This is a genomic window from Croceicoccus estronivorus (assembly GCF_001625325.1).
GTDB lineage: Bacteria > Pseudomonadota > Alphaproteobacteria > Sphingomonadales > Sphingomonadaceae > Caenibius > Caenibius estronivorus.
The window spans coordinates 226,747-283,007 of the sequence record NZ_JRQQ01000001.1; the positions used below are offsets into that span (position 1 = coordinate 226,747).

At 61.0% G+C, this 56,261-nt stretch carries 62 protein-coding genes (2 of these 62 only partly in view); 48 read left to right on the forward strand and 14 right to left on the reverse strand.

What is annotated here, in order from left to right:
* From MB02_RS01155 to MB02_RS01185, 7 genes are all read left to right on the forward strand, one after another.
* Positions 1–557, forward strand: the 3' end of a protein-coding gene (locus tag MB02_RS01155) for a phage tail protein I (protein WP_067531434.1). 682 nt of this gene lie to the left of the window's left edge; the window shows 557 of its 1,239 coding nt (coding positions 683–1,239); its start codon lies beyond the left edge, outside the window; the stop codon is at positions 555–557.
* On the forward strand, positions 554–2,809 hold the full coding sequence (locus MB02_RS01160; RefSeq protein WP_067531436.1) for a hypothetical protein: 2,256 nt from the start codon (positions 554–556) through the stop codon (positions 2,807–2,809). The genes MB02_RS01155 and MB02_RS01160 overlap by 4 nt, the downstream gene beginning before the upstream one ends.
* Positions 2,810–2,823: 14 nt before the next feature.
* Positions 2,824–3,021, forward strand: coding sequence for a hypothetical protein (locus MB02_RS01165; protein ID WP_067531438.1), 198 nt, complete (start codon positions 2,824–2,826; stop codon positions 3,019–3,021).
* Positions 3,005–3,982 (forward strand): hypothetical protein, encoded by a 978-nt coding sequence (locus tag MB02_RS01170; RefSeq protein WP_067531440.1) that lies wholly within the window; start codon positions 3,005–3,007, stop codon positions 3,980–3,982. The genes MB02_RS01165 and MB02_RS01170 overlap by 17 nt, the downstream gene beginning before the upstream one ends.
* Positions 3,979–4,602: a hypothetical protein gene (locus tag MB02_RS01175; RefSeq protein WP_067531442.1), complete on the forward strand. Its 624-nt coding sequence runs from the start codon at positions 3,979–3,981 to the stop codon at positions 4,600–4,602. The genes MB02_RS01170 and MB02_RS01175 overlap by 4 nt, the downstream gene beginning before the upstream one ends.
* A gap of 2 nt (positions 4,603–4,604) precedes the next feature.
* The gene (locus MB02_RS01180; RefSeq protein ID WP_067531444.1) at positions 4,605–5,513 is read left to right on the forward strand and encodes a DUF4376 domain-containing protein; all 909 of its coding nucleotides are present in this window, start codon (positions 4,605–4,607) and stop codon (positions 5,511–5,513) included.
* A 129-nt stretch (positions 5,514–5,642) separates the two neighbouring features.
* On the forward strand, positions 5,643–6,359 hold the full coding sequence (locus tag MB02_RS01185; RefSeq protein WP_067531446.1) for a CDP-alcohol phosphatidyltransferase family protein: 717 nt from the start codon (positions 5,643–5,645) through the stop codon (positions 6,357–6,359).
* 243 nt (positions 6,360–6,602) lie between these two features.
* Here the strand turns inward: MB02_RS01185 and MB02_RS01190 are convergent, their stop codons facing one another.
* Together MB02_RS01190 and MB02_RS01195 are read right to left on the reverse strand one after the other, a co-directional pair.
* On the reverse strand, positions 6,603–6,869 hold the full coding sequence (locus tag MB02_RS01190) for a hypothetical protein (protein WP_067531448.1): 267 nt from the start codon (positions 6,867–6,869) through the stop codon (positions 6,603–6,605).
* Positions 6,870–6,978: 109 nt separating this feature from the next.
* Positions 6,979–7,167: a hypothetical protein gene (locus tag MB02_RS01195; RefSeq protein ID WP_170304598.1), complete on the reverse strand. Its 189-nt coding sequence runs from the start codon at positions 7,165–7,167 to the stop codon at positions 6,979–6,981.
* 834 nt (positions 7,168–8,001) lie between these two features.
* Between MB02_RS01195 and MB02_RS01205 the strand changes: the two genes are divergently transcribed.
* The 10 genes from MB02_RS01205 to MB02_RS01245 all read left to right on the forward strand — a co-directional run bounded on the left by MB02_RS01205 (position 8,002) and on the right by MB02_RS01245 (position 15,110).
* Positions 8,002–8,343, forward strand: a complete 342-nt coding sequence (locus MB02_RS01205) for a hypothetical protein (RefSeq protein ID WP_067531455.1) — start codon at positions 8,002–8,004, stop codon at positions 8,341–8,343.
* A gap of 85 nt (positions 8,344–8,428) precedes the next feature.
* Positions 8,429–8,890, forward strand: coding sequence for a phage baseplate assembly protein V (locus MB02_RS01210; protein ID WP_067531457.1), 462 nt, complete (start codon positions 8,429–8,431; stop codon positions 8,888–8,890).
* On the forward strand, positions 8,887–9,228 hold the full coding sequence (locus MB02_RS01215) for a GPW/gp25 family protein (RefSeq protein WP_067531459.1): 342 nt from the start codon (positions 8,887–8,889) through the stop codon (positions 9,226–9,228). Before MB02_RS01210 ends, MB02_RS01215 begins: the two co-directional genes overlap by 4 nt.
* An 18-nt stretch (positions 9,229–9,246) precedes the next feature.
* Positions 9,247–10,380 carry a phage tail sheath subtilisin-like domain-containing protein gene (locus tag MB02_RS01220; RefSeq protein ID WP_067531461.1) on the forward strand — a complete coding sequence of 378 codons (1,134 nt, stop codon included), beginning with the start codon at positions 9,247–9,249 and terminating at the stop codon, positions 10,378–10,380.
* A gap of 40 nt (positions 10,381–10,420) precedes the next feature.
* Complete coding sequence (locus tag MB02_RS01225) at positions 10,421–10,930, forward strand: phage major tail tube protein (RefSeq protein ID WP_067531463.1); 510 nt, start codon at positions 10,421–10,423, stop codon at positions 10,928–10,930.
* A gap of 102 nt (positions 10,931–11,032) precedes the next feature.
* On the forward strand, positions 11,033–11,380 hold the full coding sequence (locus MB02_RS01230) for a phage tail assembly protein (protein WP_082825888.1): 348 nt from the start codon (positions 11,033–11,035) through the stop codon (positions 11,378–11,380).
* On the forward strand, positions 11,377–11,508 hold the full coding sequence (locus MB02_RS17315; protein WP_235829380.1) for a GpE family phage tail protein: 132 nt from the start codon (positions 11,377–11,379) through the stop codon (positions 11,506–11,508). The genes MB02_RS01230 and MB02_RS17315 overlap by 4 nt, the downstream gene beginning before the upstream one ends.
* Positions 11,505–13,697, forward strand: coding sequence for a phage tail tape measure protein (locus MB02_RS01235; RefSeq protein ID WP_067531465.1), 2,193 nt, complete (start codon positions 11,505–11,507; stop codon positions 13,695–13,697). The genes MB02_RS17315 and MB02_RS01235 overlap by 4 nt, the downstream gene beginning before the upstream one ends.
* An 11-nt stretch (positions 13,698–13,708) precedes the next feature.
* Positions 13,709–14,092 carry a phage tail protein gene (locus tag MB02_RS01240; protein ID WP_067531467.1) on the forward strand — a complete coding sequence of 128 codons (384 nt, stop codon included), beginning with the start codon at positions 13,709–13,711 and terminating at the stop codon, positions 14,090–14,092.
* Positions 14,085–15,110 carry a contractile injection system protein, VgrG/Pvc8 family gene (locus MB02_RS01245; RefSeq protein ID WP_067531469.1) on the forward strand — a complete coding sequence of 342 codons (1,026 nt, stop codon included), beginning with the start codon at positions 14,085–14,087 and terminating at the stop codon, positions 15,108–15,110. Before MB02_RS01240 ends, MB02_RS01245 begins: the two co-directional genes overlap by 8 nt.
* A gap of 1,296 nt (positions 15,111–16,406) precedes the next feature.
* Here the strand turns inward: MB02_RS01245 and MB02_RS01250 are convergent.
* Positions 16,407–16,685, reverse strand: a complete 279-nt coding sequence (locus MB02_RS01250) for a hypothetical protein (protein ID WP_067532216.1) — start codon at positions 16,683–16,685, stop codon at positions 16,407–16,409.
* Between the two features lie 271 nt (positions 16,686–16,956).
* Positions 16,957–17,778, reverse strand: coding sequence for an XRE family transcriptional regulator (locus MB02_RS17320; RefSeq protein WP_082825889.1), 822 nt, complete (start codon positions 17,776–17,778; stop codon positions 16,957–16,959).
* A gap of 26 nt (positions 17,779–17,804) precedes the next feature.
* Between MB02_RS17320 and MB02_RS01260 the strand changes: the two genes are divergently transcribed.
* The 16 genes from MB02_RS01260 (at position 17,805) to MB02_RS01335 (ending at position 31,329) form a co-directional block, all read left to right on the forward strand.
* On the forward strand, positions 17,805–18,143 hold the full coding sequence (locus MB02_RS01260; RefSeq protein WP_082825933.1) for a transcriptional regulator: 339 nt from the start codon (positions 17,805–17,807) through the stop codon (positions 18,141–18,143).
* On the forward strand, positions 18,140–18,349 hold the full coding sequence (locus MB02_RS01265; RefSeq protein WP_067531473.1) for a hypothetical protein: 210 nt from the start codon (positions 18,140–18,142) through the stop codon (positions 18,347–18,349). Before MB02_RS01260 ends, MB02_RS01265 begins: the two co-directional genes overlap by 4 nt.
* Positions 18,346–18,552 (forward strand): hypothetical protein, encoded by a 207-nt coding sequence (locus MB02_RS01270; RefSeq protein WP_067531475.1) that lies wholly within the window; start codon positions 18,346–18,348, stop codon positions 18,550–18,552. The genes MB02_RS01265 and MB02_RS01270 overlap by 4 nt, the downstream gene beginning before the upstream one ends.
* Positions 18,549–19,016, forward strand: a complete 468-nt coding sequence (locus MB02_RS01275; RefSeq protein WP_067531476.1) for a hypothetical protein — start codon at positions 18,549–18,551, stop codon at positions 19,014–19,016. Before MB02_RS01270 ends, MB02_RS01275 begins: the two co-directional genes overlap by 4 nt.
* Positions 19,013–19,354, forward strand: a complete 342-nt coding sequence (locus tag MB02_RS01280) for an ogr/Delta-like zinc finger family protein (protein ID WP_067531478.1) — start codon at positions 19,013–19,015, stop codon at positions 19,352–19,354. Before MB02_RS01275 ends, MB02_RS01280 begins: the two co-directional genes overlap by 4 nt.
* 103 nt (positions 19,355–19,457) lie before the next feature.
* Positions 19,458–22,220, forward strand: coding sequence for a toprim domain-containing protein (locus MB02_RS01285; protein ID WP_067531480.1), 2,763 nt, complete (start codon positions 19,458–19,460; stop codon positions 22,218–22,220).
* Positions 22,221–22,360: 140 nt separating this feature from the next.
* Positions 22,361–22,606, forward strand: coding sequence for a DUF2312 domain-containing protein (locus MB02_RS01290; RefSeq protein WP_067532223.1), 246 nt, complete (start codon positions 22,361–22,363; stop codon positions 22,604–22,606).
* A gap of 32 nt (positions 22,607–22,638) precedes the next feature.
* Positions 22,639–23,079: a hypothetical protein gene (locus MB02_RS01295; protein ID WP_156495377.1), complete on the forward strand. Its 441-nt coding sequence runs from the start codon at positions 22,639–22,641 to the stop codon at positions 23,077–23,079.
* A complete protein-coding gene (locus MB02_RS01300; protein WP_067531484.1) occupies positions 23,076–23,603 on the forward strand; it encodes a hypothetical protein in 528 nt (175 codons plus the stop codon). Before MB02_RS01295 ends, MB02_RS01300 begins: the two co-directional genes overlap by 4 nt.
* A gap of 413 nt (positions 23,604–24,016) precedes the next feature.
* On the forward strand, positions 24,017–25,117 hold the full coding sequence (locus tag MB02_RS01305; RefSeq protein ID WP_067531486.1) for a tyrosine-type recombinase/integrase: 1,101 nt from the start codon (positions 24,017–24,019) through the stop codon (positions 25,115–25,117).
* Between the two features lie 415 nt (positions 25,118–25,532).
* Positions 25,533–26,510, forward strand: coding sequence for an RNA-binding protein (locus MB02_RS01310; RefSeq protein ID WP_067531487.1), 978 nt, complete (start codon positions 25,533–25,535; stop codon positions 26,508–26,510).
* Between the two features lie 350 nt (positions 26,511–26,860).
* Positions 26,861–27,052, forward strand: a complete 192-nt coding sequence (locus tag MB02_RS01315; protein WP_067531489.1) for a YgaP family membrane protein — start codon at positions 26,861–26,863, stop codon at positions 27,050–27,052.
* Between the two features lie 47 nt (positions 27,053–27,099).
* Positions 27,100–28,380 carry a serine--tRNA ligase gene (gene serS, locus MB02_RS01320; RefSeq protein WP_067531491.1) on the forward strand — a complete coding sequence of 427 codons (1,281 nt, stop codon included), beginning with the start codon at positions 27,100–27,102 and terminating at the stop codon, positions 28,378–28,380.
* Entirely contained in the window at positions 28,380–29,144 is a 765-nt protein-coding gene (surE, locus tag MB02_RS01325; protein ID WP_067531493.1) for a 5'/3'-nucleotidase SurE, read from the forward strand. The genes serS and surE overlap by 1 nt, the downstream gene beginning before the upstream one ends.
* Positions 29,141–30,289: a LysM peptidoglycan-binding domain-containing protein gene (locus MB02_RS01330; RefSeq protein ID WP_082825891.1), complete on the forward strand. Its 1,149-nt coding sequence runs from the start codon at positions 29,141–29,143 to the stop codon at positions 30,287–30,289. Before surE ends, MB02_RS01330 begins: the two co-directional genes overlap by 4 nt.
* A complete protein-coding gene (locus MB02_RS01335) occupies positions 30,286–31,329 on the forward strand; it encodes a potassium channel family protein (RefSeq protein ID WP_067531495.1) in 1,044 nt (347 codons plus the stop codon). The genes MB02_RS01330 and MB02_RS01335 overlap by 4 nt, the downstream gene beginning before the upstream one ends.
* On the opposite strand, the gene MB02_RS01340 is transcribed toward MB02_RS01335, so the two are convergent.
* Positions 31,326–31,736, reverse strand: a complete 411-nt coding sequence (locus MB02_RS01340) for a DUF1761 domain-containing protein (RefSeq protein ID WP_067531497.1) — start codon at positions 31,734–31,736, stop codon at positions 31,326–31,328. The genes MB02_RS01335 and MB02_RS01340 overlap by 4 nt on opposite strands.
* A 65-nt stretch (positions 31,737–31,801) precedes the next feature.
* Here MB02_RS01340 and rimO point away from each other — a divergent pair, with 65 nt between their 5' ends.
* The 8 genes from rimO (at position 31,802) to MB02_RS01380 (ending at position 42,177) form a co-directional block, all read left to right on the forward strand.
* Complete coding sequence (rimO, locus tag MB02_RS01345; RefSeq protein ID WP_067531499.1) at positions 31,802–33,166, forward strand: 30S ribosomal protein S12 methylthiotransferase RimO; 1,365 nt, start codon at positions 31,802–31,804, stop codon at positions 33,164–33,166.
* Entirely contained in the window at positions 33,166–33,582 is a 417-nt protein-coding gene (locus MB02_RS01350) for a secondary thiamine-phosphate synthase enzyme YjbQ (RefSeq protein ID WP_067531501.1), read from the forward strand. Before rimO ends, MB02_RS01350 begins: the two co-directional genes overlap by 1 nt.
* A gap of 205 nt (positions 33,583–33,787) precedes the next feature.
* Complete coding sequence (zwf, locus tag MB02_RS01355) at positions 33,788–35,227, forward strand: glucose-6-phosphate dehydrogenase (protein WP_067531503.1); 1,440 nt, start codon at positions 33,788–33,790, stop codon at positions 35,225–35,227.
* Positions 35,220–37,031, forward strand: coding sequence for a phosphogluconate dehydratase (gene edd, locus MB02_RS01360; protein ID WP_067531504.1), 1,812 nt, complete (start codon positions 35,220–35,222; stop codon positions 37,029–37,031). Before zwf ends, edd begins: the two co-directional genes overlap by 8 nt.
* Positions 37,028–38,014, forward strand: coding sequence for a glucokinase (glk, locus tag MB02_RS01365; RefSeq protein ID WP_067531506.1), 987 nt, complete (start codon positions 37,028–37,030; stop codon positions 38,012–38,014). Before edd ends, glk begins: the two co-directional genes overlap by 4 nt.
* On the forward strand, positions 38,011–38,625 hold the full coding sequence (gene eda / locus MB02_RS01370) for a bifunctional 4-hydroxy-2-oxoglutarate aldolase/2-dehydro-3-deoxy-phosphogluconate aldolase (protein ID WP_067531508.1): 615 nt from the start codon (positions 38,011–38,013) through the stop codon (positions 38,623–38,625). The genes glk and eda overlap by 4 nt, the downstream gene beginning before the upstream one ends.
* On the forward strand, positions 38,625–41,408 hold the full coding sequence (locus MB02_RS01375; protein ID WP_067532228.1) for a phosphoenolpyruvate carboxylase: 2,784 nt from the start codon (positions 38,625–38,627) through the stop codon (positions 41,406–41,408). The genes eda and MB02_RS01375 overlap by 1 nt, the downstream gene beginning before the upstream one ends.
* A gap of 97 nt (positions 41,409–41,505) precedes the next feature.
* Positions 41,506–42,177 (forward strand): L,D-transpeptidase family protein, encoded by a 672-nt coding sequence (locus MB02_RS01380; protein WP_067531509.1) that lies wholly within the window; start codon positions 41,506–41,508, stop codon positions 42,175–42,177.
* Positions 42,178–42,205: 28 nt separating this feature from the next.
* Here MB02_RS01380 and tilS read toward each other — a convergent pair whose 3' ends face one another.
* From tilS to MB02_RS01405, 5 genes are all read right to left on the reverse strand, one after another.
* Entirely contained in the window at positions 42,206–43,204 is a 999-nt protein-coding gene (gene tilS, locus MB02_RS01385) for a tRNA lysidine(34) synthetase TilS (RefSeq protein ID WP_235829381.1), read from the reverse strand.
* On the reverse strand, positions 43,195–44,115 hold the full coding sequence (locus MB02_RS01390; RefSeq protein ID WP_235829382.1) for a tetratricopeptide repeat protein: 921 nt from the start codon (positions 44,113–44,115) through the stop codon (positions 43,195–43,197). Before MB02_RS01390 ends, tilS begins: the two co-directional genes overlap by 10 nt.
* Before the next feature lie 191 nt (positions 44,116–44,306).
* Positions 44,307–45,155 (reverse strand): helix-turn-helix domain-containing protein, encoded by an 849-nt coding sequence (locus MB02_RS01395; protein WP_067531515.1) that lies wholly within the window; start codon positions 45,153–45,155, stop codon positions 44,307–44,309.
* A gap of 156 nt (positions 45,156–45,311) precedes the next feature.
* Positions 45,312–47,585 carry a phosphoenolpyruvate--protein phosphotransferase gene (gene ptsP / locus MB02_RS01400; protein WP_067531517.1) on the reverse strand — a complete coding sequence of 758 codons (2,274 nt, stop codon included), beginning with the start codon at positions 47,583–47,585 and terminating at the stop codon, positions 45,312–45,314.
* Positions 47,586–47,728: 143 nt separating this feature from the next.
* Entirely contained in the window at positions 47,729–47,884 is a 156-nt protein-coding gene (locus MB02_RS01405) for a YdcH family protein (RefSeq protein WP_082825935.1), read from the reverse strand.
* A gap of 194 nt (positions 47,885–48,078) precedes the next feature.
* Between MB02_RS01405 and MB02_RS01410 the strand changes: the two genes are divergently transcribed.
* Positions 48,079–48,276 (forward strand): YdcH family protein, encoded by a 198-nt coding sequence (locus MB02_RS01410; protein WP_067532236.1) that lies wholly within the window; start codon positions 48,079–48,081, stop codon positions 48,274–48,276.
* A 127-nt stretch (positions 48,277–48,403) separates the two neighbouring features.
* Positions 48,404–48,871, forward strand: coding sequence for a DUF1465 family protein (locus tag MB02_RS01415; protein WP_067531523.1), 468 nt, complete (start codon positions 48,404–48,406; stop codon positions 48,869–48,871).
* Between the two features lie 3 nt (positions 48,872–48,874).
* Here MB02_RS01415 and glpK read toward each other — a convergent pair whose 3' ends face one another.
* On the reverse strand, positions 48,875–50,347 hold the full coding sequence (gene glpK / locus MB02_RS01420) for a glycerol kinase GlpK (protein ID WP_067531525.1): 1,473 nt from the start codon (positions 50,345–50,347) through the stop codon (positions 48,875–48,877).
* A 71-nt stretch (positions 50,348–50,418) separates the two neighbouring features.
* Here glpK and MB02_RS01425 point away from each other — a divergent pair, with 71 nt between their 5' ends.
* The 4 genes from MB02_RS01425 (at position 50,419) to MB02_RS01440 (ending at position 54,547) form a co-directional block, all read left to right on the forward strand.
* Entirely contained in the window at positions 50,419–51,291 is an 873-nt protein-coding gene (locus tag MB02_RS01425) for an MBL fold metallo-hydrolase (RefSeq protein ID WP_067531527.1), read from the forward strand.
* 106 nt (positions 51,292–51,397) lie between these two features.
* Positions 51,398–52,117 (forward strand): hypothetical protein, encoded by a 720-nt coding sequence (locus MB02_RS01430; protein WP_067531529.1) that lies wholly within the window; start codon positions 51,398–51,400, stop codon positions 52,115–52,117.
* 77 nt (positions 52,118–52,194) lie between these two features.
* Positions 52,195–53,181: a quinolinate synthase NadA gene (gene nadA / locus MB02_RS01435; RefSeq protein ID WP_067531531.1), complete on the forward strand. Its 987-nt coding sequence runs from the start codon at positions 52,195–52,197 to the stop codon at positions 53,179–53,181.
* 43 nt (positions 53,182–53,224) lie between these two features.
* A complete protein-coding gene (locus MB02_RS01440; RefSeq protein ID WP_067531533.1) occupies positions 53,225–54,547 on the forward strand; it encodes a DUF2254 domain-containing protein in 1,323 nt (440 codons plus the stop codon).
* 46 nt (positions 54,548–54,593) lie between these two features.
* Here the strand turns inward: MB02_RS01440 and MB02_RS01445 are convergent, their stop codons facing one another.
* The 3 genes from MB02_RS01445 to lipB form a co-directional block, all read right to left on the reverse strand.
* Positions 54,594–54,926, reverse strand: a complete 333-nt coding sequence (locus tag MB02_RS01445; protein WP_067532239.1) for a WYL domain-containing protein — start codon at positions 54,924–54,926, stop codon at positions 54,594–54,596.
* A gap of 120 nt (positions 54,927–55,046) precedes the next feature.
* Positions 55,047–55,361 (reverse strand): hypothetical protein, encoded by a 315-nt coding sequence (locus tag MB02_RS01450; RefSeq protein ID WP_067531535.1) that lies wholly within the window; start codon positions 55,359–55,361, stop codon positions 55,047–55,049.
* Positions 55,358–56,032, reverse strand: a complete 675-nt coding sequence (lipB, locus tag MB02_RS01455; protein WP_067531537.1) for a lipoyl(octanoyl) transferase LipB — start codon at positions 56,030–56,032, stop codon at positions 55,358–55,360. The genes MB02_RS01450 and lipB overlap by 4 nt, the downstream gene beginning before the upstream one ends.
* A 65-nt stretch (positions 56,033–56,097) precedes the next feature.
* On the opposite strand from lipB, the gene MB02_RS01460 reads away from it, so the two are divergent.
* On the forward strand, positions 56,098–56,261 hold the 5' portion of the coding sequence (locus tag MB02_RS01460; RefSeq protein WP_067531539.1) for a hypothetical protein. Its footprint extends 652 nt past the window's final position; the window shows 164 of its 816 coding nt (coding positions 1–164); its start codon is at positions 56,098–56,100; the stop codon falls past the right edge of the window.

Sequence of the window (56,261 nt, forward strand, 5' to 3'; positions counted from 1 at the left end):
CCAGCACGGCGGAACAACGCGTCGTCACTGTGCGCCCTGCGGCGGAAGACACGGGGGAAATCTTCGCGGTGCCCAGCGGCACGCGCACGGTCGATGTCCGGCCCCAGCGGATCGCCCGGCAACGCATCGCGCCCCGCGCGCGCAGCTTCTTTCATCGCAATGCGCTGGGCCGCAGGCAGGGCTTCCTCTGTGCCAGCCACGCCCCCTACCTGATCTATGACCGCTATTGCCTGGTCGACCGCGAGCGGATGGGCACGCGCCAGCGGGCCTTGTCGTGGCACAGCCATGGCCGGTTCGGCATTGCCCCGTTCACGGCGGAACTGCGCATTGCGATCCCGATGCACCGCCCCCGCGCCCGGTCGGGCCGCTGGCACGGCAACGGCTTTCGCCGCTCCGCCAGCATGGCCCCGCTCGCCCGCGCGATCGAGGCGGTGCGCGTGTCCAAGGCGCACCGCGACACGATCTACATCGACACCACAACCATGATCCGCGCGCAGTTCGGCTCCGGCCTGCGCTTCGGGGACTTCACATTCGGTGAAATCAGAAAGGCTGCATGATGGAACGCAAGGTCATCTTCCGCGAAGGGATGGACAACGATCCCGCCGATCACACGAACCTGCAGGACTTCGCGCAGGAATCGCTCGATCACATCGTGGGTGACGGGATCACTGCCGGGCGCAAATACGCGGGCTTTGCCGCCGCGATGTCCAGCGCCACTGAAATCACGGTACAACCAGGCCGCCTGTTTTCCGGCGGCAAGGTCTATAACCGCGCCGCCATTTTCACGAAGGATTTCACCAATTCGCTGCCGGTGGTCGGGCGCAAGATCGTCAGCCTGGTGGTCTGGGGGCAGGATGTCGATGCCGACACTCGCCCGCGCGAATTCCTGATCAACGAGGAAACCGGGGCCAGCGAACCGCAACAGGTGGCGATGGAACGCGCCCGCGTCGCCAGTATCGACACGATCGCCGGGGAGGAAAGCGCCGATCCCGTCGCGCCGATTGTCGGCGCGGGCTATCTGGAAGCGGCGCGGATCGAGCTGACCCCGGCAGGCATTGCCAGTGTGACGATGATTGCTGACAATGCCCTGGTCAGCAGCCAGGCGCTCGACAACCGCATGGTCGCGATGGAGGCGTTCAAGGCCCGCACCGGGCCGCAGGTGCAAAGCCTGGCCGCCGATCTCGCCGCGCTGACCAGGGGGCAGGCAGGCGTCGTCTCGCTCGACATGTATGGCCGCACGCTGGCTCGCATGGCCGTGGTCGAGGCGAAACTGGACATCCCGCAGGAATCGATCGATTCCGCCGCCGACTTCTTCCTCGACAGTTCCGCTTCGGACTTCGCCTTTGCCGGTTCCAATGTGAAAGTGGAGGAAGGGCTGCGGTTTGCCGACGATGCCGCCGATATCGTCAGCCTGCAGATCTTCGACGCGCTCAACCCGCGTGCCAGGATCGTCAACGGCGTGATGTTCCCCGCCTATCAGGAGGCGGAGCGGCTGCGCGTCGGCCCGGTCTCGGGCGAAATCGCGGTCAGCACGTACAGCTATGCCGTGCATGAAATGGTCCAGAAGACCATGTCGCGCACCCGCGTGCGCTATGGCCGCTGCCGCATGGTCAGTTCGTCGATCGCGTGGCTGAAAAGCGGGCTCTACGATGCCGCCACGCTCGCGTTCCGCCGCAATGACGAGGAATGGTCCGTCCTGCCCGCCAACTGGCACCGGGCGCAGGAACGGCACCTGTTCAAGCGCCTCGGCGGGTTCTGGATCGACACGTACGAGGAACCCTATTGGGAGGAAGTCACTACCGAATTGGCAGTGAACGGCACCCAGATTGCCGAAACCTTCCTCAACGCGAACGACATGTGGCTCTCGTCCATCGGCCTGACCTTCACCGCGCTGGCCGATGCGGGCGCGGTCACGGTTGCCCTGTGTGAAACCGATCGCGGCCTGCCGCTGCTGGACAAGGTCATTGCCCGCACCACGCTGGATCATGCCGATCTGGAAGTCGGGGAAGTCCGCGTGCCGATGGGCCCGGTGTTCCTGACCGGTGGCAACCGTTACGCGATTGTCGTGATGACGGCGGCGGATCACCGGCTCGGTACTGTCCAGGGCTCCGCCTTTCCCGAAGGGACGTTCTTCTACGTGCTGGACGGGGCCTATCAGCAGGGCGATGCCACGCGCGATCTCGCTTTCACGCTCTATGCCTGCCAGTTCAGCGCCGCGCGCACTGTGGTGGAACTGAACCCGCTGTCGCTGGCGGGCGGCATTGCCGATATCGACATCCTTGCCCCGGCGATCGTTCCCGGCGCGACGCAGCTCGATTACGAAATCCAGATCGGCGGCACCTGGTATCCGCTGGCCGCTGCGGCGGACCTGCCGCTGGGCGCGGGCGGTGCCCTGCCCCCGCTGCTCGCCTTCCGCGCGGTGTTCACCGGCACGCCGGACGTGATGCCCGCCGTCTCGCTCACCGGATCGCAAGTGATCCTTTCGCGCGGGAAAACCGCCCTGACGCATATCTCCGACATTCGCACGCTGCCTGCCGGGTCAAACACCATCCGCGTCACCATGCGGCTAGAGGACTTCGACGATGACGATCACGACTTCGCCTGCCAGCTGCTGACCGGCGCGGGTTACGCCACTGTCGAAAATGCCGATGCGGTCATCGATACCGTGGCCGATGGCGGCGCGGTGGAACGGACTTTCGTGTTCGACCTGGCCGCGCCGGTCGCCAGTTATCGCATCCGCTCCACCGGATCGCTCGCCAGCGCGCTGGCCCCGTTCCACGCCGCCCTGCGCAAGGACTTTGCGCTTTGAGGAGTATCCCGTCGATGACAACCAAATCCCGCACCCGCGCCAAGGCTGATGCCGATACCAAGGCCGATGCCGATTTCTACCGGGTGGAGCTGTCGGGCCGGTTCCCCCGGCGCGGCATGACCTACCTGCCCGGCCGTCCGCTTCGCGTCAGCGCGGCGATCTATCGGGACATGACCGAAGCCGGGGTGGTGGCGCATGCCCGGCCTGACTGACACCGGCAGCACGCTTCCTGCCGAAATCGACTTCGACGCGGATCGCGATGCCACGCCCGCGCGGATGAACCGGGCAATGAAGTGGCTCTATGCCCAGCTGCGCATCGCGCAGGCATCGGCCAAATCGTATGAAGTCGTGATCGAGGAGCTGCGCGCGCTCGGCCTGTCGCGCGTGGCGGAGGCCCTGACCCCGGTCTTCCTCCAGGCGCAACAGATCGGGGACCAGCTTGCCGCGATCCGCGATCAGTGGACCGATGCGGACCTGATCCTTGCCAACCACTACACCCGCGCCGAAGCCGATGCCGCATTCGCCGCCATCGATCACGGTCACGCCGTGGCCGATGTCGAGGGGCTGGAAGCGATCCTGACTGCCACGGCCACCACGCTGGGGCAAAAGGCCGATGCCGCCGCGCTGGCTGCATTCCTTGCCAGGGCAGGCGGCACGATGGCCGGGCAGCTCGGCCTCGCCGCCGGTCTCGGCCTGCTGTTCGATCTTGGCACCGACCCGGCGGACAAGGCCAACGGCCAGCTGTGGGGCCATGTGACGCAAGGCATGCGCTACCAGTTCAGCAACACCACCTATAACGTGGTGCTGGACAGCCGCCCGCAAACGCTCAGCCAGAAGACGCTGGCCAACCCGTTGCTGGAAGGTTCGCCGGTCGAAGACAGCGACTTCCTCATCACCGACAATGCCAGCGTCACGCTCGATCCGGTCAACGGCTCGACTCAGACATGGGTGCTCGGAGCGAACCGCACGCCCAATCTTGCGCTGATTACGCCGGGCAAGTTCATCCGCCTCGCAGTCGACGATGGCGCGGGCTACGCAATCGATCTCAGCGCCGCGACCTTGCGCAACAACGGCGGGGACGAACCGGCGCTGAAACCGGCGGGCTTCACCTGGTTCCTGATCGAGAATGTGCGTGGCACTCTGTACCGCGACTTGCTCGGGGATGGCGGATGATCCTGCCAGCGCATCGCTTGCTGGCGGCCGGGCGTACCGGGCTTGAAGTGGCCTCCTTTTCCATCGGCCCGGAGTCCGGAAGCAATACGATCACGGTCGACAAGCCGGACGGAACCGAGGCAGGCGACTTGCTGGTTGCTCTGATGCACCAGAACGGTGCCACCAACCGGACATGGAGCGGCGATTCTGGATGGGCGGAGCGCGCCGACCCGGGCACTGTCCCCTCCATCCGGATCGCGACCAAAATTGCCGGTGCTTCCGAACCGGGCAGCTACACTTTCACGACCAACATCAACTGCAGCAAGCGCGCGGTTATCCTGCGCATTCCGGGCGCGGCTTGGGACACCATCGGCGCGATCACGACGTACACCGGCTCGGCCAACATCACCGCCGCCTCGATTGTGGCGGCAGGCGGGCTGCTGTTCCAGGCCGCGGTGAACAACTCATCGCGGGATTATGTCTCGCTCAGCGGCATGGACCTGTTTCTCAGCGCCTATGACGGAGGAACCTATCTCTTTGCCAACGAGGTGGGTGAAGGCGCAACCGGCGGCAAAACCCTGTCAACCGCTGGCGTGACCGTTGCCAGCCAGACAGTCCTGTTTTCAGTCAAAGAGGCATAAGCATGACCTACTCACTCATCCATGATGGGGCCGCCATCCGTTATCCCTACACGCTGGCCATGCTGCGCCGCGACAACCCGGGCAGCAACTTTCCCGATGACTTCGACCTTGCCGACGCAGGCGATTATGGCGTCGTCCCGGTCGAAGACAGCGCGCAGCCGGAACTGGCGGCAGGCCAGACGCTCGACGAAGCACTGCCGGTCGAAGCGAACGGCCAATGGCTCCGCAACTGGATCGTGCATGACTGGCTGGACATCACTCCCGATGGCCTGTTCGCCCGCGTGGCGGAAAATGGCGATATCGTCTGCCCATATACCGCCCGAGACGTGCGCCGCGATTTCGGGGTGACCGCGCGCAAGGGCGGAACCATCCGGCAAATGGACGGCCAGTGGGGCGTGGTGCCGGTGACTGTGGAGCCAGAACCCGCCATCACCCCCGAACAGGCACTGGAACCGTATTTTGAGGCAGGCAACGGCGTGGTGCTGCAACGCTGGACTGTCACCACCCGCACGGCGCAGGAGCTGGAACAGGCCAGAGCCCTCAAACACGCCGCGCTGAAGGACCGCTACACCGAACGTCTGCTGCAAGGCTGGACGCACGATTTCGGCGCGGCAGGCACGCACACGCTCGACCTGCGGCCCGGCACCGATGACAAGGCCAACTGGACTCTGCTGCTGCTGAAAACGCGCGACATGATTGCCGCTGGCGCTGGCAACGGCATTGTCCAGATCCGCACGTCCGCCAACCTGTCAATCGACCTCACCGCCACTGACGCCGCCGACGCGATGGAAGCCTTCCTCGCCTGGGGCGATGCCCTGTTCGATCACAAATGGGACCGGGATGATGCCATCCAGTCCGCCGCCACTTTCGCCGCGCTCTATGCCGTCGACATCGTAAGAGGGTGGCCGTGATTCGCATGGCCAGAGGTGGTGCGCAAAAAAGAACTTGTTTGCTTTGTTACCAAAGCAAGACAAGCTGCTGACAATCACTGCCAAGGGGTACCGGCAAAGGTCCCTGGGCAAGCTTTTGGATCACACTTCATGACATTACCAGGATCGCAGACCCCACAGGGTATCAACCGCATTCAGGAGAATCTGCTTGCCCGGCTCGAAAGGCGGCTACTCAACTGGATCTGCAGTCATCTTCCCGCCCGCATTACACCTGACATGCTCACATTTGGCGGCATGGTCGGTGCCTTCATGATCTTTGGCGGATATGTATTGAGCAATCTTGGGGAGGACTGGCTATGGCTGGCTATAGCTGGATACGCGGTTCATTGGTTCGGGGACAGCACCGATGGCAGCCTGGCGCGCTTCCGCAAGATTGAACGGCCCCGCTATGGTTACTTCCTCGACCATAGCTGCGATGGACTTGCGACCACCATGGTGGTCGCGGGGATTGGCCTCAGCCCCTATGTCACGCTCGAAGTCGCATTGGTGGCACTGACGGGTTATCTGCTTCTGTCAATTCATGCCTTCCTCTCAGTGCGGGTGCTGGGGGAATTGAAACTGTCATATCTCAATGCCGGGCCAACCGAACTTCGCCTGATGCTGGTCAGCCTGACGCTGGCAATGATGGCCTTTGGCACAGGGCCGGGCTGGTTCGGGGTGATTTCCGGTTTCGATCTCTTTGTCGGTTCGGTTGGGGCAATCCTTATCGCGCTTTTCGTATTGCAGACCGCTGCAACTTCGAGACGACTGGCACTTGCCGAGCCCTCACGAAATAAAGAGTGGCTCAAATCTGCCGAAATATCCTGACGTTAAAAAAGCCAGAGGGGCGCTGATCTGGAATCCGATAGACGGCGCCACTGGTTCAGGCTTATTTTTTAGAAGCTCGGCCAATCTAGGATGGTGAGCATTTCTGGGAAACACCAATGAAGAAGACTGTACTGTTTCTTATGGGCGCATCTGCCTCACTCGCTCTGGCCGCATGCCAGCAGAAGGCAGAAGAGGCAGCACCGGCTTCCTTCTGAACAAAACGGAACGGCATGTTATGGCCGCTCAGCCGTCCGCGCGATTGCGATCAGGATTTTCACTTGATGAGCAATCGTCCTCATCGTGATCGCGAGACCGCTCAATCGAGGATAGTTCTGCAATTGCACGCCGCCGGGCCGCGTTGGCTTCGAAGCGCTCGGCGAGCAGTGCTTCACGCTCCCATGCATCCGCGGCTATCTGCGCCACAAGTCGAACATTTTTGAGCGATGCGCTTGAAGCGCGTTGGCGCTGATGCGCTTCAAGCGTGCGGCAGTGAGTGGATGTCAGTTTCATTGAACTTCCTTGCCGTAAACAATTTGATGGATAGTCTGACCCCGGATCACGCCACGCAAAGCACACGCAATGTTGCGAATAAGGGTGTGAGGCCGGGTCTGAACATCATTCAAGCTGATGCAGCCAGACGCTTTGCCTGGGCCAGTGCGTCAGCAAACTTCGAATAGCGATAAGGGCCGACCAGATAACTCATACTGGGTTCAGGAATAATTCCGAATTTTTTCATGCCTTCCAAATCGGCCTCATCGATTGCGTCGGTTGCCTGCTTGGCAACCTGCATCTCGGAAACGTCTCTCATAATAATTCCTTTCAGAATCATAGAATTGGGGGAAAGTGCGCGGTCTCGACAGTCGAGCAGGTCTCGCAAGTCGCGTGGGGAAGCGCATTTCAACCATCCCGGCGCATGGCAACGATGGCGGTTCGGGCGATTGCGAACGAAGTCTTGCCCACGAACCCGGTATCGATCGAGCATGTCGCAAAGGCGCGGCTGTGCGTTTCCGAAAGATGCGTCCTGAAAGGCTGTTTTACAGCTTACCTCGTGGCTTCTTCATTTTCCCAGGCGATTAGACCGGTGATCAACCCAGATGATTGCTCCACATTCGACGTCATCAGACCTTCTGAACTGTTGGCAGGTGCATATGGCCGGTGGGCATATGGATGTTTCCGCAGCAGTCTTTGAATCATGTTCAACTTGCGTCGAAGCGGCCTGCTCTTTGCCGCAGAATCTGCTGCGGCGTGCCGCATCAGCGTAACCTGTTCATTCTGGAGGATTTGATTGATGCACATGGTGCGCACTCCCACATTAAGCAGGGGGCGCTAAGGGTCCCTCGGTCACACTTCGCTCGGGTTAATTCTATGTGATCGCCCCTTGTAGCATACTGCTGAAGCTATGCTGCACGAATTCGTAAACACGCAGCGCATCACATCAGCAATGGACGCTCAGCGGAAGGCAAATCCGATTTCTGCCCTATCGAAGGAAATCTCTGTAGCCGCCATTTGCGTAGGACCGGCAAGGGAGGAGTTAGTTGCGTTGGCGAACGATTGACCTGCATATCCACCAAAACCCCAAAAACATGGGGGTTCCCTCCGTTAGTTAATGCCCCTAATCGACACACCGATTTGGGGAATCGTCATGATCTATGCTTTCGGCATCGTCTTTGCCGCATTGCTGTTCGCGGATGTCCTGTTGACCGCCGCGCTGATCGGGGCCGGTCAGGGCCACCGTTTTCCCATTGCCAACCTGCTCTATAACCACGCCTACGCCACGTTCGGCGTCATGGCGCAAAAGGCCATTGTCGGCGCATGCGGGATCTGGCTGGCGCTCCATTTCGGACATTGGTGGCTGATGGCGGCGATCCTGCTGCTGCAGGCGCTGATCGTGTGGCGCAAATCGCGCCTGCTGCGCCGCATTGACGAGGCGGAATGGGCCGCCGCGAAAGACGAATGGGAATCGATCCACGGCAAGCGCGATTGACCCACCCGCCCCCGCTTTTGTGGTGCGGGGCATGACAAACGGCGCCCATGGATGAAGGCCGGTGGGCAGGCCACGGTGCCTGCCGATGGAAGATGAAGACGACATTCCCGGCAAGATTGGCGACGTACTCCGCCTGGGCCTGATTGCGTCCGTCGATCTGGCACAGGCCACGGCGGTTGTCCGCTGCGGCGATATCGATTCCCCGCCCTGCCCATGGTTCGAACTGGCCGGGCAATACCGTAGCTGGTCCCCGCCCGGCGAAGGGGAACAGGTCCTGCTGGTCTGCCCGGAAGGGGACATTGCCCATGGCATCGTCCTGCGCGGGCTCAATTCCAATAGCTTTCCCGCCCCGGCATCGGGGCAGGATCACGAGTTGCACGGCCCCGCCGGGCTGGTCATCCGCCTGACCGGCGACGGGATCGAAATCACCGCCCCCGGTAACGTGATCGTGCAGGGAGACGTGATTGCAGACGGGATCAGCCTGAAAGATCACGTTCACCAGGGCGTCACCCCCGGCAGCGGCCAGAGCGGAGCGCCCCGGCAATGAGCGGGATGGATCGCACCACCGGCAAGCCGCTGGCTGACGAACAGCACATTGCCCAGAGCATCACCGATATCGTCACCACGCCGCTGGGCACGCGGGTGGAACGCCGTGATTACGGCGGCCCCCTGCCCGAACTGGTCGATGCGCCGCAGAACAAGGCCACGCAGCTGCTGCTGTTCGCGTCGATCACCGGCCCTGTCCGCAAATGGGAACCGCGCGTGCGGTTGACCAAGGTGGCGCTGGGAGCGCTGACCGCGGCCGGTCGCCCCACGCTGACCATCGACGGCAGGCGCACCGATCTGCCCGGCAACCCGCCCTTTTCCATGTCTCTCGCCCTCTAGCCCGCGAAAGGTCACTCCATGCCCTATTACCACGGCATCCGCGCTACCGAGATCAACGAAGGCGTGCGCGCCATTGCCACAGTGGCCACTTCGGTCATCGGTCTGGTGTCGATCGCCGCCGATGCCGATGCGGAAACCTTCCCGCTGGATACCCCGGTCCTGATTGACGATGTGACGAGGGCCATCGGCAAGGCGGGCGATGGCGGCAAACTGGCCCCCACGCTGGAGGCGATTGCCGACCAGTCCAGCCCGCCCGTGATTGTCGTCCGCGTCGCGGAAGGCGAAGAGCCGGAGCAAACGCAGACCAACATCATCGGCACCACCACCGGCGACGGGCAGCTGACCGGGATGCAGGCATTGTTGGGCGCGGAATCGCAGTTAGGCTTGCGCCCCCGCATTCTCGGCGTGCCCGGCTATGACGATCAGCAGGTCGCCACCGATCTCGCCACCGTGGCACAGAAACTGCGCGGCATGGCCTACACCGCCGCACAGGGCGACACCGTGGCCGAAGCCGTGACCTATCGCGAAAACTTCGGTGCGCGGGAACAGATGCTGATCTGGCCTGAATTCAGCGACTTCACAGGCAGCGCGATTGCCCGCGCGCTGGGCCTGCGCAGCAAGATCGACACGCAGACCGGGTGGCACAAGACCCTGTCAAACGTCGCGATCAATGGCGTGACCGGCCTTTCCCGCCCGGTGCCGTTTTCCATTCTCGGCGATGAAACGACAGCGGCCAGCCTGCTGAACGATGCCGACGTGACCACTCTGGCGCGGATGGACGGCTATCGTTTCTGGGGCAACCGCACTTGCAGCGACGAACCGCTGTTCGCTTTCGAAAGTGCGGTACGTACCGCGCAGGTCCTGCAGGACACCATTGCCGAAGGGCTGGTCTGGGCAATCGACAAGCCGATCGTGCCCGGCCTGATCCGCGACATTCTGGAATCGATCAATGCGAAATTCCGCGACCTGAAGACGCAGGGCCGGATTATCGATGCACAGGCCCGGTTCCGCACAGCGGACAACAGCCCGGCGGCAATGGCCGCTGGCCGCCTGGTGTTCGATTACGATTACACCCCCTGCGCCCCGGCAGAATCCATCGGCATCAATCAGCGGATTACCGACCGGTTCTATGCCCAGCTGCTGGCCGCCTGACGCCCTCCCTTTCCCCGCACTTTCACCGGAGTAACCCGCCATGGGCCTGCCTTCCAAGCTCAAGAAACTGATGGTTTACAACGATGGCGTCGGATATTTTGGCGAAACCGCCGAAGTCACCGTGCCCAAGCTCGCCCGCACGTTCGAAGATTACAAAGGCGGCGGATTTGACGGAGCCGTGGGCATCGACCTGGGCGGCGAACCGATCGAGTTCGAATGGAAGATCGGCGGCATGCTGGAACATGCCTATCGCCAGTTCGGCGCGACTTCGATCAACGCCGTGCAGCTGCGCTTCGTCGGTTCGTACCAGGACGACAACACCGGCCGCACCAAGACAGTCGATATTACCGTGCGCGGGCGGCATCAGGAAATCGACCCCGGCAATGCCAAGGCGGGCGATGACACCGAACAGACGGTCAAAACCCGCTGCGCCTATTACAAGCTGATGGTCGACGGTGAAACGCTGATCGAAAAAGACGAACTGAACATGGTGTTCGTCGTCAATGGCGTGGACCTGATGGCGCAGCATCGCGCCAATCTGGGCATCTGACCGCACACCCCGCTTCGCCCCGGCGTGCATCGAGCGGACGCGCCGGGGCGGGGACACGATCCCCTGCCCGCCCCGCTCCACCCCTGACCGAAAGGCCCCACCATGCCCGACCAAGCCGTTGCCGCCGCAGGCCAGACGAATGCCGCACGCAAGATGTCCGATCCGATCACGCTGGCCGAACCGATTGTGCGCGGCAATGAGACAATCGCCAGCATTCAGCTGCGCAAGCCCAAGGCAGGCGAACTGCGCGGCCTGTCCATTCAGGAACTGATGAATGCCCGCGCCACTGCCGTGCTGGACATCCTGCCCCGCATTGCCATGCCGCCGATCACTCAGGCGGAGGCCGATCAGCTCGAACCAGAGGATCTGGCCGCCTGTTCCGGCGCGGTGATTGATTTTTTTCTGACAGCGGCGGACCGGAAGGCGGTGGAGAAGGTGTTGAACGCTTGATCGCGGATATCGCGATCATTCTCCACTGGCCCCCTTCCGAACTGCTGCAGATGGACCTGGCCGATCTGCTCTTGTGGCACCGCCTCGCGGTGGACCGCTGGAACCACATTCATGAAGTGAAGCCGTGAACAAGAATCTTCGCCTTCTGGTCAGTTTCGCCACGTCCGACCGGCTTTCCGGCCCGCTGAAAACTATCGCCGGGCTTGGAGAAACGGGCAGCGAGAAACTGGCCCGGATGAAGCGCGAGGCCCGCGACATGGGCCGTGAACTGCGCAACGTGCAAGGCGAACTGAAACGGTCGACCGGCAATGTCACCCAGCTGATCAACCGCGAACGCGACCTGTCCGGCAGGATCGCCCGCACCAATGATGCAATGGAGCGGCAAACCCGCCTGCTCAAAATCAACGCCAGGGCCGATGCAATCAGGCAACGCGGCGCGGATCTGAAATCGTCCGGCACGGACAATCTGATTACCGGCGTCGCGATGGCTGCGCCGATGGTTCTTGCATCCAAACAGGCCATGACGTTCGAAAGCGCCATGGCCGATGTGCGCAAGGTGGTCGATTTCGACAGCCCCCGGCAATTCCGCCAGATGGGCGATGACATCACCGACATGTCCACCCGGATTCCGATGGCGGCCGAAGGACTGGCGCAGATCGTGGCCGCCGCCGGGCGCGCGGGGGTTGCGCGCAAGGAACTGCTGACTTTTACCGAAGATGCCGCGCAGATGGGCATCGCATTCGATTCCACGGCGGAAGATGCCGGGGCAATGATGGCCAAATGGCGCACCGCGTTCGGCATGGGGCAAACCGAAGTCCGCGCATTGGCCGACCAGATCAATGCCCTGACCAACAAATTCGGCGGCAACGTGGGCGCAGTGGCGGGCATCACCACCCGGATCGGTGCGCTGGGCAAAGTGGCCGGCCTCGCCGCCCCGCAGATCGCCGCCATGGGCCAGCTGATGAATTCCGTTGGCGTGGAGGAAGAAATCGCCGCCACCGGTATCAAGAACATGATGCTGGCAATGACCAAGGGAACCGCTGCCACCAAGACCCAGCAAAAGGCTTTCGCCGCGCTCGGGCTGGATGCCTCGAATGTCGCCAATGCCATGCAACAGGATGCAGGCGGCGCAATCACTGACATTCTGGAGCGGCTGAAGAAGCTGCCGCAGGCGCAACAGGCCGCCACGCTGACCCAGCTTTTCGGATCGGAAAGCGTGGCCGCCATTGCCCCGATGCTGACCAATCTGGACCGCCTGAAACAGAACCTCGCTCTGGTCGGTGATGAGACTGCCTACGCGGGCAGCATGCAAAAGGAATACCTGACCCGCATCGCCACCACCGAAGGTGCCGTGGGATTGGCGACCAATGCGTTGAAGGCGATCAACATCACGCTGGGCACCATGCTGCTGCCAACCATCACGTCAGGCGCAAAGAAGGTGGTCACCATCGCCAACGCCGTGCGTGGCTGGACGAAGGAGCACCCCGGACTTGCCAGGGGCCTGCTCATGGCATGGACGGCCGCAAGCGGGCTGGCGCTTGGCGTGGGTGCGCTCAAGATCGGGCTCGGGCTTGTGCTGGGGCCGTTCGGCACGCTGTTCCGACTGGTCGGCACCAACGGGCCGCTGTTGATCCGGCTGTTTACCGGCATCCGCACTGCCGCCCTGTTTATGGGCAGCGGCCTGTTGAAAGCGGGCGCGATGATGCTGGCCAATCCGATTGTCCTGGTCATCACCGCGATTGTCGCCGCTGTCGCCCTTGCCGGATACCTGATCTACAAACATTGGGACAAGATTTCCGCCGCGTTCAAGGCCGGGGTCGCATGGGTAAAGGGCGCAATCGGCGGCCTGCCCGACTGGCTGAAGAACCTCGGCGGCATGATGATGTCCGGCCTGCTGGCGGCGCTCAATCCCCTGGTGCTGGCAAAGCGCCTGGTCCAGGTTGCCAGGGCCGGAATTACCGCGTTCAAGAACTATTTCGGGATCAAGTCCCCATCCCGCCTGATGATGGGCATGGGCGGCTATATCGCAGACGGGCTGGCGGTTGGCATTGACCGGGGCAAAGGGGCCGCCATCGGTGCCGCCCGCTCCATGGCCACCGGCGTGGCCGGTGCCAGCATGGCCAGCGCCAGTCTCGCAACAACAGGCACCGCCACAGCCAACGGCAGCGTGCTGCAACAATTCGGCCCGGTAACAATCGTCATTCACGCCGCACCGGGCCAGAGCCCGCAGGATATTGCCGAAGCGGTCGCCAGCCAGCTGCGCCAGCAGGCCGACAGCCGCCGCGCCAGCCACCGTTCCGCTTTCACTGACACATAGGGACTTTGCCCATGCGGATGCTCGCGCTCGATATGTTCGTTTTCCAGATCGGCACGCTGCCGTTTCAGGAACTGCGCCAGCGTTACGAATGGCGCTTTGGCGACAGTGAGCGGTTCCGCGCCCGCCCTGCCAGCCAGTTTCTCGGTCCCGGCGCGGAAACGGTGGAGCTGGCAGGCGTGCTCTATCCCGGCGACGGCATTGGCTCTTACGGATCGATCGAACGGCTGAAGGCACTGGCCGAAACCGGCGATGCCTACGAACTGACAGCGGGCACGGGCGAAGTGCTGGGCAGTTTCACCATTCGCACGCTGGATCTCACCAGGTCGGTCTTTTTCGAAGACGGTGCCGCGCGCAAAACCGACTTCACGCTTTCCTTGCTGCGCGTCGATGGCTGACGGCTTCACTCTCCCTTTCGCCACCTGGCAGGTAACGCTCGATGGCGAAGACCTGACCCCTGCCCTCGATCCCCGGCTGCTGTCGGCCAGCGTAACGCGCAAGCGCGAGGATGAGGCTGACCAGCTCGAAATCACGGTCCACGATGCCGATGGCCGGTTCGCCATTCCCAAACCCGGCAGGCTGCTCGATCTTGCAATGGGCTGGGAACGCGGCACCGGCGTGCCGCTGGGCCTGGTCCGCATGGGCACGTTCAAGGTGGACGAGGCGCGCTGGGGCGGCCCGCCGGACAGGATCACGATCCGCGCGCGCAGTGCCGATTTCACCGATGCCTTCCGCATTCGTCAGGAACGCGGCTTCGTGGGGCAGACCGTTTCCGCCGTGCTCGGCAAACTGGCCGCCGACAACGGCCTGACACCTGCGATTGATGCCGCGCTGGGCGCAAAGACCATTCCCGCGCTCGGGCCCGGCGCAAAGAGCGATGCGGCCCTGTTGCGCGCGCTGGGCAAACGCTTCGATGCGGTCGCCACGGTCAAGAACGGGTCGTTGATCTTCATGCCGATCGGCAGCGGCAAATCCCCCGGCGGCGCCACTCTGACCCGCGAAACCATTGACCGCACCGCCACAGGCAGCGTGGAATACGAACGGGTGGAGCGGGAGAACTACGGCGGCGTCGTGGCCGTATGGCACGACAAGACCACCGGCGAACGCAAGCAGGTGCAGGCAGGCGGCAGCGGAGACAGCCAGGCGAGGCCCAAGCGCATCCGCAAGGTTTTCGCCAACGAGGCGGACGCCCGCCAGCATGCGGAGGCAGAGGACACCCGCATTTCCCGCACCAGGGCAAAGGCGACCATCGCCCTGCCCCTTGGCCGCCCGGAACTTTACCCGGAACGCCCGATCACACTGACTGGCTTCAAGCCGGAGATTGACGCACACGACTGGATCGTGGGCGAAATCACTGACACTATGGATGGCACCGGCGGATTACAAAGCCGCCTGGTGCTGGAGGCGAAAGGCTGAACGGACCCGGCGTGTGCTGCGGCGATTTGCGCGGCATGACGCACGTTGCTTAGTCCGATACATCCGGCGTCAACCGGGCGCAGATTGCCGACATCGAAGCCGATCGAAAGTCCGGTTAGGTCAAAAACATCGCGCAAACTGGCAGAGGAGCTGGAAATCAAGATCGACGATCTCGCATGATCGATAGCCCCTCTGGCATTGGAACATAATGGCTCCACCAACAACAAGCGTGATCAGTTCGAATTATTTCCAAGCTCACGCTGAGCTGAAGCATGAGCCGGTGCGCGCGCCATGCTGCTTCAGCAGCGCCTGACATTGGCAACTTTCGTGAGCCACACTAAGCAGTTCATCCATATGCCCTCAAGAGTTGGCCAAACCGCGATTTGAATTCTCACTGAACGTTTCATCGGTCCGCTGCCTCTGCACCCGCATGGTTTCAGCAACCGCAAGGGCGCGACTTTTGCGAGCTTCCCGTTGTTCTGCAACTGTCGCTTCGTGTCCCCACGCGATTGCAGCTCTCACAGCCACAGTTCGAACATTTTCGAGCGGCTCACTCTTGGCCCGCTCCCATTGGATGGCTTCCTGTACTCGGCACTGTTCAGATGTTAATTCCATCGGTCGTCCTCTTTTGAACAGCGAGCATGGTTCGCTTGCAATCACTCGTCATAAGGCAGGATCTGAATAATCCGCGTGGCTGCATTGACAGTCGAGTGGCGCGGCTCTTCGGCCAAGGTTCCAGACTGCATCATGAAATTGCATATCTAGGCAACTCTAGCCAAACTTTAGCGCCTCATGCGGGACGGCTGCTCTGCAATGTTTTGACCAGAGTATGGTCGAAATGAACATTGAGGCCTGTCGGACCTAACCTTAGTCCTGCTAAGAGACGTGCGTGCCTACGACAAAATTTCGGTTGCAAAGAAGTGGACACCTTATGTTTGGCATAGGTGGGCTGCAATCAATTCAGGTAGTGCCAAATCGAAACCGCTGCTCACTTTGAACTCTACCGATGATATTCGGCCATTGCGTCATCTAGGTAGGTGTAGAAATATAGTCCTATCTGGTAATGGGTTACCTTGACAGCGATCACCTCATCCGGGAACACAGGATTGTTTGACGATGTGAAGACGCCGTTTTCAAGTTTCGAACTATCCGTACCTGACAGGCTTCTGGTTGGTGTGTTGGAGCGGGCCAGATGGGGATTGTGGAGCAGTTGGTTCACATTCCTTTTTCTAAGGCTTTGCGTGGATGGAAGCGTGGGAACCGGGAACGCCTTTGCGCCCGGTTCCCGGAAAGGAATCAGCCGTGCTGGTTCCTGGCCTGTTCCTTTAGTGTCTCCAAACTATCGGGCGCCTGCTGACTTTGCGCTTCGCCCTGCGCCTTGAGGTTGACAGCATAGCGCTTGCCATTTTCAGTGTTCTCCACATCGTAGCCATAGCGCTGGTCCAGCTTTGGTTCCCCGGTCTTCTGCTGAAGGTCGGACCGACGGAAAGGCAGTGCATCGCCGCCCTGTTCGGGGGTGATTGTCCCCTTGCCCCTGCCGGTGTCATAGCTCTTGATATTGCCGAAATCGGTCATTGCCATTTCCTTTGCTGAGAATGCAGCCGACAAAAGCTTGCCGCACTGCGGCTAGAAGGCGGAACAGAAGGAAAATGCATCTCAATTGGACGCTCAAGACCGTCGATTACGACTGGTAGCTAATGCATAGATGGCAATGCCATCAGTGAACTACAAGGCCTGCAAAAAATGATATTGTCCCGCAGCCAATCAATTATGCCTTTTTAGTACTTTTCATTTCGGTGAACTGTTCAGGAAAATAGCCTCACGATTTCCCCAATACGAACTGAAACTAGGTCTTCCTGAAAATCCCCGCCACGCGGCCCACGATTTGCATTTCCCCATCGTAGGCAACGTCTTCCGGAACATCGGGATTGGACGACAGCAAGCGCATACCCTCCCCGTCCTTTGTCGGCCGCAGCCGCTTGATCATGCCCAGGCCGCCCATTTCCAACGCCCACAGTTTGTCCGCGAAGCGCGGCGTCTTGTCGAACGTGTCGATCAGCAGGATATCGGAATCAAGAATGGTCGGCGTCATGGAATCGCCAATACCAGTGGCGAACATCAGATATTCCATCGGGGACTTGGTAAAGTTCCTGATCCAGGAGCGCGAGAAAACCCGCCGCACACCAGTCACCGGGACATCGTGGATGTATGTCGCCCCCATCCCGTAAGACAGGTCGAACTCCGGAAGCTCCACGGTTTCGTCTTCAGCCTTGGGCGTTTGCGAACCACGCTGAGATCGCTTTCCTTCGCCCGCAGAGACTGCGGAATCTTCCTCCGAAGGGCGCTCCATTGCACGGCCATCAAGATCTAGCGAGCTGGCATTTTCACTAGCACAATCTAAAATCCATGAGAGGTTCACACCCAGCGCCTGGGCTATGGCGGGGAAATGACGAGAGTCTTTCGTCTTGCCTGTCAGGATGAGGCTGATCGTACCTTGGGTGACGCCAACGGCAGTTGCCAAAGCCCCTTGATCCAAATCCAAATCCTTCATCCTCTCGCGGATGCGTTGCGCGCGGATTTGGCGGATATCGGTCACGGCAACATACATAGACGAATAATTCTGCCTGCTCATATTAGATTGCTCTTGCACTAATATTAGTTCACTCATATACGCTCATGAATATGAGCAATCTCATGCAACGCCCGACCCGCTACGAAGCTCTGTTGCAGGTTCGCAGCCATTACCGAACTGATGCCGCGATGGCCGCCGACTTCGGCGTGTCGCAGCCAACTGTCTGGAGGTGGATAAACCAATCCAAGCAGCTCCCTGCCGAAAAAGCTCTGTTGGCTGAAAAGCTCACAGGCGTTCCTCGCCATTGGCTACGCCCAGACATTTATCCCGCTGAAACTGTCGCAATTCCTGCCTCCACCATGGGCGAGGAAACCCCGCTCTGCGGATCGATCCTAACCGCCCGCATGCTCGCAAAACACGGCAATACGCACGCGGTTCTGCCACGAAAGGACGTGGCATGACGACGCGGCCGGGCCGGTGGGAACATCACCTTCGCACCGCGCGCCGCCGCAATCGCCTGATCGAAAGCCGCATGGGTCGGGTGCAGCTTTACGCCCTTTCCATCGTCGCCACGCTCGCCCTCGCTCACATCGCAGACCGCGCCACCGCAGGCATCGCAGCCTGCCGGATCGAACAACCGGCCCAATGCCCGGAGATTGCCCGATGAATTCCGCAACCACCGCTTCGCATATGCTTACTGAAACCGTCCTGCCGCTGACAGCCATCGCGATCCAGTTGGTCTTGCTGTTGGTAATGGGCTTCCACATTGGCAGGAACGGCAAGCACGCCTCTCTCGTCATCCAGGTCTGCATCGTATCCAGCATCATCCTCTGCGGCGGCGTCTTTGCTGCAGGAAAGGTGCACTGGTGACCATTCCCCGCAAGCCCACCACTTTCGCCCGCGCGTTGACGGAAATCGCCCTGCTGCTCGGTTGGGACGAATGCGCCGAAGTGCTGGGCAAATCGGAAAGCCATGTGCGCAAGCTGGGCGCGCCCGATACCGAACGGGAATTGTCCCTGCGCGATGCCGTGCGGCTCGATGCCGCTTACCGGCGCGCGGGCGGCGAAGGCGCGCCTTTGCTGGAATGCTACGCGCTGAAACTGGATCTGCGCATGCCGATCCAGTCGGCCAGTCCGCACTGCATGCTGACCGGGTCGGCCAAGGCCGCGAAGGAAAGCGGGGAGGCTGTGGCCGCCGCGATCGAACTGGCCGGTAACTCCAACGATCCGCACGTGCGCATGCGGGCCGTTCGCGAAGTCGAAGAAGCGATCACGGAATTCACCCGTCTGCTCACCCGCATTGTCGCCCATCAGGAACAGGAGAACCGCCAGTGATCCATTCACCCTGTGACAAACAAGGTGCCACACCTGCCCCGCCGAAACGCCGTGGCCATTTCGGCCGCGCCCCGGCAGTCAGTTGCCCGGCCTGCAATGCCAGGGCATCGTCGCGCACCAGCCAGGAAATCAGCCCCACGCTGCGCCAGCTCTACTACCGCTGCACGAATATCGAATGCGGCATGACGTGGGTGGCCAGCCTGGTGTTCGAACATGCGCTGTCGCCCAGCGGGGTGAACAGCGAATTCCGCCCGGCAAAGCCTTTGAAGGAAAAGGCCCCCGGCCATGATTTTGGCCAGATGACCATTTTTGAAATCCTTCCCTGCCCGTCCGGCTGATTGCCCGCCGCACGGCACCATTCCGCTCATCCTTTCCTGATTGCTCCGCCGCCGGGCCCACCGGCGAACGATCCCCCCTGCCCTGCCGAGATTGCATCACCCGATGGACGACAAACTGCGCCAAGACATCATTTCCCGGCTGCGGGCGGACTACCGGTTCCCGCCGTCCACCGGGCGCGTGATCCGCGGTGGCCGCTGCCCCGACTGCAAGGGCAAGGAACTGTATTTCTACGCCGAAAATCCATGGATGGTGAAATGCGGGAGGGAGAACAAGTGCGGCCACGAATGGTCCACGCGCGATCTCTATTCCGAACTGTTCGACAACTGGTCGGATCGCCATCCCCAAACCCCGGAGGACCCGCACGCTGCCGCCAAGGCATACTTGCGCGACGAACGCGGCCTGAACATCGTCAAACTGGCCGATGCCTATTCGCAGGAATCCTATTTCGACCGCAAACTGAATGCCGGATCGGCCACTGTCCGCTTCGATCTGCCCGGCGGTGGCTGGTGGGAACGGCTGATCGATCGGACTTACCGCTTCGGCAAGAAGAAGGCGAACATCAAGTATGGCTACAGCTATCGCGGCCATGCCTGGCACCACCCCGGCCTGACATTCGACGATCTCGCCCAGGCGGATGAAATCTGGCTGGCCGAAGGGATATTTGACGCTGTCGCCTTGTCAGAGGCATTCGCAGCCGAACGGCCACAGGCCCGCGCCGCGTCGACCATGTCGACCAACAACTATCCCAGGGCATGGCTCGAACAGCTTGCCAGCGCGGTCGCCGCGCGTGGCACCAGTGCCCGCCGCCCAACGCTGGTCTTCGCATACGATGTCGGCCCCGCCGGGGTCCGCTTCACCCGGCAATATGTCGAACAGGCTCGCGACGATGGATGGATAGCCCGCGCCGCGCAGGTGCGCCCCGATGGCGAAGGGACGAAGCTGGATTGGAACGATCTGCTCAAACGGCGAAAGCTGAAGAACGCCGATCTCGAAACCTATCTCGAAAATGGCGACATCACGATTGCCGAAAACGCCGCTGACAAGGCGTTCCTGCTCTATCGCCGGTCGCGCCGCAGCGAATTTCCCCTGACATTCAAAAGCCGTCAGCTGTGGGCGAAATTCTCGGTCGAACGGATCAACGAACTGATCCAGTCCTATGGCGAGGACAAAACCCTTTCAGCCCTGACCAACGATCAGAAGCACGATCTGGCCGCGCGCGAGGCGGTGGAGGTTCAGGAAATCGCCAACTGCGTGTTCCGCACGCTCTATTTCCAACGCGATGCCGCGCTGAATGACAGCAGCTATTACATCCGCGTCGATTTCCCCGGCAAACAGGACACGGTAAAGGCGGCCTTTCCCGGCCCCGCCGTTGCCGGTGCGGGCGAATTCAAGAAACGCCTGATCTCCATCGCGCCCGGCGGCATGTACACTGGCACCAACTATCAGCTGGACAAGCTGATGGAACGGCAGCTGGATAATATCCGCACTGTCGATACGCTCTACTTCTCCGGCTACTCGATCGAACACGGCGCATGGATGTTCGACGATATCGCCGTTACCGATGGCCGCGTCATTCCGCTCAACGACGAAGATTTCTTTGAAATCGGCAAGATCGGGCTCAAACCCAAGGCCGCCAGCGGCGAATTCGCGATTGAATACGATCCCCACGAACTGAACTATTCATGGTGGGATGATCTCTACACCGCGTTCGGATCGCTTGGCCTGGTCGCGCTCGCATTCTGGCTGCTCACCCTGTTTGCCGAACAGGTCCGCCGCGACCACCAGAGCCTTGGCTTTCTCGAAATCGCCGGTCCCCCCGGTTCCGGCAAATCCACGCTGCTGATCTTCCTGTGGAAGCTGGTTGCCCGGCTTCACAATTACGAAGGGTTCGATCCGGCCAGCGCCACCGCTGCCGGCATCGCGCGCGAGCTGGTCAAATACGGCAATCTGCCGGTGGTCTTCCTCGAAGGGGACCGGAAAAAGGATCAGCCCGCCGCGCGCAAATTCGACTGGTCCGAACTCAAGAAGATCTACAACGGCCATTCGCCCCGCACGCGCGGCATTGCCAATGGCGGAACCGACACTTTCAGCCCGCCTTTTCGTGGCGCGATGGTCATCGCGCAGAACGATCCCATTCGCGATGCCGAAGACGCGGTGCTGGAACGCATCATGCCCCTGTTCGTGGACAAGGGCCGGTTCAGTGCGGAAGGCAAGGCAGCGGGCAACCGCCTGAAGAAATACGACACCCGCGACGTATCGCACTGGATGGTGGCGATGATCCGGCAGGAAAAGCCGATTCTCGACTACTTCCATAACCGTTTCCCGCTCCACGAAGCCCGGCTGCTCGATCACCCCGAAGTCCAGAACGATCGGCTTGCTTTCAACCATGCGCAGTTGGCCGCCGCGCTCGATTGCCTTGCGCGCGCCATGGCGATTGAGGGCAAACCGGTCATCTCATCCGCGCAGCTGGCCGAAGGGCATGACCTGATTACGCAGATGTGCCTGCAACAACATGGCGCGCTGGGCGCGGATCATCCCGCCGTTGTCCAGTTCTGGGAAAACTTCGATCACCTCAATCAAAAGCTGACCGAAGGAAAACTGGAAAGCGAAGGCCACTATGGCCTCAACCATTACCGCAAGGCCGACAAGGGTCTGATCGCGGTCAGCATGCCTGAAATAGAACAGGCATTCGGCCAGTATCGCATCTCGATTCCCGGCGGGACGATGCTGGATCTGAAAAAGCTCCTCACCACCAGCAAGAGCCGCAAGTTCCTGGGCAACAAACAGGTCAACTGCCGCGACGGCCGCAACCGTCATTGCTGGGTCTTTCTCGACACCAACTTTCAGGAGGCTTTGCCGGTATGACGGCCACTGCACCTGCCGATGCGCAGCCAATGGCGCTTGTCCGCGTTCCCGATGGGCAAGGCGGTTATCGCCATGAATTCCGCCCCGTTCCGCCCGAACAGCCGAAAAAGAAACGCAAGTCCCGGCCCAAACCGGACCCGATAGAGGCCAATCCGGATTCGGCTGCGCAGCAGCTGCAGCAGATCATCGAGCGGCGCGAACGGCTAGAAGAGGAAAAGGCCGCAATTGCCGACGATATCCGCGATGTGAACGCAGAGGCGAAAGCCGTTGGCTTCGATGTGAAGGCGATCGCCGCAATCATCGCCATGCGCAAGATGAACCCGGACATGCGCCGCGAAGCCGAAGCAATCCTCGACACATACAAAACCGCGCTGGGCCTCGCCTGATGCCCCGCCGCACCCCGAACAAGGAAACGCACATGAACACCGCGCTCAAACAGCCGGTGTGGTTCGGCCTCGACCAGGCACAGACCGCATCGCGCCCCACCTGCACTTTCATTTGCAGCGATTGCGATCGCATGCACAACGGCATTACCGATCGCATTCCCGATGGGTGGGATCTACAACCCGGTGCCTATGGCAATGCCCCCCGGCTGCGTTGCCCCGACTGTATCGAACAGGCCGAACAGGCAGAGATTGCCCGCCGACAGGCCCAACCGTTCATGCTGTTTCTGGAAAAGCAGGCCACCGGCCAGTTCCACATCGCAATGGCCCCGGAAAACGTCCTGATGCGCTGGCTCCCGCTGGGCTTCTACCTGACACCGGCACAGGCCCGCGCGCTTGCCGCACAGCTCACTCAATATGCCACATTGGCGGAAGTACCCGGCTCGGTCCTCGATGGCGATGGGGGCGTCGCATGATGGACTGGCACCATCCCCGCATCGCCAATCCCGATTGCGCCATTCACGAAAGCGACAATATTGCTGCCGAAGCACGCGCGGCCTGGTCGCGCCGCCGCGCCGCTTACCCGGATCTCGTCAAAACGGGCCGCATAACGGCGGACGATGCCCGCGCCGATCTGGAGGCATGGCGCGCAATTGCGAAAGACTGGCACTGGATCGCATTCGGTGAAGGCGATCCGGCCGATCCCGAAACGCTCCCCAATCGCATCGCCGCGCTGGACACCGCCATTGCCCGCTGGCTCGAGATGGTTGCCGAAAACGGGGGCCATGCCTCTCTGGCCGATGACCGGCAGGGCAAACTGCTCTGCGCCATGCGCTGGTGGGCCGAACGCGAACGCCCCGGCTTTTCCGGCCCCCGCCACATTCGCGACACCGCCGCGATCGGCCACGCCTGGCGACGGCAAAACGGCCTGCCGACACGCGGCGCCATGCTCGCCGCCCAGGAACCCGCCCAACAATCCGAAAGAAAAGCCGCCGCATGAAACCCCGCCCCGCGCCACCCATCTTCCCGTTTCCCGATCATCCCAACATGGCCGAAGTTATGGAATCGGAACGCCGCGAAGCCGCGCGGCTTCAGAGAAATCGGTCGGAAGCACCAGGCGAACTTTCAACCGCGACCAATCCTTTCCCCGCCTGACTGGCCCAACGGCAAAATGAAGGAGGCATTGGCCCCACGAGTGCCGACAAATCGAATGACTGAAGACAAGCTCCCGGCAATACTTGAAACAGGACGCGGTCCCTCACATTGGGTGGCCGTCTTGCGTGACCGCGGAATCTCCATTTCCGAACGTACGCTGCGGGAAAGGGCCAACAGACTTCGGGCTTGCCACAAGGTGGGCCGTGCGATGATCATTACGCCCGAACAACTAGACGTGATTCTCACGGACGGGACACAATGCCGCTCGAACCCTATCTCAGAGGCCGCACCTGGTGGGCGAAAGGGCGCGTCGAATACAACGACGCACCCATTACCGATTACTACCGCTGCAGCACTGGAACATCTTCGGAGCAAGCCGCACGCGAATGGTGTCGCGCCGAAGAAAAGCGGCAATTGCGTCGTTTCCTTGTTGGACCCGAAGAGGCGGAAGAGCCGCTGACCTTCGCAGCGGCGGTTCTGCTCCACGAACCCGACGCAAAGACCGCCGGATATTTAATCCCCATCGTCGAACTGATCGGTGAAGCGCTGGTTTCCGACATCACGCCGAAAATCGTTCGCGAGCTGGGACCGATCCTCTATCCCGATGCCGGTACGAAGACATGGGCGCGCCATGTCGTCACCCCGATCCGGTCCGTCATCAACAACGCCCACGACCTGGGTAAATGCCCGCCGATCAAGATTAAGGGCTACACGGCCGAAGAACAGGTGGCGCAGGATCGCAAGCGCGGCAGCAGGGGGCGCACGAAATACAAACCCGGCAGCTGGGAATGGCTGCTGCAGTTCCGAGCCCACGCGACGCAGCGCGTAGCTGCCCTCGCCCTGACGATGTTCGTCACCGGCGCACGGATCAGCCAGGCCGTCCAGATGAACCCCGGCCAGCACCTGGACCTGGACAACAACCGCATTTGCATTCCCGGTGCCAAGGGCCACGACGATCGTTGGATTGAAATCCCCAAATGGCTGGCGATCGAGCTGAAGAACCTGCAACCCGGCTATCCGCGCGGCGCTGAACGCAAGACGGAAAACCTGCGCGTGTTCGGCTACGCGGATCGATCTTCGCCCCGCAAGGATTGGAACAAGGCGATCGAGGCGGCAGACATCGAATACCTGCCCTTCCATTCCGCTGGCAGGCACGGCTTCGGCCAGGAAATGAACGTGCGCCAATCTATTGACGAAAAGGCAGCCGGTGCCTTCGGCGGATGGTCGGACACCAACCTGATGCGCCGGACCTACACCCACGCGGAAGACGAAGTGATTAAGGTCCACCGCGCTCTGGAAACCGGCCTGAAACGCGCCCAGCGCAAGACAAAACTGAAACTGGTGAAGGCCGCAAAATAGGCCGCCCCTCGTACAAACCCCGTACAACAAGCCCCAACAAAATCACATTTTCTTATTTAAAAACAAAACTTTCACGCCATTAAAACGCTCCCTTCACACGGGTGGGGTCGCAAGTTCAATCCTTGCCGCGCCCACCATATTTTCAATGACTTAGAAGAAGTGGCCAGCGGCCGTGTCTAACATGTGCCTAAAAGGCAATGCTATCCGCGCGCAGCCGCGATGTGCTGGAGCTGCCCGGCTGGTGACCAGGTGCGATTTGCACACGACAAGAGCGCGCCAACCTATTTGGCCTAGTTCCGTCCTTGACGCTTTGACGCGATCAGGCGCAGCGCATCAATGATGCCAGCGATTGGGATTTGGCTTGGCGCAAGCTCAAGCGGTCGCAGGGACTCAAGGAATTTGGAGAAGTCAGCCAATGCTGTTTGACCATGAGGACATTGAAGTCCTTCCAATCGAGCAAATCCCGTTGGAGCGCGACATCTATCTGATGGATGTCTGTTGGATGGAAGGCTACTCGGCCTCGCTCCTCAACGGCATCAACGGCGGCGAGTGGGATAACGTCGGCTACATCTCGTATGCCTGCGCCCACCATGTCGATGAGCACGGAGTGGAGCTGACCTGGTATCCGAACATCTTTGACCGCTTCCACAAAGTCCGCGTGCGATTGCCCCGGCGGCATTTCGTGACCTGCACTGAGCTATGGCAATACGACGAAAAGCCACGCGTGTTCGTATCTAGCGAATGGCTTGAAAATCTGCACATGCGGGTATTTTCAGCCTTCGCCCTGGTTGACGCCATCGGGGTGAAGCACGCCTTAGCCAACGACGAAATCACCACCGAAAAGCTGTCCGACCTCAGAGCACGAATTGATGCAATCGCGGCGGCTCACAATGACTTAGCGTTCATCTCATTTGCGGACAGCCTGATAGTCAAAATGAACTGGACCGTTGGGCAATGGGACCAATCAGTTGGCTACACATACGAGCCCGAGAAGATTTTAGCGGTCATGCCGGAGTTGGCGCTCGCGTTTAAGGGCGCGCTCGGATTGCCAATCTACGCGGTAATTACCCAAGGCCAAAATGAGTTCTATGGAGACGAGCTTACTCACACGTCCCTCTCTGGCAACCATCTCTCGTTGAACAGTCTAGGACTTCCCTTTGCACAGCTTCAATCTATCGAAGCCACGGCCAAGCAAGCGGCAAGGGTCGGAAATCATCAGCACGCTGAATTATACATGGATGAGAGCTTTTTTCGTTCGCTGAAGTTCGAGCATAGTTTCGATATGAATTCTGTGCCGACACACCCATATTTACCGCCAATGTCGGCACATCCATGTCAGTATATGTTAGCCACATTCGAGACAATCTTGAGCAACCTGCAGACTGCCTCCTGACCTGAGTTTTTTGCATCCGGGCCCGCAAGCGGTCCAGCAAAGTTTCGTGATCACTGGCCATCATGCGACACGCCAAACTGCATTTGCGCCTAACACGGCAACAACCAGGGGCGGCGATCCGCCAGAATGGCCGCTCCATGCTTGTTCCAGGCTTCTCTCGCGGCCTCGCGATCCGGACGGCTGAGTTTGTCCAAGCGGATGCCGAATTCGTGAAGCCGCCAACTATGGTCGATCCCCATAGGCAGATTTCCGCGTTCGGATTTTAAACTTCACGCCCGCAGCAAGTGTTGACCTTCGTCAAAGCCGTGTCACTCTGCACCCCATATATGCGGTGAGAGAGGAGACATCTCGTGTTCAAGGTGAATGTCGGAAGTATCGATCGCATCCTTCGCATTGTTGTGGGGCTGGTGTTGATCGCGCTCGTTTTTGTCGGGCCGAAGACGCCATGGGGCTGGATCGGGGTTATCCCGCTGGTGACCGGTCTGTTCCGCATGTGCCCGCTCTATTCACTGATCGGCATCAGCACCTTCCCGAAACAGTGAAGGAGCCACCTTGCATGGCGCGAGCCTGTTCGGCATAGCCCGCGCCCATGCATGATCTCCGTTTCATTCGCGAAAATCCCGACGCCTTCGATGCCGGCCTTGCCCGGCGTGGCGTGGAACCGTCTGCCTCGGCCGTTCTGGAGCTTGACAAGGTGCGCCGGGATGCCGCGACACGCTGTCAGGAAGCGCAGAGCCGCCGCAACGATGCCTCCAAGCAGATCGGCAAGGCCATGGCGCAAGGCGACAAGGACACTGCCGAAGCCCTGAAGGCCGAAGTCGCCGAACTGAAGCAAACCCTGCCCTCGCTTGAAGAGGAAGAACGCCAGGCGAGCACGGCGCTTAACGACTTGCTCGCCCGTCTGCCCAATCTCCCTGAAGACAGCGTGCCTCCGGGCGAGGACGAAAGCGGGAATGTCGAGGTATCGAGCTGGGGCACAAAGCCCGATTTTGCGTTCACGCCGCAGGAACACGCCGACATCGGCCCTGCCCTTGGTCTCGATTTCGAAACCGGAGCCTCGATTTCCGGCGCGCGATTTACGTTCCTCAAAGGGCAGATGGCCCGGCTGCAGCGGGCGATCGCGCAATTCATGCTGAACAAGCAGACCGGCGATAATGGTTATGAGGAATGCGCCGTCCCTCTGCTGGTCAAGGACGAAGCCGTATTCGGCACAGGCCAGTTGCCCAAATTTGCTGAGGACCTGTTCCAGACCACGGATGGACGCTGGCTTATTCCCACGGCCGAAGTGTCGTTGACGAATGCCGTGCGGGAACAGATTCTGGGCGGTATGGCTCAGCCGATCCGCATGACGGCCCTGACGCCGTGCTTCCGGAGCGAGGCAGGCGCCGCGGGCAAGGATACACGGGGCTATATCCGGCAGCATCAGTTCGAAAAGGTTGAACTGGTGAGCATATGCCGTCCCGATCAATGGGAAGCCGAACATGACCATATGGTTCGGTCGGCGGAATCGATTCTGGAGGCGCTGGCCCTGCCCTATCGCAAGATGTTGCTTTGCGACGGCGACATGGGGGCGACGGCGAAAAAGACATTCGATCTCGAAGTCTGGTTGCCGGGGCAAGGTGCCTATCGTGAAATTTCGTCGATCAGCTGGTGCGGTGATTATCAGGCCAGGCGGATGAATGCGCGTTTCCGCCCGGACGGCGAAAAAGCGACCGCATTTGTCCATACCCTGAACGGTTCCGGCCTTGCGGTAGGCCGCACACTCGTCGCAGTGCTGGAAAATTACCAGCAGGAAGATGGCTCGGTAATCGTTCCCGAAGCGCTCTTGCCGTACATGGGTGGAGTAACGAAGCTGGAGCCTGCGGCCTGATGCGTATCCTGTTGACCAACGACGATGGCATCCACGCCAGCGGCTTCAGCGTTCTGGAGGGAATCGCCCGGCAATTCAGCGATGACATATGGGTTTGCGCCCCGGCCGAAGAACAATCCGGCGCAGGCCATTCCCTGTCGCTTTCCCGCCCGGTCCGGCTGCGCAGGCATGGAGAACGGCGATATTCCGTTTCGGGCACGCCGACCGACAGTGTGATGCTGGCGCTGCATCAGGTCATGGATTCGCCCCCGGACCTGATCCTTTCCGGTGTCAATCGCGGTGCCAATCTGGGGGACGACGTGACCTATTCCGGCACCGTGTCCGCCGCGATCGAAGGCACATTGGCCGGTATCCGCTCGATTGCACTGAGCCAGGTCTATGCAAGGGAAGGTATGGCCGATGCCGTACCGTTTGCCGCCGCCGAGGCGTGGGGCGCCAAAGTTCTCGCTCCCTTGCTCGACACACCCTTTGCAGACCGCACCCTGGTCAACGTGAATTTCCCGGCTGTGCCTCCCGAAGAGGTAAAGGGCATCCGTGTCGTCAGGCAGGGATTCCACGACTATGCGCGCGGTTCCGTTGTTGAAGGCAAGGACCCTCGCGGCTATCCCTATTACTGGTTTGGCCTGCATGGCATCGAGCATACGCCCGGTCACGCGACAGATCTGGAGGCGATTGCCGATGGTTATGTCTCGGTTACGCCCTTGATGCTGGATCTGACGCACGAATCCTCGCTGGCCGAGCTGTCCAAGAAGTTTACCGGGTGAAAAACGCCGCCCTCGCCTGTGCAGCGGCACTGCTGATGGCCGCCTCCCCAGCCGAGGAAAGCCGCCATACGGTGCAGGATGGCGAAACTTTGAATGGCATTGCCAATCGCGCAGGCGTTCCGGCTAGTGCGGTCGCAAAGGCCAATGGCTTAAAGCCTCCTTTTGCCGTCCGGGTGGGGCAAGTGCTGGTGATCCCTCGCGATGCGTCGACCGAAACGACTCACGTGGTTCAGGCGGGTGAAACCTTGAACGGCATCGCCAATCGCGCAGGCGTATCATCCTCCGCGTTAGCCGCTGCCAACGCCCTGAAACCACCCTTCCCCGTGCGCCTGGGGCAAAGACTGACCATCCCGCGCAAACGGGCGGCAGGTTCACCAACAACGCAAGACCAGCGGGCTGCCAGACCCGGCGGCACGGGGGATTACATCGTCCAGCCGGGCGAGACGCTGAACGGCATTGCCAACCGTGCGGGCGTGCCCCGTATCGCGATTATCGAGGCGAACGGCCTTGCCGCGCCGTATGTGGTCAAGACAGGCCGGAAACTGCGTATTCCCCACCAGCACGTCCATACCGTGACCGAGGGCGATACGGGATTTGGGATCTCGTTCGCCTACGGCGTGCCTTACGATCAGATTCTGACCGCAAATGGACTCGCCGCAGATACGGTACTCAAACCCGGTCAGAAGCTGGTGATCCCCGCGCTGGTCGCACAACCGGATTCAGCAAAAGCTTCCGATAGCGCCCCTGCCCGCCCGGACAATGGCTTCCGCTGGCCTCTGACCGGGGCCATACTCAGTTCGTTCGATCCGCAGGCCCCTGGCGGGGGACACAAGGGGATCGACATCGACACCAGTGTCGGCGCGCCAGTTGCCGCGGCGAAAGCCGGTCGTGTCATCTATGCTGGCGAAGAACCCATACGCTACGGCAAGATGATCGTGATCGAACACGAAGGCCAATGGTACAGTGCCTATGGGCATCTTTCTTCGATTGCGGTGCAGAAAGGCACCAATGTCGCCACGGGCGATATGATCGGGCACGCTGGCTCCACCGGTGCCGCGATCCAGCCCGAACTGCATTTCGAATTGCGCCACAAAAATCAGGCGGTCGACCCGATGACACAACTCGGGCCGCCCCCCGCACCGTGAACAAGCGCCCGGCCCCTGTGCGGCGGTTCCAGCCGCTCCGCCGGGCGGTGAAGGTTCCGGTATGGGCCGACGCCGGCATCCGCCTGAGCGCCGCACTCGCACTCGTGTTCATTGTGGTCCTGGTGCATTATTTCGATCGCGATGGCCTGATCGACAGCCACGACGGCCATGTCAGTTTTCTCGATGTGGTCTATTTCACGATGATCTCGATCACGACCACTGGCTTCGGCGACATCGCCCCGGTGAGCGACCGGTCCCGCCTGATCGAGGCCTTGATCGTAACGCCGATCCGCTTCGCAGTGATCTTCATCTTTGTCGGCACAGCCTATAATTTCATAATCAAGCGCAGTTGGGAGAAATGGCGAATGGCCCGCATCCAGAAACAGCTATCGGGGCATATCGTCGTGCTGGGCTTCGGCGTCAGCGGCTCGGAAGCGGTCAACGAGTTGATCGAACGAGGCACAAGCCCAAGCGAAATCGTCGTGATCGACCCACTTGAATCCCGGCTGGCCGATGCGGAGGCTCTGGGCTGCAATGTCATGGCCGGTGATGCGACCCGCGACGAAACATTGATCGCCGTGAGGATTGCCAATGCCCGGTCGATCCTGGTGTCGGCAGGCCGCGACGATACTTCGATCCTGATCGTACTGACCGTTCGTCACCTGGCCCCAAGGGTCCCGCTGAGCGTCGTCGTCCGTGCCGACGACAATGAATTGCTGGCCCGCCAGGCCGGAGCGGACAACGTCATCAATCCGGTGCGCTTCACCGGCCTGTTGCTGGCCGGTTCGGCACAGGGAACCCACGTCGCCGATTACCTTGCCGATCTCGCTTCGATCTCGGGACGGGTCCAACTGGTAGAACGCGCCGTACGGCCCGAAGAAATCGGGCTGGGGCTGAACCAGCTCACCAGTGGCGGTCTTGGGGTACGATTATACCGTGCGGGCCAACCGTTCGGCTATTGGGAACCCGAAGCACTTTCCTTGAAAGCGGGGGATATGGTGGTCGAAATCCTCTCTACCCCGGACCCGACGGACAGCTAGGCGAGCAGCCAGAAGACAGTCCCCATGGCAAGGTAGGCGACAAGCCAGTAGCCGCCATCGATTATTCCCAGACGCGTCGAAATCCGCTGATGCATATAACTTAGCCAGAGCGCGGGGATAACGAAGAACAGCGCCAGCCCACCAGACATCATGAAATAGAGCCACGGTTTGACGGCCAGCGTTTCAGGCCCCACCCGTGCGAACATGTGCCCCATCATCGAAGCAGTCAGCAGCAACAGGATCACAGTCACAGTGGCAGTCCTGCCCGTACTGGTCCGCACGGCCATTCCACCCGGCCCCACTTCTTCCAGTTTGGCGCGGCCGAACAGCGGGCCATACCATACAGCGGCAACCAGCATGGATGACAGCGCGGCAACCATAACTGCAATCCAGTTGACGGGTCCCATTCAAATTTCTCCCGTTTCCTCAACAGTAGCGCAAAAGCGGCAAGGGGTGTAAGGGCGCCCACCCAATGGCCACGACAATCCCCCAAGCACGCCGAGTCGGCATGGTTAGCCTCGGCTGTCCCAAGGCCCTGGTCGATTCAGAACGCATTCTTACCAAATTGCGCGCCGATGGCTATGCCATGTCCGCAAACTATGATGGGGCGGATGTCGTTCTGGTCAACACCTGCGGCTTCCTCGATTCCGCGAAGGAAGAAAGTCTTGCCGCCATCGGGGAAGCAATCGCGGAAAATGGGCGGGTTATTGTAACCGGCTGCATGGGCAATGAAGCCGAGGCAATCCGTGAACGGTTTCCGGACGTGCTGGCTGTAACCGGCGCCCACCAGTATGAAGCAGTGGTTGAGGCTGTGCACGAGGCCGCCCCGCCCACACAGGGCCCGTTTGTCGATCTCGTCCCCCAGCAAGACGTCAAGCTCACCCCCCGCCATTACAGTTATCTGAAGATCTCCGAAGGCTGTAACCACGCCTGCGCGTTCTGCATTATCCCGCAGTTGCGCGGCAAATTGGCAAGCAGGCGTATCGATGCCGTCCTGCGTGAAGCGGAAAAGCTGGTCGCGGGCGGAACGAAGGAACTGTTGGTCATCAGCCAGGATACATCCGCCTATGGCGTCGATGTCCGGCATGAAGAACGCCAGTGGCATGGTCACGCCGTGCGCACGCATATGACCGATCTCGCCCGTGAGCTTGGACAATTGCGCACACCGGAAGGCCAAGCGCCATGGGTGCGCCTGCATTACGTCTATCCTTATCCTCACGTCGATGCGGTTATCCCGTTGATGGCCGAAGGATTGTTGACGCCATATCTCGACATCCCCTTTCAGCACGCTGCGCCATCCGTGCTGCGCGCCATGAAGCGCCCGGCAAACGAGGCGAAAGTGCTGGAGCGGTTGAAGAACTGGCGGGAGATTTGCCCCGACATCGCAATTCGTTCCAGCTTCGTGGTCGGCTTCCCGGGTGAAACGGAAGAAGACTTCCAATATCTGCTGGATTGGCTGGACGAGGCGCAACTCGATCGGGTTGGCGCCTTCCGGTTTGAACCTGTCGAAGGCGCAGCCGCCAATACGCTGGCCGATCCCGTGCCGGAAGAAGTGAAGGAAGAACGCTACGCCCGGATCATGGAAAAGACCGAGGCTATCAGCGCGGCAAAGCTGTCAGCCAAAATCGGTCGCACGCTTCCGGTAATCATCGATGAAGTCGGCGAACCGGATGAGGACGGCGACATCGGCGCCACGGGCCGTAGTCAGGCCGATGCCCCGGAAATCGACGGAAACGTGTTTCTGCGGGATGTGCGGCCAGACCTGCAGGCGGGCGCGATTGTCGATGTCGAAATCGAGGATGCCGACGCCCACGATCTGTTCGGCGTAATCGCCTGATGCGGCAATTCGCCACCGTTCTGGAAATCCGGACGGAAGGGCGTGGCCTGATCGAGATTACCAACGACGTTTCCCGGCAGATAGGCGGCAGCGGCATCAAGACCGGATTGCTGACGCTCTTCTGCCGTCACACTTCGGCTTCCCTGCTGATCAACGAAAATGCCTCTCCTGCAGTCGCTCGCGACCTACTGCGCTGGCTGGACCGGACCGTTCCCGAAAGCGGCGTTTACGAACACGACGACGAAGGGCCGGACGACATGCCGGCCCATATCAAGGCCATGTTGACCGGCAACAGCCTGACGATTCCCGTGGCAGACGGCGAAATGATGCTTGGCACATGGCAGGGCATCTTCCTTGCGGAACATCGCACGCGACCGCATAGCAGGACGATAGCTACCCATATTCTCGGGAACTAGGCCACAGCCAGGTTATTGATACTATAGCTGAAACGGAGTGGCGCGGCGTCTCGTCCCTCCGCCGCAGGAAAATGTAGCCGCAAGATCGAACGGACACGGCCACGGTCGGGCATTCGCTCTTTATTGCACTGCAACAAATGCTATGCTGACCTTGCAGGCCCTGAAAACCTCAGGCCAGTGTCTAGTGAAGGGAACCCGATCCCGCATGACATTCACCGCAGACCGCCTCCTGTTGTTCGGCGCCACGGGCGACCTCTCGCAACGCATGCTGCTTCCCTCGCTCTGCGCTCTGGAAGCGGAAGAACTCGTCGATCCGGAATTGACTATTGTCGGTACGGCCCGCTCGGACCTTGACGATCATGCCTTTCGAAATTTCGCGCGCGAGGCGTTGGAAAAATTCATGCCGGCAGACCGGCGCAGCAACCTCGCAACTTTTCTCAATCGGCTACACTACCAACCGCTCGACGCCACCGACCCCGACGGGTTCGCCGCGCTGGCGCAAAAGGTCGGAGTGCCGAAAGACGGTCTGGCCATCTTCCTCTCTACCGCACCCAGCCTGTTCGAACCGACGATCAAAGGGTTGCAGCAAAGTGGGCTGGCAGATGGGAATGTACGCATAGGCCTGGAAAAACCGCTCGGTACGGATCTCCTTACGAGTTGCCAGATCAACGATGCGGTAGCCGCGGCATTCAGCGAAGACCGCATTTTTCGGATCGACCATTACCTGGGCAAGGAGACAGTTCAAAACCTGCTGGCCCTGCGCTTTGCCAACATGCTGTTCGAGCCGATCTGGAATGCCGCCTACATCGACCATGTGCAGATCACCGTTGCGGAAACGGTCGGTCTGGAAAGCCGGGTTGACTTTTACGACGACGCCGGAGCCCTGCGCGACATGGTGCAGAACCACATGCTGCAATTGCTGGCCCTGGTGGCAATGGAACCGCCATCGGATTTCGACGCCACCGCCGTTCGTGACGAAAAGGTAAAGGTCCTGCGCGCCCTGCGTACGGTGGCCGCAAACGAGACCGTCACAGGGCAATATACCGAGGGGGCGGTCAACGGCGCGGTCGTGCCCGGCTATGCCGACGAACTGGGCCGGGAAAGCGGGACGGAGACATTCGTCGCGATCAAGGCCCACCTCGACAACTGGCGATGGAAGGGCGTGCCCTTCTATCTCAGGACGGGGAAACGGTTGCAGAAACGGGTGACGGAGATCCTCGTGCAATTCCGGCCCGTTCCGCATTCCATCTTTGGGGAGAAGGGCGCACGGACTACCCCCAACAGCCTGCTGATCGGCATCCAGCCGGAAGAGAACATCACTCTCAAATTGATGGCCAAAGTGCCTGGACTGGACCGGGGCGGCATCGCCTTGCGCCCCGTCCCACTCGATATCGCCATGCCGGACGCGTTCACGGGTACCCAGCGGCGTATCGCCTACGAACGGCTGCTGCTCGATCTGATCGAGGGTGACCAGACCCTGTTCGTGCGGCGCGACGAAGTGGAAGCGCAATGGGCCTGGATCGACGGTATTCGCAAGGAGTGGGAGCGTGATGGGCTGGCGCCCAAGCCTTACAATGCCGGAAGCTGGGGGCCGAGCGCAGCCATCGCGCTGGCCGAACGCGACGGGGTAAGCTGGCATGAGTAAACTGCACCCGACCATCGAACGCATCACCGCGAGGATCGTGGAACGGTCGAAAGATTCACGCAGTCGCTATCTCGATCTGATCGAACGCGAGGCGGAAGGCCAGCTCGACCGGCATAGCGTCTCCTGCTCCAATCTCGCCCATGCCTATGCAGGGGCGCTGGAGGATCAGGCTGCACTGAAGGCTACGCGCGGTCCGAACCTCGCAATCGTCAGCGCATATAACGACATGCTGTCCGCGCATCAGCCCTATGGGGCCTATCCGGCGCAGATGAAGCTCTATGCCCGGGAGGTCGGCGCAACCGCACAAGTCGCAGGGGCTACCCCTGCGATGTGCGATGGGGTGACGCAAGGGCACGACGGCATGGACCTGTCGCTGTTCAGCCGCGATGTCATTGCCCTCTCCACCGCCATCGCGATGAGCCACGCAATGTACGATGGCATGGCCCTGCTCGGCATTTGCGACAAGATCGTGCCGGGCCTGCTGATCGGTGCATTGCGTTTCGGGCACCTGCCGGCGATTTTCATTCCAAGCGGCCCCATGCCCAGCGGCATCGCCAACAAGGAAAAGCAGAAAGTCCGCCAGCTCTATGCCGAAGGCAAAGCAAGCCGTGCGGAACTGCTGGAAAGCGAAAGTGCCAGCTATCACTCGCCCGGAACCTGCACTTTTTACGGAACTGCCAATTCCAACCAGATGATGATGGAATTGATGGGCCTGCACATGCCGGGGGCGGCTTTCGTACCGCCCAACACGCCCCTGCGTTCTGCCTTGACCAGAGCAGCAACCCAGCAACTCGCGGCAATTGGCAAGGACGGCAACGATTATCGCCCGCTCGCGCGTTGCGTGGACGAGAAGGCCATTGTCAACGCCGCCGTCGGCCTGCTGGCGACCGGCGGTTCCACCAACCATGCGATCCACATTCCCGCGATGGCCCGTGCCGCCGGCGTTCTGATCGACTGGCAGGACATGGATGAGCTGTCCGCCGCAGTCCCGCTGATTGCACGCGTCTATCCCAACGGCGCAGGCGACGTGAACCATTTCCACGCCGCGGGAGGGATCGGTTACGTAATCGGGGAACTGCTCGAAGCTGGGCTGGCCCATCGTGACATTGTCACTGTGGGCGGTGATGATCTCGGCAACTACGCGATGGAGCCCGGCCTCGATGGTGACCAGTTGACGTGGCGAGAAGTCGGCGAAAGCGGCGATATGGAAATGCTGCGCCCCGCCAGCGATCCATTCCAGCCGGATGGCGGCATGCGGCTTGTTTCCGGCAATCTCGGCCGCGCGACGTTCAAGGCAAGCGCGGTAGAAAAGGAACGCTGGACAGTAGAGGCGCCATGCCGCGTTTTCGAACGGCAGGAAGATGTGCTTGAAGCGTTCAAGAAGGGCGAGTTGGAGCGTGATCTCGTAGTGGTGATGCGTTTTCAGGGGCCGCGCGCCAACGGCATGCCTGAACTGCACAAGCTTACCCCGGCACTGGGCGTGTTGCAGGATCGCGGCTATCGCGTCGCGCTCGTCACCGACGGGCGCATGTCGGGTGCATCGGGCAAGGTTCCGGCGGCAATCCATGTCACGCCGGAAGCATTTGGCGGTGGGCCCCTGTCGCTATTGCAAGATGGCGATATCGTGAAGATCTGCGCCAATACCGGGGTTCTGGAAACCACTGCCGATCTTTCCTCCCGCCAACCGGCCCCTGCCCCTGCGCCTGCGCAAGGCACCGGACGTGAACTGTTCGCGATGTTCCGCGCCAATGCCGACGGGGCGGAACAGGGCGGGTCCTCCATGCTCGCCATGGCCGGTCTATGACAGAACTGGTCGCGCTCGATATCGGAGGCACCCATGCCCGATTTGCCCTGGCGAGCATTGCCAGGGACGGTGCAATCCAGCTGGCCGAGCCGATCACACTGAAGACGAGCGACTATGCCAGCCTGCAAACCGCGTGGGAGCAGTTCGAGCGGCAATGGGGCAAACCCGTACCAAAGGCCGCAGCCATCGCTCTGGCCGGGCCGGTGACGGGCGAAACGGTTCAGCTTACAAATAACAGCTGGACGATCCGCACCGGGGCGCTGGACGATCAGCTTGGCCTCGATCAGGTCACGGTCCTCAATGATTTCGGGGCAGTCGCCCATGCGGCTGCCCGTGCGGGCAATGACGAATTCCTGCATCTCAGCGGACCGGACGTGCCGCTACCCGCAACCGGTACGATCACCGTGATCGGCCCGGGCACAGGTTTGGGCGTCGCGCACTTTCATCGCTTCATGGCAGGTCAAACGCTCGGCTACCACGTACAGGCAACCGAAGGCGGCCATGTCGATTTCGCGCCTGTCGATACTATCGACGACGCCATCCTCACTCGCCTGAGAAAACGCCATCGACGCGTGTCTGCCGAACGTGTGGTTTCCGGCCCGGCAATCGTCGATATTTACGAGACGCTGGCCGCGCTGGAGGGCCGCCCAGTTGTGGAACTCGACGATCGCACGATATGGGAAAACGGCGCTGCCGGATCGGACAGTCTCGCCGCTGCCGCGATCGACCGTTTCTGCATGTCGCTGGGCAGCGTCGCAGGCGATTTCGCACTGGCCCACGGTGCATCGGGCGTCGTGGTTGCCGGGGGGCTCGGCTATCGCATTCGCGAAACCCTGCTCGCCTCCTCGTTTGCCGAGCGGTTCCGCTTCAAGGGCCGCTATGAACAGCTGATGGCCGGGCTGCCGGTCAAGCTCATCACCCATCCGCAGCCGGGCCTGTTCGGGGCCGTGGCCGCCTTTGCCAAGGAGCACACCGGATTATGAGCCTCACGATCGAACAGATCATGTGCACATCACCTGTCATTCCGGTGCTGGTAATAGATGATGCCAGCCATGCCAGACCATTGGCCGAAGCGCTGGTCTCCGGCGGCTTGCGCGTGCTGGAAGTCACCTTGCGTACGCCCGCCGCGCTGAAAGCCATTGCGGAAATGAAACAAGTGGAAGGCGCCATTGTCGGCGCAGGCACCGTTTCCAGTACCCATGATTACGACGCGGCAATGAAAGCGGGCAGTGAATTCATTGTCTCGCCCGGCCTGACCCGGACGTTAGGCAAAGTGGTGACCAGTCACGGCACGCCATTTCTGCCGGGCATTGCAACGGCTGGGGACATCATGCGCGGTCTGGAACTGGGGCTGACCCATTTCAAATTCTTCCCCGCCATGGCGGCCGGTGGCATCCCGGCGCTCAAGGCGCTGGCCGCTCCGTTTTACCAATGCCGCTTCTGCCCTACCGGCGGCATCGGAGCAGATACCGCTGCGGACTGGCTGGCGCTCGATCCCGTGCTTTGCGTCGGCGGGAGCTGGATCACCCCCAAGGGGCCTCCGGATTATGCCGCCGTTGAGGAAGCTGCACGCAAGGCGAGTGCACTGGCATGATGAAGACAGTCGCCGACCTGCTCGAACGTCTTCGGGAACAGCATGCGCTGACCAGCCAGACGCCATTGTTCAATCCCGTTTTCCAGCTTGCTCTCGACTTGTCGCGGGCCCTGGAATCGAACGAAATCGATCTTGGTCATATCGATTCCATGATCGCCGAGCTGGAATGCGATGCACTCCAGAACCGCGCTGCCCGCCTGCGGCGGCTGGTTGCACCGGTTTCCCCGGAAACCAACCAGACGGCCTTCGCAGAGCGGCTCGACAATGAACCGTCCGACTTCAGCGCCTTTCGCGCACGTTGGGAAAGCCCCCAGCTACACTGTGTATTCACTGCGCACCCGACGTTCCTCCTCGCCCCGGAACAGACCCGCGCCGTAGCTGCGGCGGCATCTTCGGAAGGTGACATCGGCCCTGAAACCTGCGTGGCCTCACCCGAACGGCCACAGATCACACTCCCCTACGAACATGCTGAAGCCATGGCGGCGATTGCCAGAGGAGCAGATGCGCGCGATCGGCTGTCCGCGACATTGCTGGCGAAAGCCCAGGCGCGATGGCCGCAGGATTGGCATGCGTTCAGGCCCCTTCCGTTCCGGTTCGCCAGTTGGGTCGGCTACGACATGGATGGGCGGACCGACATCAAATGGCACCACAGCATCGGTTTCCGGCTGGCTGAAAAGGCCGAACGGCTGGAACGCTATTGCACCGATCTGGCAGCGATCGACGCCGACCACCCGTTACTCGCCACGCTTCAGGCTGCGACCGCCCATGCCAAAGAGCGGGCCGCCGATTTCGCTGGCGACCTTTCCGACCCCGAAGCCCTTTCCGCCGCCGCCAACCGGCTGACCGCAGATGATCCCGCCAAGTTACTCAGTCTATCCCCTCTGATCGACGCATTGGAGCAGGAAGCCCGTGATGCAACTACGGCGCGCGCCATCGCACTGAAAGTGCTGGCGTCTGCCATGCGGGCTGATGGTCTCGGCATGGGCTGGATTCATTTCCGGGTAAATTCCAGCCAGTTGCACAACGCGATCCGCCGGGTGATCGACCCCAAGGGTGAACTGGACCTGGGTAGCCGTGGCGCGCTGGCCAGGCTGCGTGACGAACTGGGCAAGGTGAAGCCGCTGCGATCCAATTTCGCGGCACTGGCTATCGAAAGCAGCACTGCGATCCGCCAGTTCCTCGCCATGGCGCAGATCCTCCACCATGTGGATGCCGAAGCCCCGATCCGGATGCTGATCGCGGAATGTGAACAGCCATCGACAATCCTTGCAGCGCTATATTTCTCGCGGCTGTTCGGGATTGAGGACAAAGTCGACATCTCCCCCCTGTTTGAGACCGAAAGCGCACTGGAGCATGGTGGCCGCTTCCTCGATGCGTTGCTCGCGGAAGATAGTTACAAAGCCTATGTCCGCACACGCGGTCGGATCGCGATTCAGACGGGTTTTTCCGATGCGGGGCGCTTTGTCGGCCAGGTTCCTGCCAGCCTGGCGATCGAACGGTTACAGGGGCGACTGGCGCAGGCGATGATCGCCAATGGCCTGACCGATGTGGCCGCGCTGATTTTCGATACCCATGGCGAGAGCATGGGGCGCGGTGCCCATCCCGGTTCCATGGAGGACCGACTCGCTTGGCCGCTCAGCCCGTGGGCGCGGCGGCGGTTCGTGCGTGCAGGCATCACTCTGGAACCCGAAGTCAGCTTTCAGGGCGGCGACGGCTATCTGTTCTTCGCCACGCCGGAACTGGCGCTTGCCACGCTCACTCGTATTGCGGAAATCCGCCCTGCGGAAACCGATCCGGACGCCCCCACCGATCCCTTCTATCGGCGGACGGACCTCAGCCTCGATTTCTACCGCGCGATCCGCGACCATCAGCACGATCACCTCGAAAGCCGAACCTACTCCCGCGCGATCACCGCATTCGGGCTCGGCCTGCTCAATCCCACGGGCAGTCGCGTATCACGCCGCCAGTCCGACATTTCCGCCGATCGGGAAATGTCCCTGCGACAGATCCGCGCGATCCCTCACAATGCCATTCTCCAGCAGCTAGGCTATCCCGTGAACGTGATCTGCGGGATCGGGACGGCCGCAGACGGCAATTACGAGGAACTGGCCGGCCTGCTGCGTGAGAGCGAACGCGGGCGGCAATTGATCCGGCTGGCCAGAGCGGCCAACGCGCTGGCCAGCATCAAGACTGTCGCCGCGTATGGAGAGCTGTTCAATTCCGCCTATTGGGCAAGCCGCCCCTATCGCGGCACAGAAAAACACTTGTCCGGCCCGTGCGAGGCATTGGCCGAATACCTGATCAAGGACGACCGCACCGGAGTTTTCCGCCGTCTTGCATCCCGCCTCAGAGTCGATGCCCTGAAGCTCCATCGCTTGCTGGAACTCCTGCCCGACGAGCAGCCATTGGACGACCGCGAGCACGTTCGGCGTGTTATCGGCGTGCTTCAGGCGCTGCGGCTTGCCTTGTTCCAATACATGTTCATCCGGGCGGTATCGGTTCCGGTGTTCAGCAGGGCGAACGACATCAGCCGTGACGATGTGCTGGAAATGGTCTTCACCTTGCGGATCGACGAAGCCCTGTCGCAATTGCGCAGAGCCTTCCCCACCAGCTTTCCGAAGATCGACGATTTCGCCATGGATGAACCGGCCGATTACCCGGACGGTGCGGGCGAAGGCTATACGCAGATCCAGCGCGACTATATCGACCCGATCGAGCGCGCCTACCGGCTTTCGTTGCGTATCACCATTGCCATTGCCAACGAATTCGGAGCACACGGCTGAACCCGCCGATGTTAACCTTTGTCAAATCGGCGTCTCTGGATGAGACGGGCGCCTGCACGTACTGGCGTTAACCTGCCATTTGCGCCAGATTGCCGCGATGGATTCGGCATTCAAATGGATCGGTGGGGGTACGGCAGCAGTCCTGGCACTGCTGGGCGCGGCATTGGTCGCCGCGAATGCCCCTGAGGACCGGCCACACATAGAGCCGGAAACCGTTCTGGATATGCCTGCAGCCCTTCCCGAAGTGGCGACGGAGACGCCTGCGGAAACCCAGGTCGCGGCGGCCGATGTGTCCGACAATCCGTTCGTCATCAAACGCATTCTGCCGATCGATGGGCCAATCAAATACGGCGAATGGCATTGGGACGATGCAGGCGTACCAGACGGACCATTGCTCATTACCGTCGATCTCGATGCGCGCGTGGCCTCAGTGTTCCGGGGCGGTTACGAAATCGGCGCGGCGGCGGTCCTGCTTGGCACGGACGAGCATCCAACCCCGCTGGGTACTTTTCCGATCATGAGCAAGGAACGGCACAACATATCCGAAAAGTACAACAACGCGCCCATGCCTTGGACCTTGCGGTTGACCAGCGACGGGGTCGCAATCCACGGTGGCTCCACGGTCGAAAACGGCTATGCCAGCCATGGATGCATCGGCACCCCTGACGGATTTGCTGAAAAGCTGTTCGCTATCGCCAAGGTTGGCGACAAGGTCATCATCACGCGCGGCAAGATGGTCGGGCTGGGAGCCAGCCTCGCTGGCGGCTAAAACCGCCAACGCTCGCCGCGTCGCCCTGCTACATATTGTTCGTCCCGCCCCGCCGCGGGGCTTCCTTCCGGAAAGTCCACTCTCCGTCAGGTGCCGAGCGCGCCACCACCCCTGCAAGCGTGCCGTCCCGGCCAGCCTGTAAACGATTGATGAGCTTCGCCACATCACCGCCACGCGGGACACCGCCGAGCAGTGCAATCGCCCGGCCAACGATCCGCATGCGAATGGCGCGAGGGGCCTTCGGACGATACCGGATCGCGTCCTCGCTGACCTTGACGCCTTCGTTCCATTCCCGTTGGGTCGCCCAGATCATCACCCCTTCGGCATCGGCGAGATGGCTCGCGCTCATCGCCAGCGCTCTGACATCCAGCCAGTTGCAGTCTTTCAATGCCTCACGGATCTTGACCCGATCGAAGCGCAGGTCGCGATTGCTCGGGTCCTGTACTGCATCGAGCCCGGCTGCTTTCACCAATTCAGCGAGTTCCGCACGCCGCCAGCCGAGCAGGGGCCGTAACAAAGTGAGATCACCGCCGGGAACATTGGTTCGTGCCCGCACTCCGGCAAGGCCCGCAATCCCGCTCGCGCGGTTCAGCCGCATCACCAGCGTTTCCGCCTGATCGTCGGCATGATGAGCCGTGGCAATGGCCGACAGCCCTCTCCGCTTGGCCCAGGCTGCCAGCGCGCGGTAGCGCGCCATCCGGGCCATATCCTGCAAATTCCCACGCGGCACCTGCACCGGCAGAATTTCATGCGGGATACCGTGGCCAGAACAGAGTTCGGCCACCATCGCGGCTTCCGAGGCGCTTTCAGCGCGCAGCCGATGATCGACTGTTGCGACCTCCACTTTCCCCGGCAGGACCGCCTCGGCCAGCAGCAGCAGTGCAAGGCTGTCCGGCCCACCGGAGACAGCCAGACCGAGTTTTTCACCCTCAGGCCATATCCGCGCGAGATCGCCCGCAAAGCGGGCGATCAACGGATGTGGAGCACTTTCAGGCATGGTCGAGATTGGCTTGTCTCTTACTTGCACTTCACTTTCGCCCGATCAGCGTCGTATTGTCCCTGTAACCGTCCGGTAGCGAGTGCCGGGTAAACTTCCCCGAATTTCGCCAGCGCGATGCAGGCACGCGAAGTATCGTTTATCGCAGTCATGGCTTCGGCCAGGAACAGCAGACTGTCTCCGGCACGCGCACCATTCATATCCTCATCGTAGTTCTTGACGAACCACGGCGCCGCCTCCTTGGGCTTGCCATCATCAAGATAGGCCCGGCCCAGCAGGTTCCGGCCATAACTGATCAGCCTGTGCTGAGGATACTTCTCGACATACAGACGCAACTGCTGTTGCGCTTCGGGATAGAGCTTCGCCTCCCACAGCCGGAAGCCATAGGTATATTCGTCTTCGCCCGCATCGCCGGTATCCGGCTTGGTGATGGCTTGCACTCTGGCCAGCCGCTCTGCGCTCGGTGGGGCAGGTTTTGCCGCAGCGGGGGCAGCAGGGACGGAAGGCTTGCTCGCAGCGGATGCGCCACCGCTCATTGCCGAGAGATTGGCATCGGCAGAACTGGTATTCGCCCCAACGCCGGATGCCGTCGCCGGGGTGGCTGGCGGTGTGGGCTCCAGCGCCGCAACCCGTCCGGACAAGCGAGCCAGCGTATTGGTATTGCTTTCGACCTGCGCCGTCAGATTCGCAATGCGCGTTTCCATGGCATCCAGCCGTGCAAGCACATCGGTCAGGGCACTGGTCGCGGGGGGCAGGCCGGTATCGGTCTGGCTTGTCCCCGCAGTGGTGCCATCGTTGAAGAAGCGCCCATCCCCGCCAGGGAAAACCTTGCGTTGCAAGGCCCGCACTTCGGCTTCCACCTTGCGCATGCGTGCATCGTCAACCTGCGCCGCCGCAGGAACAGCCGTTCCCACCGCCGCACAGGCGGATATCGCCAGCACCGCGGCGCGTGCTCCCGGTAATATTCCCCGCAGAGATTGCCGTCCCGTCCTCATTTGCCAAGCTCCTGTCATTACTGCCGCACGGCTTGACACCATGACGCCAAACCACGGCTGAACGATCCCTCCCAGCTATTGCCTATGCCGGGTGGTCCTGTCGAGAAGAGTGTTTTTTTAAGCTGTGGGTGACGCAATCAGGCCGATGGTGCGGCCTCGCCGGCGGGCTTTGGCGACGGAGGTGGCGTTCCAGCCTTCCGCTCCTTAAGTGCCGCCGCCGTAACGGGTACGTCCTTGATGATCTGATTGCTGTCAGCAAGCCGGGGAACCGTTTGCCCACCGACCGTTATGGCCAGCGCGTCCGGTCGCGCCGTCCACACCATTGGTCCTTCGGCAGAGGACGGCACAGTGTAAGTTTCCCCTTTTGCCATCTGCTTCTGCATTAGCTGCTGGCCTTTTGCGTCATAAAACTTGACCCAGATGCCGTCTTCCATCGCTGTGAACACGACCGGCCCGCCCCGCTGGGCAGATGCATCGGACGCCGGCTGCCCCACCGGTGCCGATACGGTTGCCGCAGGTGGCGGCATATCCAGTCGCAACGGCGGGAGATTGGCCGCCGGCGTGAAGAAGCTCCGGAAAAATACGAAACCGGCCGCTACCAGAACCACCGCGACGATCGCCATGTACCACCCCAGCCGGGCAGACGGCACTCGCGCCGGATCACCGGGCTCGAATGTGCCCCCCTGACGCCGGGGGGTATCGTCGGTCATTTCATCCAGTACCGCACGGACATCGGCAGCCACTTCGTTTGGATCCAGCCCGACGAACTTGGCCACGCTCCGCGAGAAACCGACGGCATATGTGCGCGCTGGCAGGCCATCGAATTCACCAGCCTCGATCATCTCCAGATGACGCTGCGAAATGCGGGTTTCTGCAGAAACCGCGGCCAGGCTCAATCCCGCCCGCTCGCGCGCAGCCTTGATGCGTGCACCCACTACCGGCTTATCGCCCTGCGTGTCCTCGAAATGTTCGTCAAACTGGTTCATTCATGCTCCCGAACCGAGGCTCGGATGCGACCCCAGCCCTTCAGGCGCGCAAACAATAGCCGTGGCGCGCGCAAGTCAAGACGGGCTGACCGCCCTGAGAGGGGCCTGCGTCGAGCCGGTGCCTAGCTGCGGCAGACTTTTTTAACCAAGAAGGTTTCAGTCGCCTTCAAGGCCATGATCCAGGGCCCACTGCCGGACTTCGGAACGCAAGTCGGCTGGCGGAACCGCCAGCCAGCGATTCATCGCTTCCTCGATCTCCGCAAGATTCGTCTTGCATACCAGTTCCTTGATCGGACCAACCGCCGCCGGTGTGATCGACAGACGCCTGATCCCGATGCCCAGCAAAGCCAGAGCTTCGAGTTGCCGCCCGCCCATTTCGCCGCAGACACCAACCGGGACGCCTGCTTCGCCCGCAGTCTTTACCACTCTGCGAATGAAGCGGAGGATTGATGGATTGAGCCAATCATAACGCTCCGCCAGCTTTGGGTTGGCCCGGTCGGCAGCGAACAGAAACTGGGTCAGATCATTCGTACCGATGGAAATGAAGGACAGCTTCGGCAATATCACATCGAGCATTTCCGCCAGAGCAGGCACTTCGAGCATCACGCCGAAATGGATTTCCTTCGGCAGGAGTTTCTTCTGTTGCTTCAGGAACTGACGCTGGTTTTCGAACACTTCGCATGCGGCATCGAATTCCCATGGTTCCGATACCAGCGGGAACATCACGTTGAGTGTGCGTCCGCCCGCCGCTTCCAACAGGGCGCGCGCTTGCGCCTTCAGCAGCCCTTCCCGTTCAAGGGCAAGGCGCAACGCACGCCAGCCCATCGCCGGATTTTCATCGTTCTCCCCATCTTCGTCACGCAAATAGGGCAACGTCTTGTCACCCCCGATGTCGACTGTCCGGAAGATGACCGGTTTGCTCCCCGCGGCGTCGAGCACATCCCGGTAAAGCTTCATCTGCCGTTCGCGTTGAGGCATCGCAGCGGCAACGAGAAACTGGAATTCCGTCCGGAACAATCCGATGCCGTCCGCTCCGGTCAGATTCAGCATCGGCATATCGTCACGCAGCCCGGCGTTGATCATGACCGTTACCCGGCTGCCGTCCAGGCTGACGGGCTGCACATCACGCAATTTGGCGTAGGCCGCCTGGCGTTCCTTGCTTTTGACGAACCGGGCATCGAACGCTTCGACCAACGCAGGGGTCGGTCGTGTGGTCACAGTGCCAGTATCGGCATCGAGCAGAAGCGGGTCGCCTTCCCGCACCAGCCCGCGCAATCCGCGTACGCGCCCAAGCACCGGCACCCCCATCGCACGGGCGACGATCACCACGTGGGACGTCAACGACCCTTCTTCGAGAATAACGCCCTTCAGGCGCCGCTTGTCGTATTCCAGCAGTTCTGCCGGCCCCAGATTGCGCGCGAGCAGGATGGTATCGTCCCGCAACCCCTTGGCCGCTGCCGTGCCCAACTGGCCCGACACGATCCGCAGCAGGCGATTGGAGAGATCTTCCAGATCGTGCATCCGGTCCGCCAGCAGCGGATCGTCAATTTCCCGCATCCGCATCCGGGTGCGCTGCTGGACGCGTTCGATCGCCGCTTCCGCTGTCAGGCCGGACTCGATCGCTTCGTTGATCCTGCGGCTCCACCCTTCATCGTAAGCGAACATCTTGTAGGTCGCGAGCACTTCCTCGTGTTCGCCCCCCACACCGAATTCCGCCTGATTGGTCATGCGGTCGATCTGTTCGCGCATCTTGTCGAATGCGAGATAGACACGTTGGCGTTCCGCCTCGGTATCTTCCGCCACGACATGCTCCACTGTCACGCGCGGCTGGTGATAGACCGCCGTGCCGCTGGCCAGTCCCTTGACCAAGGTCAGGCCGCGAACGATTTCCGGCCCGCTCAAGGCCGGATTGTTGCCGAGCAGATCCTCCTCATCGACAAGGTCGGCATTGGCGATCAGCTCGCTCAACACCATCGCCGTTGTCTGCAACGCCTCGATCTCCACGTCTTCGTAGCGGCGCGGATCGACGTGCTGCACTGACAACACGCCTACGGCCCGTTCATGCCGTACGATCGGCACGCCCGCGAAAGAATGGAATTTATCCTCACCCGTTTCAGGACGGTATGAGAAGTCCGGGTGAGCCGTGGCTTCCGCCAGGTTCAGCGTTTCGATGTTTTCGGCAATGGTGCCGACCAGACCTTCGCCCACCGCCATTCGGGTAACGTGAACGGCTTCCTGCGCCAGCCCGCGGGTAGCGAACAGTTCCAGCATCCCTTCACGCAGGAGATATATCGAGCAAACCTCGCTATCGAGGCTATCACCAATTATTTCAACGACTTGATTAAGTTTTGCCTGAGCATGCAGGCGCGAAGCCATGACCTCGTGCAACCGGGTCAGAATGGTGCGGGCTGCTGCAGCGGCTGTCGTCATATCCAGCGCCTATAGCAGATCGACACATTTTGGAACGGCTTAGGTGCGAAACCAGCATCGCCCGCGCACGGGGTGACGCCCACCGGGAACGGCATATCCGACGCCGTTCCCGCATGGACGATACAGGTGCCAGACTACAGGTGCTAGATCTGCGCCAGAGCTTCCTTGATTCGCAATTTTCGCTTCTTGAGGGACTGAATGAACGTCTCATCCGGCGCGGGGCGGCTCATCTCCTCCCGGAGCTGTCGTTCGATACCCCGATGCTTGAGCTGCAATGCACTGATATGTGACGATTCCATAAGGTACCTCCTTGCTAGGTTGTACATCGTCCCTGAACCTCTGCTTCTACGACTCACGCTTCTCCGGCGCGGCTCGTGATTGTCATCCAATCACATTATGCCTATTTTGCAAAATGCCTTCGGCGACCCTTGAGACGAGGGCTTGTCAGGACAGGATGAAACGCCAGCGATGGCCTCAGCAATCGGGTGAGTCAGTGACCGAAGAAGAGATGCGCAAGCGTCTGGAAACCTTGCGGATCGAACATCGTGATCTCGACTCCGCCATCGACGCCCTGACTGCTGCCGGCAGCCCCGACCAGTTGCAGGTGGCCCGCCTGAAAAAGCGCAAGCTCCGCCTGAAAGACCAGATTGCCCTGATCGAGGATGCGTTGCTGCCCGATATCATCGCCTGATCCGTCCCGCCCGATCCCCCGTCCAGCCTCAAAAACAGTTCCGACTGGGGACAACGTGAAATTCCCCGGCGATAACTGGTTTCCGGTGGTGGCGCTTGGGCACGTGCTGGACTAGCGCAAGGTGACGATGACGACACCGGCCGACCTCAACCGCCCGATTATCGAGGGGCTTTATTCCGAAGCGCTGCTCCTTGCCGACAATGTGCGCGGTGCATTCGATTTCTCCGGCCGGATCGACGAAATGGTCGAGGATGAGGACCTGGCCCGCGTGGCCCTCTCTTGCGAGGCACTGCGCACCACCACCCGCATGATGCATGTCATTGCATGGCTGTTGAATCAGCGGGCCTTTTTCAATGGTGAGATCAGCGAGTTCCAGTTGCGTCGCAATGGGCGGCTACCCAGTCGACCGAGCCGATCCAATCCGGAACAGGCTGCGTTGCTACCGCTGCCCTTGCGCAGACTGGTCGAAAAGACCGAACGATTTTACGCTCGCATCGAACGGCTCGACACCGCCTGGCATGAACGCTTCACCATGTACCCCAGCGCGATCCATCGCCTGCGCGATCGGCTTGGGCAGGAATTGCGGATATCCTGACAATCAGACTGCCGCCAACGCAGATTGCCACTGGTCCCGCCGGGACTCGCGCGTGGCGGAATCGAGAGCAGGCATGAAACGGTGGCGATGCCCTCCCATCGCTGATCCTGCCTCCTCCAGATCGGCAAACAACCCCGCCCCCACTGCGGCCAGCATCGCCGCACCGAGAGCAGTCGTTTCCACGTTGTCAGGCCGTTCCACCGTCAGATTGAGCATATCGGCAAGATCCTGAGCCAACCAGTCGTTTGCGCTCATTCCACCGTCGATCCGCAGGCATGACCAGCGGGCCCCGTCAGCAGCGAACGCATCTGCCAGGTCGAGCGTCTGATATGTCATCGCCTCCAGCGCCGCTCGGGCGATTTGAGGCCGGCCGGTGGCAAAGCTGAGCCCATGGATGACCCCACGCGCCTCCGGCCGCCAATGGGGCGCACCAAGGCCCGAAAGTGCCGGTACGATCACGACCCCGCCACTATCCGGCACTGAGCGGGCCAATGCTTCGGTTTCCTCGGCACTACCGATCATACCAAGCGCATCCCGCAACCATTTGACCAGGCTCCCGGCCACGAAGACCGAGCCTTCCAGAGCATAGACCCGTTCGCCCCCCATCTGGTAAAGGACCGTTCCCAGCAGGCGATTGCATGAGCGTGGCGGTATCGTGCCTGTGTTTGCGAGAATGAAGGCCCCGGTGCCGTATGTCGCCTTGGTATCGCCCGGTGACAGGCAGGTTTGGCCAATCGTGGCTGCCTGCTGGTCGCCGGCTATCCCCGTGATCGGGATCGCCCGGCCGAACAGGTCCGGAGATGTTCGGGCCAGTTCCCCGGCGTTGTCGGTCACTTCAGGCAAGGCCTGTCGGGTAACACCGAACAGATCGCACAATCCTGCATCCCAGTTACCCCCGTCCAAGGGTAACAGCAGAGTTCGGCTGGCGTTGCTGGCGTCGCTCAGATGTGCACCCCCGCTGAGTTTGTAGACCAACCAGCTTTCGACCGTTCCCAGTGCCAGTCTCCCCGCCGCTGCCGCATCGGCAACAGCAGTTTCATTCGCCAACAACCAGCGCATCTTGGTGGCGGAGAAATAAGGATCGAGCAGCAGGCCGGTCTGCCGATGGATCTCGTCCTCCAGGCCTTCACGCTTGAGCCTGGCACATTCGGCGGCTGTCCGCCGATCCTGCCACACCAGGGCTCGCGCCAAAGGCTCTCCACTCTTGCGATCCCACGCGACAACCGTTTCACGTTGATTGGTAATACCGATTGCAGCGATTCTGCCTGAATCGCCCGCACGATCTGCAACTTCCCGCGCACAGGTGAGAGTCTGCTCCCAGATTTCACGCGGATCGTGTTCGACGAAACCGGGCGCCGGATAATACTGTGCCAGTTCGCGCTGGGTTACCGCCTTAACCTGCCCATCGAGGCCGAATAACATCGCCCGGGTCGAGGTCGTTCCTTCGTCGAGAACCAGGATCAGATCTTGCGTCATCTTCTCTCCCACCCGCGCCAGGACCGCGCCAGCCCTCGACTTAACAGCATCGTGCCCCCATATGCCACCATATGGATTCACCTACCCGCCCCTGGCCGACCGGCAAGGTCGAAGAGCTCGAACCATTCGTGCGGCGCGTTCTGGCGCCTAACCCGTCGCCCTTCACCTACACCGGCACGCAGACCTATCTGATCGGCTCGCAGGATGCGCTGGCGGTGATCGATCCCGGCCCGAACGATCCTGCACACCTCGATGCGCTGATCGCTGCAATCGGCGATGCGCGGGTCGTGGCGATCTGCTGCACGCATACCCATCGCGACCATTCACCGGCTGCTGCACCGTTACAGCAACATACGGGAGCCGAAATTGCGGGCTGCGCCCCGCTGGCGCTCGATACGACCGGGCCGCGCGCGGATGCCCCCTTCGACATGACTTACGCCCCTGACCGGGTGCTGAATGACGGAGACACCATTTGCGGTGAGGGGTGGACCCTGAAAGCCGTAGCAACACCGGGGCACACCTCCAACCATCTGTGCTACGCATTGGAGGAAACCGGCGCGCTGTTCACCGGCGATCACGTGATGGGCTGGTCGACCAGCGTGGTTTCGCCGCCGGATGGCGACATGGCCGCCTATCTCCGATCGCTCCAGCTTCTGCATGACCGGGAAGATCGCGTGTATTACCCCGCCCACGGTCCCGCCGTGGAAAAACCCCGCCAGCTCGTGCGCGGGATGATCGGCCATCGCCGCCAACGGGAACGGCAGATACTGCGTCAGCTTGAAAAGGGCCCTCAGGCCATCCCCGACATGGTCCCCGAAATGTACAAGGGCACCGATCCCGCGCTCCATCCCGCAGCAGGGATGTCTGTCCTCGCACACCTGATCGACCTGCAACAAAAGGGCAAAGTCAGCCGCGATGGCGATGCGTGGGAACTCGCAGCCTGACCCCCGCTGGCACCGCGCATCTTGCCACGCCGATAAGACTTCGCTTGCTCATTATTTTATAATATTTGTCCCGCTTCGGAGCTGTCTCCGGAGGGGGAGAAATTTCATGAGCAACAATGCTGCCGCTTACCGGCAGGACCAGGTCTTTTTCCTGCGTCTTGCCATTGCCGTTTCCATTCTCGTGATCCTAGCCTTCGCCCAATGGGCGCTGCGAGGTTATGCCAACTATGCGACCGCGCCGATTGCCGTGCACATCCATGGCATCACCATGTTGGCCTGGCTGGGACTGTTCGTGACCCAGAACTATCTCGCGGGAAATGGCAATCTGGCCATGCATCGCAAGCTCGGATGGACAGGTGTCGGACTTGCCATTTTCATGCTGTTCATCGGCACTTACATCACGCTGGAATCGCTGGCGTTACACCGCGTGCCGCCGATCTTCACCCCGCCCTATTTCCTCCTGCTCGGCCCGGTCCACCTCATCTATTTCGCGATCGTGATCGGCTTTGCAATCGCGCTGCGCCGCCGCACCGAATGGCATCGCCGGTTGATGCTGCTTGCCACCGTGCTGGTCATGGAGCCCGCGTTTGGCCGGCTGATTCCTCCGCCCGTCCTCATGAGTCCGGCAGGGGCCTGGATTGAAGGCGCCTTGCAGGCCGCCGTGCTGGGCATCGCCATGTTGCATGATCGCCGGGTCCGTGGTGCGGTACATCCGGCACTCTGGTGGGGCGTCGCCACGATTTTCCTGTGCGTGCTCACAGTCGATCAACTGTCGCATACTCAGCCGGTGGTCGCCTATGCCCAAGCACTGACTGCAGGGGGATAAGGAAATTTTCCTTGGGCTTGAGCCCTCCAGCCCTCTAGGGGAGTTGCAAGAGAATATACCCTAAGCAGGAAAGGCCCATGACCATACAAACCGCCGATTTGACCGGCATCGACGTGCGGGCGGAGATCGAACGGCTCCGCAAGGAACGCAATGCCGTCATCCTCGCCCACTATTATCAGAAGCCGGAAATTCAGGATCTGGCGGATTTCGTCGGTGACTCACTGGACCTCAGCCGCAAGGCGGCCGCGACTGACGCAGATGTGATTGCATTCTGCGGGGTAAAGTTCATGGCGGACACGGCCAAGATCCTCTCCCCCCAAAAGACCGTCATCCTGCCCGATCTGGAAGCGGGCTGCAGCCTCGAGGATTCCTGCCCGCCGGAAAAATTCAAGGCCTTCCGCGAAGCGCACCCGGATCACATCGCGCTGACATACATCAACTGTTCTACCGAAGTGAAAGCGCTGAGCGACATCATCGTCACGTCTTCCAGCGCGGAAACGATCCTGCAACAGATCCCCGCGGATCAGAAAATCATCTTCGGGCCGGATCGGCATCTGGGCGGCTATCTGTCGCGCAAGTTCAATCGTGAAATGCTGCTCTGGCCGGGCGTATGCATCGTGCACGAAGCCTTCAGTGAAACTGAGCTGATGAAGCTGATGCAGGAGCATCCGGGCGCACCGGTAGCGGCACATCCTGAATGCCCGCCGGCAATCATCGATCACGCGGACTACGTCGGTTCGACCAGCGGCATCCTGAACTACGCGATGACGATGGAGGGCGATACACTGATCGTCGCAACCGAACCGCACATCATCCACCAGATGGAGAAGGCGCTTCCCAACAAGAACTTCATCGGCGCGCCCGGTGCTGACGGGAACTGCAACTGCAACATTTGCCCATACATGGCGCTCAATACGCTGGAAAAACTCTACATCGCCCTGCGCGATCTGCAGCCCCGCATCGAAATCGACGAAGACTTGCGGCTTGCCGCCAAGAAGAGCCTCGACCGAATGCTGGAAATGGCTGCGGGCACCGTGGGCAAGGGAGATCTGGGCGACCGTTGATCCCGCCTCGACAGGGTTCGGCACCATTGGGGAAACGCCAGCGATGACAGCCATTCTACGCCTGCTGTGGAGCAAGATTAGCGCCAGCTACTGGTTCTATCCCGCCCTGTTCTCAATTGTCGCGCTGTTGCTTGCCCTGGGGCTGGTCAATCTCGACCGGTCCGGGGCTACGGCCTGGCTGAGCGAAGCAAAGGTGATCGTGCCGGCCAGGCCGCAAGGCGCGAGCAACATGCTCACCGTCATTGCGGGCTCGATGATTGGCGTCGCTTCAACGGTCTTTTCCATCACGATCGCGGCGGTAGCCTACGCCAGCGGCACCTATGGCCCCCGCCTGCTGACCAATTTCATGCAGGACAAGGGAAACCAGCTCAGTCTTGCAACGTTCATCGCGACATTCGTCTATGCACTGACCGTCCTGCGTACCATTCGCGGCAGTGACGAAGGCCCTGTCATCGCCTTGCAAGGCGACCCATCCGTACCCTCCGGATTTGTCCCGCAGCTATCGCTGCTCGTAGCCTATGCATTAATGGCGATATCGATCGGGGTACTGGTCTATTTCCTGAACCATATCCCTTCCAGCATCCGCATCAACCATGTGCTGGAAGGGATCGGACGCCGCCTGCTGAGAGATATTGAGCGGACTTTTCCGGAAGAAACTGCCCGCCAGCCGATATCGAAGGAAGTCGATGGCAACCCCATTTTCGTGGACGGCACCGGCTATGTGCAAATGATCGATTTTTCCGGCCTGTCCGAAATTGCACGAAAGGCCGACGCGACAATCGCCCTTGCGGTCAGGACCGGCGATTTCGTTCATCGCCATACTCCCATTGCCAACGCCTGCATGGAAGATGGCAGCGAGGACTTTCCCGCGCAGATTGCCGAATGCTTCACACTGGGTGCCACGCGGACACCGGATCAGGACATCCAGTTCCTGATCGACGAGCTGGTCGAAATCGCTTTGCGCGCCTTGTCCCCCGGCATCAACGATCCGTTCACCGCCATCACTGCCGTGCACTGGCTTGGTGCAGCCACCAGCGAACTGGGTCGCCGCGACTTGCGCATGCGCCTTGCGGATGAATCGCCCTCCGATTGTCCGGTCATTCCCGTGCCAAGTGATTTTCCCCACTTTCTGGCCCGCGGTTTCGGTGCCGCTCGGTCGGCAATTGCATCCAGCCCAATTGCCTCATTGGTCACGCTCGACAGCCTGCGCGATGCGGCCCGGGCAGTAACCGACGGCAACCGCCGCAGCCTTCTGCGCGCCGAAGGCGACTTGCTGATGGCGCAGGCGGAGCTGGCTCTGGGTGGGCCAGATCTGGAAAAAGTTCGGCAACGCCATGCCGAGTTTCACGCAGCCCTGCTCGGATAGGCTATTGCCTGTCGCCTGACGGGCCCAGGATTCGTAATAGCCGGGCTTATTCGACGGAAAAGAGCGCCTGGTCTTCATTGCGCGGCGCAGTGCCGTCGTAAGTCGGCAGCGGATCGAATGCCATGTCCGTTACTGCCACGTCGGAAAGACCGTCGAGCTTGAAATGGCCGAGCCGCCGCTCCTCATCCGAACGCCATTTCTTCTCAGTATTCAATGCACTCACGAAAAGCGCACCATGGCGCGAGAAAAGGAGATGCGGCGCAAGATGCATCTCGTTGCTGTTGTAGCGGGCCTGCACCAATCGCTTGTTTGCGATGGCGTCGATGAATTTCCGTTCGATCGTCGGGGCAGGTTCGATAGGAGCGGATTTGGTATGCATTGCGGCGTAATCCAGCATTAGCGCCATTGCTGCAAGACCCTATGCGGTGATCCTTCTCATTTTCGACGGAATACAAGCCCCGATCAATGGCTTGGGATATTGTCAGACATTCATACCTGATTATTGCCCGGTGTTTGCTTCCACCGCTGCGGCAACAGGGTCCACCGAATCACCACTGGCCGGCTGAGCCGCACCGTCAGCATCCGGCTCCGATTCACTTTCATCGGTCGCATCAGACGCGGTGGCCGCAGCTTTTTCAGGTTCAGCCAGCGGCGCCTGCGACTTCAACTGGTCGAGCGGGATCATCCCGTCGCTAATCGAACCTTCCAGCACTTCGCCCGCGGCGGTGCGCCCGTCACCCTGTTTGGACTCGTCGTCCCCACACGCCGCCAGCAGTACGATGGGAGACAGGACCAGGATCAAACGACGCATCATCGGCGGGGTTCTCCACACGGACTTTCCAACGCGGTGAGAAATTCACCGGCACGGGCAATCAATGCCCGATCCCACTCGTCAGGCGCAACAGCAATGCCGAGTTTTTCGAGACTGGTGACGCCATATTCGGCTATCCCGCAGGGAACGATACCTGAAAAATGCGAGAGGTCGGGCGCGAGGTTGACTGAAAAACCATGCATCGTGACCCAGCGCCGTACCCGAACGCCAATAGCACCGATCTTCGCTTCCGAACCGTGGACATCCCGAGTCCAGATGCCCACGCGATCGGGGACACTCCAACTTTCAACGCCAAAATCGGACAGTGTCGCAATCACCCATTGTTCCAGCGAATGCACGAACTTGCGCACATCCTTTGCCCGGCGCGAAAGGTCGAGCAGAACATAGCCGACCCGTTGCCCCGGCCCATGGTAGGTATATCTGCCGCCCCGCCCCGTCGCCACGACCTCGAATCGCGGATCGAGCAGTTCACCTGCCACTGCGCTGGTCCCCGCCGTGTAGACTGGCGGATGCTCCAACAGCCATACCAGTTCCTCTGCCCTGCCCGCCGCAATGTCCGCATTGCGCGCAGTCATGGTCTCCAACGCCGTGCGGTACGGCACAGGTGCAGTTTCAGTCCGCCATTCGATCAGGTCATGCACACTTGCTGTCATCGCCAATTGCGTGGCCCTAACGGCATGGCTTATCAAGGGGTCTGTTTAGGGGTAGGAGTTAAACGATGAAATTCGACATGAACCGGGCATGGCGCGACGCCTCCGAAATGGTGATCGCCAACCGCGAGGTTCTGCTCATCGTCGCCGGCCTGTTCTTTTTCCTGCCCGGCCTGGCTGCCGTATTGCTGATTCCTTCGATGCAACCGCCCGCGGAAATCAAGGAAAGCGA

What these genes read in the sequence shown, in the direction of transcription:
- MB02_RS01160 (WP_067531436.1), top strand. Translation starts at nt 554, where the DNA reads ATGATGGAACGCAAGGTCATCTTCCGCGAAGGGATGGACAACGATCCC.
- MB02_RS01165 (WP_067531438.1), top strand. Translation starts at nt 2,824, where the DNA reads ATGACAACCAAATCCCGCACCCGCGCCAAGGCTGATGCCGATACCAAG.
- MB02_RS01170 (WP_067531440.1), top strand. Translation starts at nt 3,005, where the DNA reads ATGCCCGGCCTGACTGACACCGGCAGCACGCTTCCTGCCGAAATCGAC.
- MB02_RS01175 (WP_067531442.1), top strand. Translation starts at nt 3,979, where the DNA reads ATGATCCTGCCAGCGCATCGCTTGCTGGCGGCCGGGCGTACCGGGCTT.
- MB02_RS01180 (WP_067531444.1), top strand. Translation starts at nt 4,605, where the DNA reads ATGACCTACTCACTCATCCATGATGGGGCCGCCATCCGTTATCCCTAC.
- MB02_RS01185 (WP_067531446.1), top strand. Translation starts at nt 5,643, where the DNA reads ATGACATTACCAGGATCGCAGACCCCACAGGGTATCAACCGCATTCAG.
- MB02_RS01190 (WP_067531448.1), bottom strand. Translation starts at nt 6,869, where the DNA reads ATGAAACTGACATCCACTCACTGCCGCACGCTTGAAGCGCATCAGCGC.
- MB02_RS01195 (WP_170304598.1), bottom strand. Translation starts at nt 7,167, where the DNA reads ATGAGAGACGTTTCCGAGATGCAGGTTGCCAAGCAGGCAACCGACGCA.
- MB02_RS01205 (WP_067531455.1), top strand. Translation starts at nt 8,002, where the DNA reads ATGATCTATGCTTTCGGCATCGTCTTTGCCGCATTGCTGTTCGCGGAT.
- MB02_RS01210 (WP_067531457.1), top strand. Translation starts at nt 8,429, where the DNA reads ATGGAAGATGAAGACGACATTCCCGGCAAGATTGGCGACGTACTCCGC.
- MB02_RS01215 (WP_067531459.1), top strand. Translation starts at nt 8,887, where the DNA reads ATGAGCGGGATGGATCGCACCACCGGCAAGCCGCTGGCTGACGAACAG.
- MB02_RS01220 (WP_067531461.1), top strand. Translation starts at nt 9,247, where the DNA reads ATGCCCTATTACCACGGCATCCGCGCTACCGAGATCAACGAAGGCGTG.
- MB02_RS01225 (WP_067531463.1), top strand. Translation starts at nt 10,421, where the DNA reads ATGGGCCTGCCTTCCAAGCTCAAGAAACTGATGGTTTACAACGATGGC.
- MB02_RS01230 (WP_082825888.1), top strand. Translation starts at nt 11,033, where the DNA reads ATGCCCGACCAAGCCGTTGCCGCCGCAGGCCAGACGAATGCCGCACGC.
- MB02_RS01240 (WP_067531467.1), top strand. Translation starts at nt 13,709, where the DNA reads ATGCGGATGCTCGCGCTCGATATGTTCGTTTTCCAGATCGGCACGCTG.
- MB02_RS01245 (WP_067531469.1), top strand. Translation starts at nt 14,085, where the DNA reads ATGGCTGACGGCTTCACTCTCCCTTTCGCCACCTGGCAGGTAACGCTC.
- MB02_RS01250 (WP_067532216.1), bottom strand. Translation starts at nt 16,685, where the DNA reads ATGACCGATTTCGGCAATATCAAGAGCTATGACACCGGCAGGGGCAAG.
- MB02_RS17320 (WP_082825889.1), bottom strand. Translation starts at nt 17,778, where the DNA reads ATGAGTGAACTAATATTAGTGCAAGAGCAATCTAATATGAGCAGGCAG.
- MB02_RS01260 (WP_082825933.1), top strand. Translation starts at nt 17,805, where the DNA reads ATGCAACGCCCGACCCGCTACGAAGCTCTGTTGCAGGTTCGCAGCCAT.
- MB02_RS01265 (WP_067531473.1), top strand. Translation starts at nt 18,140, where the DNA reads ATGACGACGCGGCCGGGCCGGTGGGAACATCACCTTCGCACCGCGCGC.
- MB02_RS01270 (WP_067531475.1), top strand. Translation starts at nt 18,346, where the DNA reads ATGAATTCCGCAACCACCGCTTCGCATATGCTTACTGAAACCGTCCTG.
- MB02_RS01285 (WP_067531480.1), top strand. Translation starts at nt 19,458, where the DNA reads ATGGACGACAAACTGCGCCAAGACATCATTTCCCGGCTGCGGGCGGAC.
- MB02_RS01295 (WP_156495377.1), top strand. Translation starts at nt 22,639, where the DNA reads ATGAACACCGCGCTCAAACAGCCGGTGTGGTTCGGCCTCGACCAGGCA.
- MB02_RS01300 (WP_067531484.1), top strand. Translation starts at nt 23,076, where the DNA reads ATGATGGACTGGCACCATCCCCGCATCGCCAATCCCGATTGCGCCATT.
- MB02_RS01305 (WP_067531486.1), top strand. Translation starts at nt 24,017, where the DNA reads ATGCCGCTCGAACCCTATCTCAGAGGCCGCACCTGGTGGGCGAAAGGG.
- MB02_RS01310 (WP_067531487.1), top strand. Translation starts at nt 25,533, where the DNA reads ATGCTGTTTGACCATGAGGACATTGAAGTCCTTCCAATCGAGCAAATC.
- serS (WP_067531491.1), top strand. Translation starts at nt 27,100, where the DNA reads ATGCATGATCTCCGTTTCATTCGCGAAAATCCCGACGCCTTCGATGCC.
- surE (WP_067531493.1), top strand. Translation starts at nt 28,380, where the DNA reads ATGCGTATCCTGTTGACCAACGACGATGGCATCCACGCCAGCGGCTTC.
- MB02_RS01340 (WP_067531497.1), bottom strand. Translation starts at nt 31,736, where the DNA reads ATGGGACCCGTCAACTGGATTGCAGTTATGGTTGCCGCGCTGTCATCC.
- rimO (WP_067531499.1), top strand. Translation starts at nt 31,802, where the DNA reads ATGGCCACGACAATCCCCCAAGCACGCCGAGTCGGCATGGTTAGCCTC.
- MB02_RS01350 (WP_067531501.1), top strand. Translation starts at nt 33,166, where the DNA reads ATGCGGCAATTCGCCACCGTTCTGGAAATCCGGACGGAAGGGCGTGGC.
- zwf (WP_067531503.1), top strand. Translation starts at nt 33,788, where the DNA reads ATGACATTCACCGCAGACCGCCTCCTGTTGTTCGGCGCCACGGGCGAC.
- edd (WP_067531504.1), top strand. Translation starts at nt 35,220, where the DNA reads ATGAGTAAACTGCACCCGACCATCGAACGCATCACCGCGAGGATCGTG.
- glk (WP_067531506.1), top strand. Translation starts at nt 37,028, where the DNA reads ATGACAGAACTGGTCGCGCTCGATATCGGAGGCACCCATGCCCGATTT.
- eda (WP_067531508.1), top strand. Translation starts at nt 38,011, where the DNA reads ATGAGCCTCACGATCGAACAGATCATGTGCACATCACCTGTCATTCCG.
- MB02_RS01375 (WP_067532228.1), top strand. Translation starts at nt 38,625, where the DNA reads ATGAAGACAGTCGCCGACCTGCTCGAACGTCTTCGGGAACAGCATGCG.
- MB02_RS01380 (WP_067531509.1), top strand. Translation starts at nt 41,506, where the DNA reads ATGGATTCGGCATTCAAATGGATCGGTGGGGGTACGGCAGCAGTCCTG.
- MB02_RS01395 (WP_067531515.1), bottom strand. Translation starts at nt 45,155, where the DNA reads ATGAACCAGTTTGACGAACATTTCGAGGACACGCAGGGCGATAAGCCG.
- ptsP (WP_067531517.1), bottom strand. Translation starts at nt 47,585, where the DNA reads ATGACGACAGCCGCTGCAGCAGCCCGCACCATTCTGACCCGGTTGCAC.
- MB02_RS01405 (WP_082825935.1), bottom strand. Translation starts at nt 47,884, where the DNA reads ATGGAATCGTCACATATCAGTGCATTGCAGCTCAAGCATCGGGGTATC.
- MB02_RS01415 (WP_067531523.1), top strand. Translation starts at nt 48,404, where the DNA reads ATGACGACACCGGCCGACCTCAACCGCCCGATTATCGAGGGGCTTTAT.
- glpK (WP_067531525.1), bottom strand. Translation starts at nt 50,347, where the DNA reads ATGACGCAAGATCTGATCCTGGTTCTCGACGAAGGAACGACCTCGACC.
- MB02_RS01425 (WP_067531527.1), top strand. Translation starts at nt 50,419, where the DNA reads ATGGATTCACCTACCCGCCCCTGGCCGACCGGCAAGGTCGAAGAGCTC.
- MB02_RS01430 (WP_067531529.1), top strand. Translation starts at nt 51,398, where the DNA reads ATGAGCAACAATGCTGCCGCTTACCGGCAGGACCAGGTCTTTTTCCTG.
- nadA (WP_067531531.1), top strand. Translation starts at nt 52,195, where the DNA reads ATGACCATACAAACCGCCGATTTGACCGGCATCGACGTGCGGGCGGAG.
- MB02_RS01440 (WP_067531533.1), top strand. Translation starts at nt 53,225, where the DNA reads ATGACAGCCATTCTACGCCTGCTGTGGAGCAAGATTAGCGCCAGCTAC.
- MB02_RS01445 (WP_067532239.1), bottom strand. Translation starts at nt 54,926, where the DNA reads ATGCATACCAAATCCGCTCCTATCGAACCTGCCCCGACGATCGAACGG.
- MB02_RS01450 (WP_067531535.1), bottom strand. Translation starts at nt 55,361, where the DNA reads ATGATGCGTCGTTTGATCCTGGTCCTGTCTCCCATCGTACTGCTGGCG.
- lipB (WP_067531537.1), bottom strand. Translation starts at nt 56,032, where the DNA reads ATGACAGCAAGTGTGCATGACCTGATCGAATGGCGGACTGAAACTGCA.